This is a genomic window from Streptomyces sp. NPDC006134, from assembly GCF_040628835.1.
Classification (GTDB): Bacteria; Actinomycetota; Actinomycetes; order Streptomycetales; family Streptomycetaceae; genus Streptomyces.
Genome location: NZ_JBEXTV010000013.1, coordinates 2380 through 58293, shown reverse-complemented (window position 1 = coordinate 58293; position 55914 = coordinate 2380). Strand labels below are relative to the sequence as shown.

Below are 55914 nucleotides of genomic sequence, written 5' to 3'. Positions count from 1 at the left end.
CGGTCCCCTGGGCGACGCCGCCGGCACCGGACGGCGCGGCGCAGTGGCACGCGCCGGGCGTGCCGGAGGGCGGCTACCGGCCGGAGGGCGATTACCGGCAGCAGGGCCCGGACGCCGGATACGGGCAGGGCGCCGACGGTGTGTACCCGCAGGGCGGCGAGGGCGCGTACCCGCAGAGCGGCGGGGAGGCGTACCCGCAGGACCCGGACGCCGGGTACCGGCAGCACGGCACGGACGGCGGATACCCGCAGGGCTCCGGCGGGTACCCGCAGGGCCCGGACGCCGGATACGGGCAGCAGGGCCCGGACGCCGGGTACCGGCAGCACGATCCGTACGGCGTGGCCGGGCGGCACGGGGAGCACGGTGAGCGCGGTGAGCACGGGGACCCCTACACCGCGAACGACCGGTTCACGTACCACCCGGACACCACGGGGCAGTGGGACTTCGCGGAGGCCCCCGCTCCGGAGTACCACCCGTCCGGGCCCGCCGCCGCGTCCGCTCCCGGCCACGACGTGACCGGGCAGTGGTCCATCCCCGTGGCCGGGGGAGACCTCCCCGACGAGTCGGGCGAGTTCACCACGTCGTCCCTGGTCGAGCAGTGGGGCGGCACCCCGCCGGCCACGCTCCCCGGCGGCGCCCCCGCGCCCTGGGCGACCCCTGTGGCGGACCGTTCCACCGGCCACGGCGGGCAGCATCCCGCCGAGCACGCTGCTCCGGAGCACGACGCCGTTCCGGAGCACGGCACCGCTCCGTACGTGCAGCACGCCGCGGAGGCCGTGGAGCCGCAGGAGGCGGCGGGGGCGCCGGAGACCGCGGGGACGCCGGAGGCCGAACCGCCGTCACAGCCCTCGCCGGAGCCGGCCGAGGAGCCGTCACCGACCGCTGCCGAGGAGCCGTCACCGGCGGCCGCCGAGGCCGGTGCGGCGTCCGAGGACACCGAGGACACCGGGGAACCGGACAGCTCCGCGCAAGCCCCTGCCGTGACTCCGGACACCCCCGGCACCCCTGACACCCCTGCCGACCCCGGCACTCCGGAGGCCGTACCGGCCCCTGACGCCCCCGCCGAGGACCCCGCCGCCCCCACGCCGGCCAAGGACGCGGTGCCCGCGCCCGAGGTGGCCGAGGAGCCCGAGGCCACCGGGGCCGCCGAGGCGCCCACGCAGCCTCCGGCCGACGCGGCCGATGCGACGGAACCGGCCGACGCGACGGAACCGGCCGACACGGCGGACACGGCCGACGTGACCGACGCGGAGGCACCGGCGGAGGCGGCCGACCCGTCCCCGGAGGCGGCAGCGGCGCCCGAGGAACAGCCCCCGGCCGACACTCCCGCCACGCCCGGGGAGGAGCCGGCGGCGGCCCCCGCCGCCCACGACGAGCACCCCCTCGCCTCGTACGTCCTGCGCGTCAACGGCACCGACCGCCCCGTCACCGACGCGTGGATCGGCGAGTCGCTGCTGTACGTGCTGCGGGAGCGGCTCGGGCTCGCGGGCGCCAAGGACGGCTGCTCGCAGGGCGAGTGCGGCGCCTGCAACGTGCAGGTCGACGGACGCCTGGTCGCCTCCTGCCTGGTCCCGGCGGCGACCGCGGCCGGCAGCGAGGTCCGCACCGTCGAGGGCCTGGCCGCCGACGGGCAGCCGTCGGACGTGCAGCGGGCGCTGGCGCGGTGCGGGGCGGTGCAGTGCGGTTTCTGCGTGCCCGGCATGGCGATGACCGTGCACGACCTGCTGGAGGGCAACCCGGCGCCGACCGAGCTGGAGACCCGGCAGGCGCTGTGCGGCAACCTGTGCCGCTGCTCCGGCTACCGGGGCGTCCTGCGGGCCGTCGAGGAGGTCGTCGCCGAGCGGCAGGCGCACGCCGCCGCCGACGCGCCCGAGACGGACCCCGGGCAGCCGCACGTTCCCCACCAGGGGGGCCCGTCGGTGTTCGATCCCCCGGCCGCTCCCGGGACGCCCGGCTCCCCGGAGGCGCCGGGACCGCACGACCAGCCCTACGGCCAGGACGGAGGCCACGCGTGACCGACGAAGCAGCCACCGCGCAGGCCGCGCAGCCCGCGGAGGCCGCCCCCGCCCCGGAAGCGATCCCGCACGGCCTCGGCGCCTCCCTGCCGCCCGCCGACGCCCGGGCCAAGACGGAGGGCACCTTCCCGTACGCCTCCGACCTGTGGGCCGAGGGCCTGCTGTGGGCGGCCGTCCTGCGCTCCCCGCACGCACACGCGCGCATCGTGTCCATCGACACCTCCCACGCGCGCGAGATGCCCGGCGTACGGGCCGTCGTCACCCACGAGGACGTCCCCGGCAGCCCGCTGCACGGGCGTGGCAAGGCCGACCGCCCGGTGTTCGCCTCCGAGGTCGTACGCCACCACGGCGAGCCCATCGCCGCCGTCGCCGCCGACCACCCCGACACCGCGCGGATGGCCGCCGCGGCCGTCATCGTCGAGTACGAGGTGCTCGATCCGGTGACCGACCCGGAGCAGGCGTTCGAGGCGCAGCCGCTGCACCCCGACGGCAACCTGATCCGGCACATCCCGCTGCGGCACGGCGACCCCGAGGCGGTCGGCGAGGTCATCGTGGAGGGCCTGTACCGCATCGGCCGCCAGGACCCGGCGCCCATCGGCGCCGAGGCGGGCCTGGCGGTCCCGCGCCCCGACGGCGGCGTGGAGCTCTACCTGGCCTCCACCGACCCGCACACCGACCGCGACACCGCCGCCGACTGCTACGGCCTGCCCCCCGAACAGGTGAAGATCGTCGTCACCGGTGTGCCCGGCGCCACGGCCGACCGCGAGGACCAGGGCTTCCAGCTCCCGCTGGGCCTGCTGGCGCTGAAGACCGGCTGCCCGGTGAAGCTGACCGCCACGCGCGAGGAGTCCTTCCTCGGCCACGCCCACCGCCACCCGACCCTGCTGCGCTACCGCCACCACGCGGACGCCGAGGGCCGGCTGGTGAAGGTCGAGGCGCAGATCCTGCTCGACGCGGGCGCGTACGCCGACACGTCCTCCGACGCGCTGGCCGCCGCCGTGGCGTTCGCCTGCGGCCCGTACGTCGTGCCGAACGCGTTCATCGAGGGCTGGGCCGTGCGCACCAACAACCCGCCCTCCGGCCATGTGCGCGGCGAGGGCGCCATGCAGGTGTGCGCCGCCTACGAGGCGCAGATGGACAAGCTGGCCAGGCGGCTCGGCGTCGATCCGGCGGAGCTGCGCCTGCGCAACGTGATGGCCACCGGTGACGTGCTGCCGACCGGCCAGACGGTGACCTGCCCGGCCCCGGTCGCCGAACTCCTCCAGGCCGTCCGCGACGTCCCGCTCCCCCCGCTGCCCAAGGACACGCCGGAGGAGGAGTGGCTGCTGCCCGGCGGCCCCGAGGGCGCGGGCGAACCGGGCGCGGTGCGCCGGGGCGTGGGCTACGGCCTGGGCATGGTGCACATGCTCGGCGCGGAGGGCGCGGACGAGGTCTCCACGGCGACGGTGAAGGTGCAGGACGGCGTGGCCACCGTGCTGTGCGCCGCCGTCGAGACCGGGCAGGGCTTCACCACGCTGGCCCGGCAGATCGTGCAGGAGACGCTCGGCGTCGACGAGGTGCACGTGGCGCCCGTCGACACCGACCAGCCGCCGGCCGGCGCGGGCTGCCGGGGCCGCCACACCTGGGTGTCGGGCGGCGCGGTGGAACGCGCGGCCAAGATGGTCCGCACCCAGCTGCTCCAGCCCCTGGCCCACAAGTTCGGCATGTCCACGGAGCTCCTCCAGATCACGGACGGCAAGATCACCTCGTACGACGGCGTGCTGTCGACCACCGTCGCCGAGGCGCTGGAGGGCAAGGAGCTGTGGGCGACGGCCCAGTGCCGCCCGCACCCGACCGAGCCGCTCGACGCGTCCGGGCAGGGCGACGCCTTCGTGGGCCTGTCCTTCTGCGCCATCCGCGCGGTGGTGGACGTCGACATCGAGATCGGCTCGGTACGGGTGGTGGAGCTGGCGGTCGCCCAGGACGTGGGCCGGGTGCTGAACCCGGCGCAGCTGGCCGCCCGCATCGAGGCCGGTGTCACCCAGGGCGTGGGCATCGCGCTCACCGAGAACCTCCGCACGCCGCGCGGCCTGGTCCGCCACCCCGACCTGACCGGCTACACGCTCCCCACGGCCCTGGACGCGCCCGACATCCGGATCGTCAAGCTCGTCGAGGAACGGGACGTGGTCGCCCCCTTCGGGGCGAAGGCGGTCAGCGCGGTCCCGGTGGTGACCTCCCCGGCGGCCGTCGCCTCCGCCGTCCGCGCCGCCACGGGCCGCCCCGTGAACCGGCTGCCGATCCGGCCGCAGGCGGCGGTGGTGACCGGCCGGTGAGACCGGCCCGCGTTGTCAGTGCCGGCGCGTAGTGTTTTCGGTGGCGGGGCGACGGGCCCGCCGGGCGTGTGACGCGCCCGCGCCGCCCGGCACTCGGCACGGACACAGGCACGCACGTACGGGGGAGCACGATGCACGGGGGATCGACGCACCGGGGACCGGCACACGAGGGGCCGGCGAGGACGGCCGGGGACACGGTCCTGTGGGGGCCGTCGCCGCTCACGCTGATCAGGTTCGCGACGGCGGCCGGGGCGGCCCGGGGCCCGTCGGCGCCGCCGGCGGAGCGGCTGCGGGGCGACGGGCTGCCGCTGTTCTGGAGGACGGCCGCGCTGCTCGGCCTGCTGGTCCTCGCGGCGGGCCGGCGCACGGCGTCCGGGCTGGCGCTGGACCTTCCGGCCCGGCTGCTGGAGCGGGAGTTCGGCCGGGGCGAGGTGGTGCGGTTCGAGGAGGTCGACTTCCCCGCGACGCTCACCCACGAGCCGACCCGCCGTTTCCTGCGCGAGACGGGCCTGCCCGAGAACGGCTTCCCGTTCCGCCACGACACGGAGATGCCACTGCCGACCCTCGCCGAGTACTACGAGTACTACGAGTACTACGAGTACTACGAGTGCCACGAGCGCTACGGGCACCCCGGCGCGTTCCCGGCCGACCGGCTCCCGGACCGGGCCGAGCACCTGATCCGTGTGGGCCGCCTGGCCGACGGCAGCGGCGTGGTCGTGGACGCGGCCACGGGCGCGGTCCTGGCCTGGCGCGAGACCGAGGCCGCCCTGCACCCGCTGGCCTCGGACCTCTCCACCCTGGTCCTGACCCTCTGGCTGCTGCGCCGCGGGATACCACTGGAGGCCGTGGCGGGAATCGAACCCGCGTCACTCGCTTTGCAGGCGAGTCCCTCAACCACTCGGGCACACGGCCGGGGCGGGGGAGTGGAGTACCGCTTCCCCCTCGGCTCTTCGACCGTAGGCCCCGCCGGGAGCGGTGCTCAAGGGAAGGGGCGGCGCCGCAATGCGACCGCCACACGCCGTTCACGAACGGGCGGCGGTCCTACGACCAAGGTCGCGGGCGCGGACCGTCTCCGGACAGGAGTCACCACCGGCTGTGACCCTTACGCTGGCGACCATGACCGTCCCTGAGCCGCGCGACACCGACGTCGCCCACACCGCCGCCGACGCGAAAACCTCCCCCGACGCCCCCGCCCCGGCCGGTGAGACCGTGCTGAGCCGTGCCTACCGGGCGCTGAGCATCGGGATCGTCTCCGTCGTCGTCCTGATCGCCTTCGAGGCGACGGCGGTCGGCACGGCGATGCCGGTGGCGGCGCGGGAGCTGCACGGGGTGTCGCTGTACGCGTTCGCGTTCTCCGGGTACTTCACGACGAGCCTGTTCGGGATGGTGCTCTCCGGTCAGTGGTCGGACCGGCGCGGGCCGCTGGCGCCGCTGACCTGGGGCATCGCCTCCTTCGCGGCGGGGCTGCTGCTGTCGGGGACGGCCGGGGCGATGTGGCTGTTCATCCTCGGGCGGGCCGTGCAGGGGCTCGGCGGCGGACTGGTGATCGTCGCGCTGTACGTCGTCGTCGGCCGCGCCTACCCGGAGCGGCTGCGGCCGGCGATCATGGCGGCGTTCGCGGCGGGCTGGATCGTCCCGTCGATCGTCGGCCCGCTCGCCTCGGGCGCGGTGACCGAGCACCTCGGCTGGCGCTGGGTGTTCGTCGGGATCCCGGTCCTGGTGGTGCTCCCGCTGGCCCTGGCGCTGCCGCAGATACGCAGCCGGGCGGCGGGCCCCGTGCCGGGGGCGGACGGCGGGGACCGGCCCGCCTCCTTCGACCGCCGCCGCATCCGCCTCGCCCTCGGCATCTCGCTGGGTGCCGGGCTGCTCCAATACGGCGCCCAGGACCTGCGCTGGCTCTCGCTGCTGCCCGGCGCGGCGGGCGCGGCGCTGCTCGTCCCGGCCGTGCTCGGCCTGCTCCCGCGCGGCACCTGCCGGGCCGCCCGCGGCCTGCCCTCCGTGGTGCTGCTGCGCGGCCTCGCGGCGGGCTCCTTCATCGCCGCCGAGTCCTTCGTGCCGCTGATGCTGGTCACCCAGCGGGGGCTGAGCCCGACGCTGGCCGGGTTCTCGCTCGCGGCGGGCGGCGCGACGTGGGCGCTGGGCTCGTGGGTGCAGTCCCGGCCGCGCGTGGAGCCCCACCGGGAGCGGCTGATGACGCTCGGCATGGCGCTGGTCGCGGCGGCCATCGCCACCGCGCCGAGCGTGCTGATCGACGCGGTGCCCGCCTGGACGGTCGCCGTCGCCTGGGCATTCGGCTGCTTCGGCATGGGCCTGGTGATCTCCTCCACCAGCGTGCTGCTGCTGAAGCTCTCCGCCCCCGAGGAGGCGGGCACCAACTCCGCCGCCCTGCAGATCTCCGACGGCCTGTCCAACGTCCTGCTGCTCGCCGCGGGCGGCGCCGCCTTCGCCGCGCTGGGCGGCGGTACGGCCGGCCACGCGGCCACGGAGGCCACCGGCGCCGGCTCCCACCCGGCCGCGTTCGCGGCGGTCTTCCTGCCGATGGCGGCGGTGGCGCTGGTGGGGGCGTGGGTGACGACGCGGGTGCGGACGCCGTCGGCGTGAGTGGTACCACTCTGACCTCATCGATCGGTGCCGCTCTGACCCCATCGATCGGTACCGTTCGGATATGGCCATGAGCCCGCGTCTCCGCGACGAACGAAGGGAAGCCCTGAAGCCGCGCGCCGAGGAGGAGGGGGTCGGCACGCACGCCATGGTGCCGCGGGCCGTGGACGACTGTCCGGCCCGGACGGCTCACGAGGCGCTCGTCCGGAAGGCCGCCGAGGAGCAGACCGCCACATGGGCCGAGCTGCTGGAGCGACTCAAGCGACCTCTGTGTACCTGACCGCGCTGGAGTCGGTCGTGCACCGGCCGACGGCCGTCAGTTCGGGCAGGAGGCGTACGGCGGTCTGGAGGACGTGAAGGTCATCTCCGAGGCGCTGCGGGACCTGGCCGAGCGGCCGGTGTGACCTCGGTCCCACCGGCAGGTGACCCGGCCCGGTCCGGGCGTCGGCCGGGTGGCGGCGCCGGTAGGGTGGCCCGGTTGTCATACGTAGCCGAGCCGTTCTACCCCCTCCGGAGACCGTGACTACCACCGCCAGCTCCAGCTCGTCGCACCACCTGTCCCCGGCTTTCCCCGGCCGTGCCCCCTGGGGCACCGCCAGCAAGCTGCGCGCCTGGCAGCAGGGGGCGATGGAGAAGTACATCCAGGAGCAGCCGCGCGACTTCCTGGCGGTCGCCACGCCCGGCGCCGGCAAGACGACCTTCGCGCTGACGCTGGCCTCCTGGCTGCTGCACCACCACGTCGTGCAGCAGGTGACCGTGGTCGCGCCGACCGAGCACCTGAAGAAGCAGTGGGCCGAGGCCGCCGCGCGGGTGGGGATCAAGCTGGATCCCGAGTACAGCGCCGGCCCGCTCGGCAAGGAGTACGACGGCGTCGCCGTCACGTACGCGGGCGTGGGCGTGCGGCCCATGCTGCACCGCAACCGCGTCGAGCAGCGCAAGACCCTGGTGATCCTGGACGAGATCCACCACGCTGGTGACTCCAAGTCCTGGGGCGAGGCGTGCCTGGAGGCGTTCGAGCCGGCCACGCGGCGGCTCGCGCTGACCGGTACGCCGTTCCGGTCCGACACCAACCCCATCCCCTTCGTGACGTACGAGGAGGGGGCGGACGGCATCCGGCGGTCGGCCGCCGACTACACCTACGGGTACGGGTCCGCCCTCGCCGACGGCGTCGTGCGGCCGGTCATCTTCCTCTCCTACAGCGGCAACATGCGCTGGCGCACCAAGGCCGGCGACGAGATCGAGGCCCGCCTCGGCGAGCCGATGACCAAGGACGCGGTCAGCCAGGCCTGGCGCACCGCCCTCGACCCGCGCGGCGAGTGGATGCCCGCCGTGCTGCGCGCCGCCGACCAGCGGCTGACCGAGGTCAGAAAGGCCATCCCGGACGCGGGCGCCCTCGTCATCGCCTCCGACCAGGACGCGGCGCGCGCGTACGCCAAGCTCATCCGGGAGATCACCGGGCACAAGGCGACCCTCGTGCTGTCCGACGACGCCGGCGCGTCGAAGCGGATCGACGAGTTCAGCGCGAGCGACGACCGGTGGATGGTCGCCGTCCGCATGGTGTCCGAGGGCGTCGACGTGCCGCGCCTGGCGGTCGGGGTGTACGCCACGACCATCTCGACGCCGCTGTTCTTCGCGCAGGCCGTCGGCCGTTTCGTACGGTCCCGGCGGCGCGGCGAGACCGCCTCCGTCTTCCTGCCGACCGTGCCCGACCTGCTCTCCTTCGCCAACGAGATGGAGCGCGAGCGCGACCACGTCCTCGACCGGCCGAAGAAGGACGGCGAGGAGGACCCGTACGCCGAAGAGGACAAGCTCCTCAAGGAGGCGGAGCAGCAGAAGGACGAGGACACCGGCGAGCAGGACATGCTGCCCTTCGAGGCGCTGGAGTCCGACGCCGTCTTCGACCGGGTGATGTACAACGGCGCCGAGTTCGGCATGCAGGCCCACCCGGGCAGCGAGGAGGAGCAGGACTACCTCGGCATCCCGGGCCTGCTGGAGCCCGAGCAGGTGCAGCTGCTGCTGCAGAAGCGGCAGGCCCGGCAGATCGCGCACAGCCGCAAGAAGCCCGACACCGAGGCGGACCTGCTGGAACTGCCCGCCGAGCGGCGGCCGGTGGTCACCCACAAGGAACTCATGGAGCTGCGCCGCCAGCTCAACACCATGGTCGGCGCCTACGTCCACCAGAGCGGCAAGCCGCACGGCGTCATCCACACCGAGCTGCGCCGGGTGTGCGGCGGCCCGCCCAGCGCCGAGGCCACGGCGGGGCAGCTGCGCCAGCGCATCGCCAAGGTCCAGGAGTGGGCCACGCGCATGAAGTGACGCGCACGCCCCGGGAGCGCGGTCCCGCCTTGTGCGCCGTACGCACTTGTGCGCGGTACGTACCGGGGCAAACACAGACGGTTTCCACCGGCCCCTGCCCGGATTCTGGACGGAGCCTTCCGCTGAGCGGACCGGCTCGTTACTGTCCCGCTACGCACACGCCCCGTGGCAGAGCCGCCGCGGAGCGCAGCCGTGAAGCGACTGGGCCCGGGAGGACGCCGGGCCGTCAGCCGATCGGCGGCCTCTGACCCGCGTCACCGACGGGACTCGGTGACGCGCCCGCCGCGAGGAGGCCGCCGACCTCACCACTAAGGAGTGGGCGTCGTGACCGCGGAGACCTCCCAGACGCTCGACAGAGGACTGCGCGTCCTCAAGCTGCTGGCCGATACGGACCACGGGCTGACCGTCACCGAGCTGTCCCACAAGCTGGGCGTGAACCGGACGGTGGTGTACCGGTTGCTCGCCACGCTGGAGCAGCACGCCCTTGTCCGCCGTGACCTGGGCGGACGCGCCCGCGTCGGACTGGGGGTGCTGGGCCTGGGCCGCCGGGTGCACCCGCTGGTGCGCGAGGCGGCGCTGCCGGCGCTGCGGGCGCTGGCCGAGGACATCGGGGCCACCGCCCATCTGACGCTGGTGGACGGGGCCGAGGCGCTGGCCGTGGCCGTGGTCGAGCCGACCTGGACCGACTACCACGTGGCCTACCGGGCCGGTTTCCGCCACCCCCTGGACCGGGGCGCCGCCGGCCGGGCGATCCTCGCGGCGCGGCAGCAGCCGGCCGGGGACCCCGGGTACACCCTCACCCACGGGGAGCTGGAGGCCGGGGCCAGCGGGGCCGCGGCGCCGCTGCTCGGCGTGACGGGCGTCGAGGGCAGCGTGGGCGTGGTGATGCTGTCGGACGTGGTGCCGGAGCGGGTGGGACCGCGAGTGGTCGACGCGGCCCGGGAGGTGGCCGAGGCGCTGCGGTGACGCCGGGGCGGCTCGGTGGTGCCGGGGCGGGGCCGGGACCGGGGCGGCTCGGTGGCGTCGGTTCGTGGTCGGGGCCGCCTTGGTGATGCCGGGGCGGGGCCGGGGCGCTGCGGTGACGCCGGGGCGGGGCCGGGGCCAGGTCGGCTCGGTGGCGTCGGTTCGTGGTCGGGGCCGCCTTGGTGATGCCGGGGCGGGGCCGGGGCGCTGCGGTGACGCCGGGGCGGGGCCGGGACCAGGTCGGCTCGGTGGTGCCGGGCCGGGGCACCACGGTCACGCCGGGCCGGGAGCGGCGGGGCGCCGAGGGCCGGTCGTCCCGGCGGTACCGGGACCCGGCCGGGACACGCCCCCACGTTAGATTGACTCCGTGCTCTCTCGCCTCAAGCGCCCCCAGGCCGTCGCCCTCTGTGCCCTGCCCGTCGTCGCTCTGCTCGCCACCGCGGCGTTCGCACCGCTGCCCTTCTCGGTGGCGCAGCCCGGCTCGACGGCGAACGTGCTCGGCGCGTACAAGGGCTCCGAGGTGATCGAGATCTCCGGCGCGCCCGTCCGGGAGACGAGCGGACAGCTGCGGATGACGACGATCGTGGCGACCGGCCCCGACACGGACGTCCGGCTCGGCGACGTGCTCGGCAACTGGTTCGCCACCGACCGGGCGGTCATGCCGCGTGACGCGGTCTACCCGAGCGGCGGGGACGTGCGGGAGATCGAGCAGTACAACCTGGACCAGATGGAGGAGTCCCAGGACGCGGCGACCCAAGCCGCCCTGGACTACCTGGGCCTCGACGCGGGGGACGTCGACGTCCGTCTGCGGCTCGCCGACGTCGGCGGTCCCAGCGCCGGGCTGCTGCTCTCCCTCGGGATCATCGACAAGCTCGAGGGCGACGGCAGCGGCGGCGACCTGACCGGCGGGCGGGTCATCGCCGGTACGGGCACGATCGCCGCCGACGGCGAGGTCGGGGCCGTCGGCGGCGTACCGCTGAAGACGCAGGCCGCGCGGCGGGACGGGGCGAGCGTCTTCCTGGTGCCGAAGGCCGAGTGCGCCGAGGCCGAGGCGGAGCTGCCCGAGGGGCTGCGGCTGGTGCCGGTGACCACCCTGAAGGGCGCGGTCGGCGCGCTCAAGGCCCTGGCGTCGGGCAAGGGCACGGTCCCCAGCTGCTGACCGCGGCCGGACTCCGAGGGGGCACGGTCAGCCGCCCTTCACGAACCCCTGCTCCTTCATCCAGTCCAGCGCCACGTGGTGGGGGTCCTCCCCGTCGACGTCCACCCGCGCGTTCAGCTCCCGCGCCACGGAGTTCGTCAGCTTCGCGGTGACCGGCGCGAGGACATCGGCGATCGCCGGCCACTTCCGCAGCACCTTGGTGTTGACCACCGGCGTCGCGTTGTAGTTCGGGAAGAACTTCTTGTCGTCCTCCATCACCACCAGGTCCATCGACTTGATCCGCCCGTCGGTGGTGAAGACCTCCCCGTACGTGCAGGCCCCCTTCGCGACCTGCGTGTAGATGATCCCGGTGTCCATCTGCGTGACGTTCCGCGCCGGGACGTCCATCCCGTACGTCCGCTCCATGCCCGGCAGCCCGTCCCCCCGGTTGGCGAACTCGCCCTCCACGCACAGCGTCACCGCGCCCGGGTCCGACTTCGCCAGCCGGGCCACGTCCGAGAGGGTCCGCGTGCCGTACTTCTCGAAGTTCGCCCGGTTCATCGCCAGCGCGTAGGTGTTGTTCAGCGACGCCGGCGGCAGCCAGGTCACCCCGTTCTTCCGGTCGGCGTCGCGCACCGCCCGCCACTGCTCGTGCGGGTCGGCGATGGGCTTGTTGTGGCCCAGGAACGTGATCCAGCCGGTGCCCGTGTACTCGTACAGCGCGTCGGCGTCACCGTTCAGGACCGCCTCGCGCGAGCCGATGGCGCCCTGGATGCCGGTGCGGTCCAGGACCTCGGCGCCGGCCGCCTCGAAGGCGATGCCCATGATCGCGCCGAGGATCAGCTGCTCGGTGAAGGCCTTGGAGGTGACGGTGAGGTCGGCGCCCTCCAGGGGGCGGCCCCGGCCGACGGTGCCGGGCCCGACGTCGTCGGACATGGGGGAGCCGCTGGTCAGACCGCAGCCGGCCGCCGCCGACAGCAGCACCCCGGCCAGCAGCAGGCACGCACGGCGTCTCATGCGCCCACCTCCAGTCCCCGGGGACGCAGCAGCAGTTCGGCCAGGGAGGCCAGCCAGTCCACCAGGAGGGCGAGGGCGACGGTGAGGACCGAGCCGAGCATCAGCACCGGCATCCGCTGGTTGGTGATGCCGGTGGTGATCAGCACGCCGAGGCCGCCGCCCCCGCCGAACGTGGCCAGGGTCGCCGTACCGACGTTGAGGACCAGGGCCGTGCGGACGCCCGCCAGGATCAGGGGAACGGCCAGCGGCAGTTCCACGCGGGTCAGGACGCCCAGCGGGGACATGCCGATGCCGCGGGCCGCTTCCAGCAGGGTGGGGTCGTTGGCCTTCAGGCCCGCGATGGTGTTCGACAGCACCGGCAGGACGGCGTAGACGATGATGCCGATGAGGGCGGCCCTGCGGCCGATGCCCAGCCAGATCACCAGCAGGGCGAGCAGGCCGATGGCCGGGGTCGCCTGGCCGATGTTGGCCAGCGCCATCGCCAGGGGGGTGGCCCTGCGGAACGCCTTGCGGGTGAGCAGGACGCCGAGGGGGATGGCGATGATCAGCACGAAGAAGGTGGAGATCACGGTCAGTTCGACGTGCTGCCACAGGGCCTTGCCGACCCGGCCGTCCGACAGGGCGTTCTCGCTGACGGAGTCCAGCTCCGCCTGCCGGAACCACAGCCAGGTCGCCAGCAGGACGGCGATCAGCAGCGCGGGCAGGAAGGTCAGCTTCTGCCAGGTGACCCGCCGCCGTGTCGCGGCGGGGGACGGCGGGCGGGGCTCGGATTCCGGCTCCGGTTCCTGTCCCTGTCCCTGTTCCTGTCCCCGTCCCCGTCCCCGTCCCTGTCCCTGTCCCTGTCCCTGTCCCTGTTCCTGTCCCTGTCCCGCCTCGCCGTCGTCGCGGAACACGGCCCCTGCGGCCCCGTGCTCGTCCTCGGGCCACCGGCCGGGAGAGGCCCTCACGCCTGCCCTCCCCGCTCGGTGAGGCCGTCGCCCTCCTGCTCGGCGCGGGTCTGCTCGGCCCGGGTCTCCTCCAGGTCGTGCTGGTGCTCCAGCGCGTCGAGCCGGTCGGCCTCCAGCATCTCGTGCACGGAGTTCATCAGCGTCTCCATGTCGACGACACCCTCGTACGCCCCGCGCCGCCCGGTGACCGCGACCCGCCCCGCGTTGTCGGTCAGGACCGCCTCCAGCGCGTCCCGCAGGGTCGCGTCCCGGGTCACCGTGTCGTGCACCAGGGTGCCCGCCCGCGCCAGGGAGCCCTTGGCGCGCATCAGGTCGCCGCGCCGCAGCCACTTGTAGGGCCGCCCGCGCCGGTCGAGCAGCAGGACCTCGTTGGTGCCCCCGGCCCGCAGCCGGTCGAAGATCTCCTGGAGCGGGTCGTCGACGGTCGCCGTCGGGTAGTCGGTGATCTCGACGTCCCCCACGCGGGTCAGGTTCAGCCGCTTCAGCGCCGCGCCCGCGCCGACGAAGCCGGAGACGAAGTCGTCCGCCGGGTTGGTGAGGATGGCCTCGGGGGTGTCGAACTGGGCGATGTGCGACTGCTCGCGCAGTACGGCGATCCGGTCGCCCAGCTTGATCGCCTCGTCGAAGTCGTGGGTGACGAAGACGATCGTCTTGTGCAGCTCGCGCTGGAGGCGGATCAGCTCGTCCTGGAGGTGGTCGCGGGTGATCGGGTCGACCGCGCCGAACGGCTCGTCCATCAGCAGCACCGGCGGATCGGCGGCCAGCGCCCGCGCCACACCCACCCGCTGCTGCTGGCCGCCGGAGAGCTGGCGCGGATAGCGGCCGTGGAACTCGCCGGGGTCGAGCCCGACCAGGTCGAGCATCTCCTCCACCCGCGCCCGGATCCGCGCCTTCGGCCAGCCGAGCATCTTCGGCACGATCCCGATGTTCTGGGCGACCGTCATGTGCGGGAACAGGCCGGAGGACTGGATGGCGTAACCGACCTTGCGGCGCAGCTTCACCGGGTCGATGTCGGTGACGTCCTCGCCGTTGATCCGGATGCGTCCGCCGGTCGGCTCGATCAGCCGGTTGATCATCTTCAGCGTCGTGGACTTCCCGCACCCCGAGGGGCCGACGAAGATGACCGTCTCGCCGGCCGCGATCTGCATGTTCACGTTGTCGACGGCCGGCTGCGGGTTCCCGTGGTACCGCTTGGTCAGGTTCTCCAGCTCGATCGTCGCGCCCGTCGCGCCCGCCGGGGCGGAAGGCGTCGGCGCGGAGGTGGTCTCAGACACGGATCCCCCTGGGGATGGTCAGCCGCCCGATCAGGACGTACACGGCGTCGAACAGCAGCGCCAGGACGATGATCCCGAGCGTGCCCGCGAGGACCTGGTTGAGCGCGTTCTTGCTGCCCAGCGAGGCGATCCCGCGGAAGATCTCGTTGCCGAGCCCGGGGCCGGAGGCGTAGGCGGCGATGGCGGCGATGCCCATCAGCATCTGCGTGGCGACCCGGATGCCGGTCAGGATCGGCGGCCAGGCCAGCGGCAGCTCCACCCGCAGCAGCCGGGCCGGGCCCGACATCCCGATGCCCCGGGCGGCGTCCACCAGCGCCGGGTCGACCCCGCGCAGCCCGACGATCGCGTTGCGCACGACCGGCAGCAGCCCGTACAGGGTCAGCGCCGTCACCGTCGGCGCCACGCCCAGCCCCACGACCGGGATGAGCAGGCCGATCATGGCCAGCGCCGGGATGGTCAGGACGGTCGAGGTGGCCGTGGTCGCCAGGTTCCCCGCCCAGTCGCTGCGGTAGGTGGCGACGCCGACGAGGACACCGAGCACGGTCGCCACGACCATGCACTGGAAGACGGCGCTGGCGTGCTGGAAGGCGTCCGTGAGCAGCTGCTCGTGGCGGCTGCCCAGGTACTCCCAGAAGTTCACGTCCGCTCACCCCCAGGGCCGGTCGGCTCACTCAGGTCTGCTCGTACACCCGTCCGCACGTCGGTCCGTGCGTCCGTCCGCACGTCGGTCCGTGCGTCCATCCGCACATCCGTCCGTGCGTCCGTCCGCACGTCGGTCCGTGCGTCCATCCGCACATCCGTCCGTGCGCCCGTCCGTGCGCCCGTCCGCGCGCCCGTCCCGCTCCCGTGCCGCCTGCTCGACGAGCGGGATGATCCGCAGCGGTACGGGGTTCTCCATGACGATCGCCGTCGAGGCCCGGACGATGCCATCAAAACCGACAACCCGGTCGATCACACGCTGGAGATCGGCGTTCGAGCGAGCCACCAGCCGGCACAGCATGTCCCCGGTGCCGGTCGTGGTGTGCAGCTCCAGCACCTCCGGCACGGTCGCCAAGTGCGCCCTCACGTCGGCCCCTTGCCCCTGCCGGATCTGCAGCGTGGCGAACGCCGTCACCGGGTAGCCGAGCGCCGCCGGGTCCACCTCGGGGCCGAAACCGCGGATGACTCCGTTCGACTGAAGCCGCTCCAGCCGCGCCTGCACCGTCCCGCGCGCCACCCCCAGCCGCCGGGACATCTCCAGCACCCCGATCCGCGGCTCCCGCGCCAGCAGCACGATGATCCGCCCGTCCAGATGATCGATCGCCACCGCACCCTCCCCCTGGTCACCCTGTACAGAACGTCCGCCCGGGTCGGCTTTCCACTGAGCAGATTGCCCAGCGAATACGCGAACTATTGCGCACCTTGCAGACGAGCGGGACCCTGCGGCTATGACGCAGACCACACACCACACTCCCGACACCGCACGGCAGGCAGACCCCTTCCCGGTCAAGGGAATGGACGCGGTCGTCTTCGCCGTGGGCAACGCCAAGCAGGCGGCCCACTACTACTCCACCGCCTTCGGCATGCGGCTGGTCGCCTACTCCGGACCGGAGAACGGCAGCCGGGAGACCGCGAGCTACGTGCTGGAGAACGGCTCCGCCCGCTTCGTGTTCACCTCGGTCGTCAAGCCGTCCACCGACTGGGGCCGCTTCCTCGCCCGGCATGTGGCCGAGCACGGCGACGGCGTCGTCGACCTCGCCATCGAGGTCCCCGACGCCCGCGCCGCCCACGCCTACGCCGTCGAGCAGGGCGCCCGCTCGATCGCCGAGCCGTACGAGGTCAAGGACGAGCACGGCACCGTCGTCCTCGCCGCGATCGCCACCTACGGCGAGACCCGCCACACCCTGGTCGAGCGCACCGGCTACGACGGCCCCTACCTGCCCGGCTACACCGCCGCCGCCCCCCTCGTCGAACCGCCCGCCCACCGCACCTTCCAGGCGATCGACCACTGCGTCGGCAACGTCGAGCTCGGCCGCATGAACGAGTGGGTCGCGTTCTACAACAAGGTCATGGGCTTCACGAACATGAAGGAGTTCGTGGGCGACGACATCGCCACCGAGTACAGCGCGCTGATGTCGAAGGTGGTCGCCGACGGCACCCTGAAGGTGAAGTTCCCGATCAACGAGCCCGCCGTCGCCAAGAAGAAGTCCCAGATCGACGAGTACCTGGAGTTCTACGGCGGCGCGGGCGTGCAGCACATCGCGCTCAACACCAACGACATCGTGCAGACCGTCCGCACCATGAAGGCCAACGGCGTCCAGTTCCTGGACACGCCCGACTCGTACTACGACACCCTCGGCGAGTGGGTCGGCGACACCCGCGTCCCCGTGGAGACCCTGCGCGAGCTGAAGATCCTCGCCGACCGCGACGAGGACGGCTACCTGCTGCAGATCTTCACCAAGCCGGTCCAGGACCGCCCGACCGTCTTCTTCGAACTGATCGAGCGGCACGGCTCGATGGGCTTCGGCAAGGGCAACTTCAAGGCCCTGTTCGAAGCGATCGAACGCGAGCAGGCCAAGCGCGGCAACCTCTAGCGCGGCACCCTCCCAGGCGCTGAGGCGCTGAGGCGCTGAGGCGCTGAGGCGCTGAGGCGCTACAGCGCTACAGAGTTACGGCGTTACGGCTCCGGCGGGCCCTCCACGGAGGGCTCGCCCAGCGCCGCCAGCGCCCGCCGGGCCTGCGGCACGTGCAGCGGGGAGAAGTACGGATTGATCCGCAGCGCCTCCCGGAGATGCCGCCGGGCGGCCCCGTACCGCTCCAGCGCCCGCTCGATCTCGCCCCGGTGGTAGGCGTACGGCGCGCTGCGCACCCCGCCCCCGCGCTCGCCCTCCGTCGCCGTCCGCGCGAACTCCAGCGCCTCCTCGTCCCGCCCGGCCCGGTGCAGCGCCCAGCCCAGGGCGTCCGCCACCGCCGTCCCCGGCTGCCGCCGCCACTCGGCGCGCAGCCGCCGCACCGCCGCCTCCGCGTCCCCGTGGTCGGCCTCGAACAGCCCGAGCACCAGCTCCTCGTCCGCCCCGCCCGCGGCGGCCTCGCGCACCCGCGCCCGCAGCAGGTCGTACTGCACCCGCGCTGCCTGCTCCAGCCCCAGCGACTCGTACAGCTCGCCCAGCTCCAGCGCGTGGGCGGGGCACGGCTGCCGGGCCAGCGCCGCCTGGTACGCCGTCAGCGCCTCGGTCGTCCGGCCCAGTGCCGCCAGCGCCCGCCCCTGCCCGGCCTGCGCGGCCCGCTGGTCGGGATCGGTGCGCAGCGCCTCCTCGAAGTACCGCAGCGCCGCCTCACGGTCCCCGCGTTCGAACGCCAGCTGCCCGGCCCGCTCCAGATACGCCGCCCGCTCGGCCGGGGCCTCGGCCAGCGCCGCCGCGTCGGAGATCCGGGCCGCCGCGTCCTCCCGCCAGCCCCGGTCCCGGTAGACGGCCGCCGCCCTGGCCATCACGGCCGGCCCCGACCGCAGCTCCGTCAGCCGGTCCAGGGACCTTTCCGCCGCCTCGTGGTCCCCGAGCCCGGTGTAGGCGTCGATCAGCAGCGCGTGCGCCGCCCACCGCCTCGGCTCCAGCTTCCGCGCCGCCTCCCCCCACCACTTCGCCGCCGAGAAGTCCCGCCGCGCCACCGCCAGCGCCGCCATCCCCTCCAGCGCGTCGGCGTTGCGCCGCGGCGCCACCTCCAGCGACGTCCGCAGCGCCCGCTCCGCCCGCGGGAAGAGCGCCGGGTCCGCCGTCCGCCGCCCCTGCTCCGCGTACGCCGCCCCCAGCACCGCCCACGACCGGGCGTCCTCCGGGTCCGCCCGCACCCGGGCCTCCCGCTCGCCGATCAGCACCGCCAGATCGGGCAGCGCGGCCGGCACCGCGGCCCGCACCGCGCCCAGCGCCTGCGCCGCCGGCCCCGGCGCGGGCGGCGGCGGCGCGGCGGCCCGCTCCCGGGGCGCCAGCACCAGCACCCCGCCCAGCAGGGCGGCACCGGCCACCGAGGCGATCAGCGCCCGCCGCGTCCGGCGGACGCGCCGACGCCGGGCCCCCGTGTCCAGGAGGAGGATGTCCATGGCGCTCACTGTGCGCCAGTACGACGATCACACCCGGGTAGCCGAAGGGTGCCGTCGACGGGGTTCACACCGATGGCCCCCGGTGCGACCCTGTGATCATGAGCCGTATCGAAACGCGCCCCGACGGAGACGGCACGGTGACGGGCGGCACCCTCGTCGGCCGGCTGCTGGGCGGCCTGCCCGCCGACGCGGTCCTCACCGACCCCGACGTCACGGCCTCCTACGCCCACGACATGGCCAGCTTCTGCCCCGCCGGGGTGCCCGCCGTGGTCGTCCTGCCGCGCACCGTCGAACAGGTCCAGCACGTGCTGCGCACCGCCACCGAGCTGCGCGTCCCGGTCGTCCCGCAGGGCGCCCGCAGCGGCCTGTCCGGCGCCGCCAACGCCTCCGACGGCTGCATCGTGCTCTCCCTGACCCGCATGGACCGCATCCTGGAGATCAACCCCGTCGACCGCGTCGCCGTCGTCGAGCCCGGCGTCGTCAACGCCGTCCTCTCCCGCGCGGTCGGCGAACACGGCCTGTACTACCCTCCCGACCCCTCCAGCTGGGAGATGTGCACCATCGGCGGCAACATCGGCACCGCCTCCGGCGGCCTGTGCTGCGTCAAGTACGGGGTCACCGCCGAGTACGTCCTCGGCCTCGACGTCGTCCTCGCCGACGGCCGTCTGATGACCACCGGCCGCCGCACCGCCAAGGGCGTCGCCGGATACGACCTCACCCGCCTGTTCGTCGGCTCCGAGGGCTCCCTCGGCGTCGTCGTCCGCGCCGTGCTGGCCCTGCGGCCCAAGCCGCCCGAGCAGCTCGTGCTGGCCGCCGAGTTCGCCTCCGCGTCCGCCGCCTGCGACGCCGTGTGCCGCATCATGGCGGGCGGCCACGTCCCCTCCCTCCTCGAACTGATGGACCGTACGACCGTCAAGGCGGTCAACGACCTCGCCCACATGGGCCTGCCGGAGACCACCGAGGCCCTCCTGCTCTGCGCCTTCGACACCCCCGACCCGGCCGCCGACCTCGCCGCCGTCGGCGCGCTGTGCGAGGCCGCCGGCGCCACCCAGGTGGTCCCCGCCGACGACGCCGCCGAGTCCGAACTCCTCCTCCAGGCACGCCGGCTGTCCCTCACCGCGCTGGAGGCCGTCAAGGGCACCACGATGATCGACGACGTGTGCGTGCCCCGCTCCCGGCTCGGCGACATGCTGGAGGGCGTCGAACGCATCGCGGCCAAGTACGACCTGACCATCGGCGTCTGCGCCCACGCCGGTGACGGCAACACCCACCCGACCGTCTGCTTCGACGCGGCCGACCCCGACGAGTCCCGCCGCGCCCGCGAGTCCTTCGACGAGATCATGGCCCTCGGCCTGGAACTGGGCGGCACCATCACCGGCGAACACGGCGTGGGCGTCCTGAAGAAGGAGTGGCTGGCGCGCGAGATCGGCCCGGTCGGACTGGAGATGCAGCGCGCGATCAAGCAGGCGTTCGACCCGCTCGGCATCCTCAACCCGGGCAAGCTGTTCTGACCCCCTCCCACGGGCTCACCGGGCGGACCGTCCCGCCCCTCCCACGGGCTCACCGGGCGGACCGTCCCGCCCCTCCCACGGGCTCACCGGGCGAGCAGCTCGGCCAGACCGTCGTCGAGGCCGAGCCGCCCGCCCTCGCTGCCCGGCGGCACCATCCGCAGCGTCCGCTCCAGCCAGGCCGACACCTGCGCGGCCGGCGCCTGGAGCAGGGCGTCCCCGTCCGGGCTGCTCAGCGCCATCAGCACCACGCCACGGCCCTCGTCCGTCGCCGGCCACACCCGCACGTCCCCGTGCCCGCACGGCCGGAACACGCCCTCGACCAGCAACTCGCGGGCGAACGACCAGTGCACGGGCCGGCCGGAGTCGATGTGGAAGGCGATGTGGACGGCGTAGGGATCGGCGGTGCGGTACCCGAGCCGGGCCGCCACCGGAACGCTGCGCCCGGACGACAGGACGAGCCTCATCTCCAGCTCCCGCTCGACGACGGTGTGGTGCATGGCGCGCGTGTCCTCTCTCGTGTCGCGTGTCGCGTACGGGCCGCGGCGCGCATCGCGCACGGGCCTCGTACGGGTCCTGCCGGGCCGCCGGTACGGGCCCGCACGAGAGAGAGCGGTACGGGGCCGAAGCGTTACGCGGATTCACCGGAATTTTTTCTCCGGCCCTTCCGCGGGTGTGAAGTCCGTGCACGAGGTTGCCCGGAAAGGGGCGGGTCGTGCGGGAGGGGCGGTGCGGGTTGCGCCCGTCTGATAGATGTGGAGGCCCCCCTATCCACCCCCGAGCAGATACGGGACGACGGACATGAGCGCCCCAACCCCGGCCGCTGGCGACGACAGGCCCCGCGAAGGGTATTACCCGGACCCCTCCATTCCTGGATACGTCCGGTACTGGAACGGTGCCGCGTGGGTGCCGGGCACCAGCCGGCCGGCGCCCGAGGACGGTGAGCCGCTCGCCCCGCCGCCCGGCGTGCGCCCGGCCACGCCCTCCGTGGAGGAGACCGGCCCGCACTTCTTCGACGAGGACCCGGTCGCCGAACCGGCCTCCGCCGGCGCCTCGTCCCCGCAGGGCGGCGAGGCCTCGCCCGCCCGGGACGGCCGCGTCGACTGGCCGGCGGCACAGGGCACCGACCCGGGGGAGCCGCAGACCTCCGGTTCCGCCGGCGCCGCCCGGCCGGACGGCCCGCGTGCCACCGGGACCGCCTCCGCCGACACCCCGTCCGGCGACGGCTCCTCCGCCCGGCCGGTCCCCTCGGCCGGCAGCGGCCCGGAACCGGCCCGGCCCGCCGAGTCCCGGCCGAACACCGGCGACACCTTCGTCTTCCGCCGCCCGACGACCACGGGCCCGGGCACCCCGCCCGGCCCGGCACCGGCGACCGGCTTCGCCGCTCCCGCGAACGGCGTTTCCGCGAACGCCGCTCCCGCGAACGCCGCTCCCGCGCAGGGTGCCCCCGCGAACAGTGGGGCCGCGAGTGGTGCCGCCGCGCACGGTGGTGCCGTGAACGGTGGCCCCGCGCACGGTGGCCCCGCGCATGGCGCCTCCCCGAACAGCGCGTCCGCCCCCGGCGGTACGCCCCCGTCGGCGGCCGGTGCCCCCGCGCCCGCCGCCGCGGGAACCCCCGCCGCCGTGGGAACCCCCGCCGCCGTGGGAACCCCCGCCGCCGTGGGAACCCCCGCCGCCGTGGGAACCCCGGGCGCCGTGGGAACCCCGGGCGCCGGTGGGCCCGTCCCCCAGGCGGCCACCGCGCCGGCGGCCCTGTCGGGCCCGCAGCAGGCGGGACCGGCCGTCCCCCGGCAGGCCGCCGCCCCCCAGCCCACCCCCGCCGCGGCCCCCGCCGCGCCCACCCCGGCCCCCGCTCCGGCGGCCACCACCCCTGCTCCCGCCACCACCCCTGCTCCCGCCACCACCCCTGCTCCCGCCCCTGCCCCCGCACCTTCCGCCCCGCTCACTCCCGGTCCCGGTCCCGGCCCCGGCGGTGGGCAGTCCTCCTGGGCACAGCAGGTGCACCAGCTCGCGGGAGCGGGAGCGGGAGCGGGAGCGGGAGCGGGAGCGGGAGTGGGAGCCACCGGTGACGAACAGCCCGTCGCGCCGTGGAAACCGCCGGTCGAGGACCCGTTCCAGGCCGCGGCGCGGCGGCAGGCGGCGGCCCGGCCCGCGGGGCTCGGCAAGCGGCTGGCCGCCCGGCTGGTGGACACCGTGGTCCTCGCGGCCGTCACCTCCGCCGCTGCCGTACCGCTCGGCATGAAGGCGCTCGACCACGTCAACGAGAAGATCGACGCGGCCAAGCTGTCCGGCGAGACGGTCACGGTCTGGCTGCTCGACGGCACGACCTCCGTCTACCTGGGCATCGTGCTGGCCGTGCTCCTGCTCTTCGGCGTCGTCTACGAGGCGCTGCCCACCGCCAAGTGGGGCCGCACCCTCGGCAAGAAGCTGTTCGGCCTGGAGGTGCGGGACATCGAGGCACACGAGGCGCCGACCTTCGGCGCGGCCCTGCGCCGCTGGCTGGTCTACAGCGTCCCCGGCCTGCTGGCCATCGGCGTGGTGGGCGTCCTGTGGTGCCTGTTCGACCGCCCCTGGCACCAGTGCTGGCACGACAAGGCGGCGCGTACGTTCGTCGCGGGCTGATCTCCTCCGGGCCGACGGGATGGACCGTACGAGGGGATGGACCGCCCGACGGGATGGACCGCCCGACGGGATGGACCGCCCGAGGGGATGGACCGACGGAAAGGGCCGTCCGGGAGGACGGGGACGGGACGTCCCGCTCCCGTACTCCGGACGGCCGCTCGCCGGATGCGCGCCGGGGGCGTTCGCGGTCGACTCGGGCCATGAGCAGCGAACCGCCCCCCGGCTCCGGTCAGCAGCCGCCGGACGACGACCCGTTCAGGAAGCAGCCCCCACCCCCCGGAGCGGGCGGCCCGGGCCAGGGATCGCCGTACGACACCCCGTACGGCGGCGGTGAGCCCCCGCCGTACCCCGGCGGTTCCCAGGGCGGCGGCCCGTACGGGGGTGGCGGTCCGTACGGCGGTGGCGGCGACCCGTACGGGGGCGGCCCTCCCGGCGACCCGCTCGCCGGCATGCCCCCGCTCGCCGACAGCGGCAAGCGCGTGCTCGCGCGGATCGTCGACATGATCCTGGTGGGCGTCGTGGTGTGGCTGCTCACCTGGGGGTTCGGCGTCGACGAGTACCGGGTGAACGACGAGGAGATCGGGGTCGGCAACTCGGCCTGGCAGTCGCTGATCGCCGCCGTGCTCTACATGGCGTACGACACCTTCCTGACCGCCCGGACGGGGCAGACCCTCGGCAAGAAGTGGCTGGGCCTGCGGGTGGCCAACCTGGACAACGGCGCCACGCCCTCCCTGCAGAGCTCGCTGGTGCGCGCGGCGGTGCTGTGGATCCCGTTCGCCTTCTGCTGCGCCTGCGTCTGGACGGTCATCACCGGCGGCTGGAGCTTCTTCGACAAGCCCTACAAGCAGGGCCTGCACGACAAGGCGGCCAAGACGGTGGTGGTCAGCGTCCGTTGACGGTCAGGAGGACGCCCGCTCCCGCACCGGTCCGCCCGCTGACCGGGAGACCGCGGACGCCGTCACCGGCTCCGGGGGGACGGGCCGCTCCACCGCGGCCCTGCGGGCCGTGGGCGGCGGGGCCGTCAGCGCGACCAGCACGCCCAGGCCGAGGGCCACGACGGCGATGACGGCGACGGCCCAGGCCGGGGCGCCGTCCTCGTCCCAGGCCGCCTGTGACAGCAGCAGCATGGCGAGCGTCGAGAAGATCACGGTGCACGAGCCGTAGGCGAGCTGTGCGACGGTCGGACGGGGCATGGCCATCGTGTCCTCGGAAGGGGGGATGGGGGGAAGGACGGGCTGTCGGCCTGGCTTTCCGGCGTCTTCCGGGCGTTCCTCCCCTCGACTCTAATCGCCTGCATGCCCGAGGGGAACGGACGGTAAGCGTGACCTGACCAACAGTGCCGGTGCACGGGGGGCGCACCGAGTCATGTGTCCGCAAAGCGGACAGTGGCTCCGCATAGTGCAATTGATCTGTGCAAGTCAAGGTCTGTCTTTTCCTGTGAACCTCTAGTCAAATGACGTCACTTGACTACACGCGTTGATCGCGCGTGCGCGGACCTGTCACGTTCCCGTCCTCTTCCTCCGCGCACGCGGGACGCGGGGGAGGATCCCAAGTGACCAGCAGACCCCGGACGTTCAGGGCGACGGCGACCGCCGTCGCCCTCGCCGCGGCCACCGCCACGCTCGCCGCCGCTCCGGTGGCGCAGGCCGCCCCGTCGGCCCCGCCGGCCGCCGTGGACGGCCGCGACCACGACCCGCACCCCGCCGAGGGCATGGAATCCCACGACCTCGACGGCCCGCTCAGCAAGACGCAGAAAGCCCAGCGCCAGGAAGCCCTCGACCAGGTCATATCCGGCCAGGCGACGGTCAAGGACCGCGAGGGCTCGAAGGTCGTCCACCTCAAGGGCGGCAAGGGCGGCAAGGGCGGGAAGTACGTCGAGCTCGGCCGGGAGAAGACCGACCGGATCTTCACCATCCTGGTCGAGTTCGGCGAGAAGACGGACAGCCGCTACGGCGGCACCCCGGGCCCGCTGCACAACCAGATCGCCGCCCCGGACCGGACCGAGGACAACTCCACGGCGTGGCAGGCGGACTACGACCGGGGGCACTACGAGGACCTGTACTTCGGCACCGGCGACGGCGTCGAGTCCGTCAAGAAGTACTACGAGAAGCAGTCCTCGGGCCGCTACTCGGTCGAGGGCGAGGTCTCCGACTGGGTCAAGGTCCCCTACAACGAGGCCCGTTACGGCAACAACGCCTGCGGCTCCACCAACTGCCCCAGCGTGTGGAACGTCGTCAGCGACGGCCTGAACGCCTGGGTCGCCCAGCAGAAGGCGGCCGGCCGCACCGACGCCGACATCAAGGCGGACGTGACGAAGTTCGACGCGTGGGACCGCTACGACTTCGACGGCGACGGCGACTTCAACGAGCCCGACGGCTACATCGACCACTTCCAGATCGTGCACGCCGGCGAGGACGAGTCCGCGGGCGGCGGCGCGCAGGGCACCGACGCCATCTGGGCCCACCGCTGGTACGCCTTCGGCACCGACGCCGGCGCCACGGGTCCTGCCGGCAACAAGCTGGGCGGCGCGCAGATCGGCGACACCGGCGTCTGGGTCGGCGACTACACCGTCCAGCCGGAGAACGGCGGCCTCGGCGTCTTCGCCCACGAGTACGGCCACGACCTCGGCCTGCCCGACCACTACGACACCGCCGGCGGCGAGAACTCCACCGGCTTCTGGACGCTGATGTCCTCCGGTTCCTGGCTCGGCACCGGCCGCGGCGAGATCGGCGACCTGCCCGGCGACATGACCGCCTGGGACAAGCTCCAGCTCGGCTGGCTGAACTACGACACGGCCAAGGCGGCCACGGCGTCCAGGCACAAGCTGGGCGTCGCCGAGTACAACACCAAGGACAAGCAGGCCCTGGTCGTCGAACTCCCCGACAAGACGGTCACCACCGAGATCGTCGCCCCCGCCCAGGGGCAGACCCAGTGGTGGAGCGGCAGCGGCGACGACCTCAGGAACACGCTGGCCCGCTCCGTCGACCTCACCGGCCGGACGTCGGCCGCCCTCACCCTCGACGGCTGGTACGACATCGAGGCCAACTACGACTACCTCTACGCCGAGGTCTCCACCGACGGCGGCGCCAACTGGACCGCCCTGGACGGCACGGTGGACGGCCGGCCCCTCCCGCGCGACGGCAGCGACAAGCCGGCCCTGACCGGCAGCTCCGAGGCCCACGCGCGCCTCGCGTACCCCCTGGACGCCTACGCCGGCAAGAAGATCGACCTCCGCTTCCGCTACCAGACCGACGGCGGCGTGGCCCTCAAGGGCTTCACGGCGGACCGGATCACGGTGACGGCGGACGGCGCGACGCTCTTCGCCGACGACGCCGAGAGCGCGGACCCGGCCTGGACGGCGAGCGGCTTCACCCGCGTCGGCGCCTCCTTCACCAAGGACTACGCGCAGTACTACATCGCCGAGAACCGGCAGTACGTGTCGTACGACAGGACGCTGAAGACCGGCCCGTACAACTTCGGCTTCGCCTCCCGCCCGGACTGGGTGGAGCACTACCCGTACCAGAACGGCCTGCTGATCTGGAAGTGGGACACCTCCCAGGCGGACAACAACACCAGCGTCCACCCGGGCACCGGCCTGGTCCTGCCGGTCGACTCCCACCCGACCGCGCTGCGGTGGTCCGACGGCACGCTGATGCGCAACCGCATCCAGGCCTACGACTCGCCGTTCAGCCTGTACGGCACGGACGGCATCACCCTCCACAAGGCGGACGTGGCGACCCGCGTCCCGTCCTCGAAGGGCGTGCCGGTCTTCAACGACCACACGCACGACTACTACGACGAGTCGAACCCCGCCGGCGGTGTCGACATCACTGACACCAACACCACAATCAAGATCGTCAAGGAGGCCCGGAACGGCTCCACGATCTCGGTCGAGGTCGGCCCGGCCGTGAAGTAGTCCACGTTTCCCCAGGTCAGAGCGTGATCGGCGGTGACCCCCTGGCGGGTCGCCGCCGATCCGTGTTTAGGTGCGTCTGTACGTCTCTTATTGACACCGGCTGACACGGGGGTATGACCGCATGGCCGCAGGAGGTTTCTGCAAGCTGCCGAGCGGCTCGGTGGTGGTGGCGCTCAACCTGCCCAGCCCCGCCGCCGTCGGCCCCGAGGGACATCCCCCCTCCGGGAGCGTGCGCGTCCTGGTGCACGCCGCGAACCGGGCGCGCGCCCTGACCAGGCTGCGCAACCTCGGACTGCGGGCGGTCTACCTGCGGGGCAACGCCGCCCCGCCGACCCCGGACGAGATCACGGCGGTCCTGCACCACCCGGACGGCCTCATATGGCGCACGGCCCCCGGCCACGGGACGGCCACCGGCCCGGACCTGGTCCAGGAGCTGTGGCACCCGATCCGGGCGCTGTTCAGACGCCCGACGGTCCAGACCTGAGCCGCGGGGAGAGCGGGGCCGCCCGCCGCCCGCTACGGGGCGACCGGCTTCCCGGACAGCTCCACGCCCGCCTCGCGCATCTCCTCCAGCGCCCGCTCGGTGCTCTCCCCGCCCACCCCGGCGGTGAGGTCCAGCAGCACCTGCGTGCGGAAGCCCTCGCGCACGGCGTCCAGGGCGGTGGCCCGCACGCAGTGGTCGGTGGCGATGCCGACGACGTCGACCTCGTCGATCTCCCGGGCCCGCAGCCAGTCGGCGAGCGACACCCCGTTCTCGTCGGTGCCCTCGAAGCCGCTGTAGGCCGCCGAGTAGGCCCCCTTGTCGAAGACGGCGTCGATCGCGCCGGAGGCGACGGCGGGGGCGAAGTTCGGGTGGAAGCCGACGCCCTCCGTCCCGGCGACGCAGTGCGCGGGCCAGGAGTGGACGAAGTCGGGATTGTCCGCGAAGTGGCCGCCGGGGGCGATGTGGTGGTCCCGGGTGGCCACGACGTGCCGGTAGCCGGCGGGCGCCTGCCCGATCAGCTCGGTGATGGCGGCGGCCACGTCGGCACCACCGGCCACCGGGAGGCTGCCCCCCTCGCAGAAGTCGTTCTGCACGTCTACGACGATCAAGGCGCGGCGCATGGTCGGTGTCCTTCGACTATGGGGTCGGGGATGGGTCGGCGGCTGGGTCGGCGGCGGAGCCGGGAGCGGAGCGGGGGCGCGAGGGGCGCGCGCCCGGCCGGTGAACCTCCGACCCTATGACCCTCCCGTACGGCACGGGAGGGTGTACGGCGGGGCGGACGGGCGGCGTGGTCGGGCGTAGGGCGGCGCACCCGCTTTAGCTACCCGAGCCGCCCCGGACGTACTCCGTCGGAATGACGGGTTCCCCACGCGAGAGCTGGGTAGCGGACAGCGGCAGGTTCGCGCGCGCGGCGGCGTGCCGCTCGCGGGCCGCGTCCAGCGGCTCCCGTGCGACCACCTCACCGCCCTTGACCAGCTCCACCAGCAGCTCCCGGCCGGCCAGCTCCGCGGGCACCGGCCCGGTGCCGACCACCTCGGCCTCGGCGTAGCCGGAGGAGTCCAGCCGCCGCGCCGCCCACTTGCGGCCCCCCAGGGAGGTCTTGCCGCCGCTGGACTTCTTGGCCACCGGCACCAGCGGGGCCGCGGGGTCGTCGGACTCGGCACGGGCGACGAGCTTGTAGACCATGGAGGCCGTGGGGTGCCCGGAGCCGGTCACCAGCTGGGTGCCGACGCCGTAGGCGTCCACGGGCGCCGCCGCCAGCGAGGCGATGGCGTACTCGTCCAGATCCGAGGTCACGATGATCCTCGTGCCGCGCGCGCCCAGCTCGTCGAGCTGCTGCCGCACCCGGTGCGCCACCAGCAGCAGGTCGCCGGAGTCGATGCGCACGGCGCCCAGCTCCGTCCCGGCGACCTCCACGGCGGTACGGACCGCCTCGGTGACGTCGTAGGTGTCCACCAGCAGGGTGGTGCCCCGGCCCAGGGTGTCCACCTGCGCCCGGAAGGCGTCCCGCTCGCTGTCGTGCAGCAGCGTGAAGGCGTGGGCGGAGGTGCCGACGGTGGGGATGTTGTAGCGGAAACCGGCCGCCAGGTCGGAGGTGGAGGCGAAGCCGCCCACGTAGGCGGCGCGGGCGGCGGCCACCGCGGACAGCTCGTGGGTGCGGCGGGCGCCCATCTCGATCAGCGGACGGTCCCCGGCCGCGGAGGACATGCGGGAGGCGGCGGCGGCGATCGCGGAGTCGTGGTTGAGGATCGACAGGATCACCGTCTCCAGCAGCACGCACTCGGCGAAGGAGCCCTCCACCCGCATGACCGGCGAGCCCGGGAAGTACACCTCGCCCTCGGGGTAGCCCCAGATGTCGCCGCCGAAGCGGTAGTCGGCGAGCCACGCCAGGGTGTCCTCGTCGACGATGCCGCGCCGCCGCAGGAAGTCGAGGACATCCGCGTCGAAGCGGAAGTTCTCCACCGCGTCCAGCACCCGGCCCGTGCCCGCGACGACGCCGTAGCGGCGCCCGTCGGGCAGCCGCCTGGTGAAGACCTCGAACACGCTCCGCCGCCCGGCCGTGCCCGCCTTCAGGGCGGCCCGCAGCATGGTCAGCTCGTACTGGTCCGTGAAGAGCGCCGTCGAGGGGACGGCCACCGGCAGCCCAAGGTCCGCTGTGTTCATGGCGAAGAATCGTACTCTCTTCCGTCCGTCATTTCGTCACTCTGACGATTTGCGGGTCCGTTTGTGCGAGTACCCCCCTGTGGTGGCAGCATGGGCCTTGTGACGGCAGCCGCACCCATGGAGATCGAGAAGACCGAGTCGGCGGAGGAGGTCTTCGCCGTACCCGAGCCCGACGTGCCGTGGGTGACGATCGTCCACAACGACCCCGTCAATCTCATGAGCTATGTGACGTACGTCTTCCAGACGTACTTCGGCTACTCCAAGGACAAGGCCACCAAGCTCATGCTCGACGTCCACCACAAGGGCCGGGCGGTCGTCTCCAGCGGGACGCGCGAGGAGATGGAACGCGATGTGCAGGCCATGCACGGCTACGGTCTGTGGGCCACCCTCCAGCAGGACCGGAAGTAGCGAACCCCCTCCATGCCAGGACACTTCGAACCGCTCCCCGGCGGCGGCGCGGCCGTCGCCCTCGACGACGTCGAGATCTCCATCATCCGGTCGCTGGCCGTGCAGCTCCTGGAGCTGATCGGCCCGGGCCCCGCCGAGGACGCGCCGGGCGACCCGCTCGCCGAGCTCTTCGCCGACGGCCCCAGCGAGCCGCCCTCCGACCCGGTCCTGCGGCGCCTGTTCCCCGACGCCTACACCGACCCCGGGCAGGCGCCCGCCTCGGCGCGGGAGGCGGAGGAGCGGCGCGCGCACTCCGCCGAGTTCCGCCGCTACACCGAGAACGACCTGCGCGCCGGCAAGCGCGACAACGCCCTGGCGGTGATCCGCACCCTGGACGCGCTGGCCGCGGACGCGGCGGGCGAGGGCGGGGCCGTGCTGAAGCTGTCCCCCGAGGAGTCCCGGCGGTGGCTGGGCGCCCTCAACGACCTGCGCCTGGCGATCGGCGCCCGCCTGGAGATCACCGACGAGGACGACACCGACGTGCTCTACCGGCTCCCCGACGAGGACCCGCGCAAGCCGATGGTGATGGCGTACCTGTGGCTGGGCGGCCTCCAGGAGACGCTCGTCTCCACACTGATGCCCTGAGGGCGCCGGTGTCCCGAGGGCGCCGGTGCCGGGAGGGCGCCGGTGCCGGGAGGGTGCCGGTGCCGTGAGGAGCTCCGCTCCCGCCGTGCGCGTGTTTTCGGTTCGTTTCATGTTCGCTCACAGGACGCTCAGAACCGAATAACGATCCGATCACCACGGAAAACCTGTACGCGCACCCTTGCACCCTTTGTCCATATCTAACTGTGGCGTGCGCCACGCCACGCCCGTCGATCAATGCGACGGCCGTGATAAATCTTCACGACCACCCGCGTGCGCCACCCCTGTGCGCGGGGGGCGCCACCACGCCGGCGGATCGCCGGTCCGGCACAGCTCCATCCACATCCGGGGGGATCGTGACCCGATCCGAGGCCGCTGCGACGGCTCGGATCACCATGGAGAAAGGCGCACATCCATGACCTCAGCGCAGGTCGACGACAAGCACCACGACGGCAAGGGGGCCGTGCCGGCCGCGACGGCGGACGGTGGCGAGGGGTACCAGCGGGGGCTCGGCGCCCGTCAGATCCAGATGATCGCCATCGGCGGTGCCATCGGCACCGGCCTCTTCCTCGGCGCGGGCAAGGGCATCTCCAAAGCGGGACCCAGCCTGATCCTGGCGTACGCCATCGCGGGCCTGGTGATCTTCTTCATCATGCGGGCCCTCGGCGAACTGCTGATGTACCGCCCCGTGTCCGGCTCCTTCTCGGAGTACGCGCGCGAGTTCATCGGCCCCTTCGCGGGCTTCGTGACGGGATGGACGTACTGGCTCTTCTGGGTCGTCACCGGCATTACCGAGGTCACCGCCGCCGCGGCCTACATGACGTACTGGTTCGACATCCCCCAATGGGTGTCGGCCCTGGTCTTCACGATCGTCCTGTACGGCGCCAACCTCATCTCCGTGAAGCTCTTCGGCGAGCTGGAGTTCTGGTTCTCGATGGTCAAGGTCACCGCGATCATCGGCATGATCCTGATCTGCGCCGGCATCCTGACGATCGGCTTCTCGGACGCCGGCGACACCGCCTCCGTGACCCACCTGTGGAGCGACGGCGGCTTCTTCCCGCACGGCGTCGGCGACTCCCTGATGACCCTCCAGATGGTCATGTTCGCCTTCCTCGCCGTCGAGCTGGTCGGCGTGACCGCGGGCGAGTCCAAGGACCCCAAGACCGTCCTGCCCAAGGCCATCAACACCGTGCCGTGGCGCATCGCCGTCTTCTACGTCGGCGCGCTCATCATGATCCTGTCGGTCGTGCCGTGGACCCACTTCCAGCCGGGCGTCAGCCCCTTCGTGGCCGCCTTCGAGAAGATGGGCCTGGCCGCCGGCGCGGGCATCGTCAACTTCGTCGTCCTCACCGCCGCCCTGTCCTCCTGCAACTCCGGCATGTACTCCACCGGCCGCATGCTGCGCGACCTCGCGCTCAACCACCAGGGCCCGAAGTTCTTCACCAAGCTGACCTCCAACGGCCTCCCGCTGGTCGGCACCACCTTCTCCGCCGCGCTGATGATGGTCGGCGTGTGGATCAACTACCAGTGGCCCGGCAAGGCGTTCGACTACGTCGTCTCCTTCGCCACCATCTCCGGCATGTGGGCCTGGATCATGATCCTGGCCAGCCAGATCCGCTACCGGGCCAAGTCCGACCGCGGCGAGCTGCCCCGCTCGGACTTCCGCGCGCCGGGCGCCCCGTACACGAGCTGGTTCGCGCTCGCCTTCATCGCCATGGTGGTCGTGCTGATGGGCATCGACAAGGACGCCCGCATCTCGCTGTACTGCGCGCCGCTGTGGGCCCTGATCCTCGGCGTCAGCTACCTCGTGCTGAAGAGCCGCAACCCGGAGGCGGCGGCCTTCAAGAAGCGCGGCTGACCCTCCCCGAGGACGCCCGGCCGCGGGGGAGCGCCCGTGGCGCCCCCGGCGGCAGCCGCTCAGGGTGTCCGGCATATGGGCCGTTCCGTACCAACCCTCGGTACGGAACGGCCCTTCTGCTTATCCTGACGGACATGCTGACCATCACCCAGGCCCTGTACGACCAGATCGTCGCCCACGCGCGCGAGGACCACCCCGACGAGGCGTGCGGCGTGGTCGCGGGACCCGTGGGAGCGGGCCGCCCCGAGCGCTTCATCCCGATGCTGAACGCCGCCCGCTCGCCCACCTTCTACGAGTTCGACTCCCAGGACCTGCTCAAGCTCTACCGCGAGATGGACGACCGCGACGAGGAACCGGTCGTCATCTACCACTCCCACACCGCCACCGAGGCATACCCCTCCCGCACCGACATCTCCTACGCCAACGAACCCGGCGCCCACTACGTCCTCGTCTCCACCGCGGACACCGACGGCCTCGGCGAATTCCAGTTCCGCTCGTTCCGGATCGTCGAAGGAGAGGTCACGGAAGAGGAGGTCAAGGTGGTGGAGTCGTACTGACCGCCCCCCGGATCTCGCACTGCGGATGAAGGATGTCCGAAGAATGAGATTGCCTTCCGGGAAGTGGACCGGGAATCGATACGATGTGCCCATGGTTCTTCACGACGTGAGCGAAAAGGCGCCGGGCACGCTGCTCGTGGCGCGGCTGCACGTCGACCTGTGCAGGCTGAACAGCGCCATCTGTTGACACACCCCTGCCGCCGTACGGCCGTGGGCCGCCGCGGCGTGCCACCGTGCGCCGCCGCGCGCCCTCCTCGAACCTCCGACACCTCCCGACAGGAGCCCTGAGCCATGGCCATCGAGGTCCGCATCCCCACCATCCTCCGCCAGTACACCGACGGCCAGAAGGCGGTGGAGGGCACCGGGAACACCCTCGCCGAACTCTTCGCCGACCTCGACACCCGCCACGCGGGCATCCAGGCCCGCATCGTGGACGGCGGCCAGCTGCGCCGCTTCGTCAACGTCTACCTCAACGACGAGGACGTCCGCTTCCTCGACGGCATCGACACCAAGCTCACCGACGGCGACAACGTCACGATCCTGCCGGCCGTGGCCGGCGGTATGGCCTGATCCCCATGCGTTACGACTCTCCGCTCGCCGCGGTAGGCAACACCCCCCTGGTGCGCCTGCCGCGGCTGTCGCCCTCCGACGACGTCCGCATCTGGGCCAAGCTGGAGGACCGCAACCCCACCGGCTCCGTCAAGGACCGCCCGGCCCTCCACATGATCGAGCAGGCGGAGAAGGACGGCCGCCTCACCCCCGGCTGCACCATCCTGGAACCCACCAGCGGCAACACCGGCATCTCCCTGGCCATGGCCGCCAAACTCAAGGGCTACCGCATCGTGTGCGTGATGCCCGAGAACACCTCCCAGGAACGCCGCGACCTGCTCTCCATGTGGGGAGCGGAGATCATCTCCTCCCCGGCCGCGGGCGGCTCCAACACCGCCGTACGGGTCGCCAAGGAACTCGCCGCCCAGCACCCCGACTGGGTCATGCTCTACCAGTACGGCAACCCGGACAACGCCGGCGCCCACTACGCCACCACCGGCCCCGAGATCCTCGCCGACCTGCCCTCCGTCACCCACTTCGTCGCCGGCCTCGGCACCACCGGCACCCTCATGGGCGTCGGCCGCTACCTGCGCGAACACAAGCCGGACGTCAAGATCGTCGCCGCCGAACCCCGCTACGACGACCTCGTCTACGGCCTGCGCAACCTCGACGAGGGCTTCGTCCCCGAGCTGTACGACGCCTCCGTCCTCACCACCCGCTTCTCCGTCGGCTCCGCCGACGCCGTCACCCGCACCCGCGAACTCCTCCAGCAGGAAGGGATCTTCGCGGGCATCTCCACCGGCGCCGCCCTGCACGCCGCCCTCGGCGTCGGCAAGAAGGCCCTCAAGGCCGGCGAAAGCGCGGACATCGTGTTCGTCGTCGCCGACGGCGGCTGGAAGTACCTGTCCACCGGCGTCTACACCGCCGCCACCACCGAGGAAGCCATCGAAACCCTCCAGGGCCAGCTCTGGGCCTGAGAGCCCCGAACAGAAGGGGCGTCCGGCTCGCGACGCCCGGCACGCACGCTCGCCGCGTTGCCGAAACGCCCACGTGGCTCCGCCACGAGGGCGCTCCGGCGCCTTGCGATCGCACGCACCAGACGCCGCGAGCCGATCGGACGCCCCTTCTGTCCGGGGCTCTGAAGACCGTCCCGCCTCACGTCGCCAGGTGACGGACCTGGTCCCACAGGACCGGGTCCACCACCCCCACCCGCCGCCGGAAATCCCGCACCGGAACCTCCCGCAGCTCATCGGTCTCCAGGAAACTCGTCCGCCCCCGCGCGTCCCCGACCGAACCCGGCGGCAGCGGAATCACCCCGGACCGCTCGTCCCGGTAACGGCTGGTGATCTTCGCGACCAGCGCCCGCCGCCCGTGCACCGCGATCACCAGACACGGCCGGTCCTTCACCCCCGCCCGGTCCTCGAACGGCACGGCCGCCCACCAGATCTCCGCCGGCCGCGGCCGCACCCCCCGCGCCCCCCGCCCCACCGGACGCCCCGGCGGGTGCCCCGGCGGCCCGGAGCGCCCCGCCGGCCGCCGCCCCCGCCGCCCCCAGCCGTCCACGAGCGCGACGACGAGCGCGAGCACCACCACCGCCGCGAGCGCCGGCCACCAGGACGTGTCCATACGACGACGGTACCGGCGCACACCCCCACCGCGCGCCCCCGCACCGGCCCCAAGCGCCCCGCATCCAGCCGAACCGGTGACACCACAGGTGAGTTCGCCCACAACAGCCCCTGGCAGAGGAGCGACCAAACGTTTCGCGCCTTACGCTCGACGGACCGCACGACCCCCGTCTCTCCACACCCGCCAGCGGAGGTTTCTGCTTCATGAAGCTCACCGTCGTCGGCTGCTCGGGGTCGTTCCCGTCCGCGGAATCGGCCTGCTCGAGCTACCTCGTCGAGGCCGACGGCTTCCGGCTGCTCCTCGACATGGGCAACGGCGCCCTGGGCGAGCTGCAGCGCCACTGCGGTCTCTACGACCTCGACGCGATCTTCCTCAGCCACCTGCACGCCGACCACTGCATCGACATGTGCGCCTACTTCGTGGCCCGCTACTACCGGCACGACGGCGGCCGCTGCGCCCCCCTGCCCGTCTACGGACCCGAAGGCACCGAACACCGGCTGACCACCGCCTACGCCGACACCCCCACCGCCTCCTCCATGAGCGAGGTCTTCGACTTCCACACGGTCAAGCCGGGCACCTTCGAGATCGGCCCGTTCACCGTGCACACCGAACGCGTCGCCCACCCCGTGGAGGCCTACGGCATCCGCATCGAACACGGCGGCACGTCGCTCACCTACTCCGGTGACACGGGGGTGAGCCCCGCCCTGGACGAACTCGCCCGCGACGCCGACCTGTTCCTGTGCGAGGCCGCCTTCACGCACGGCAAGGAGAACATCCCCGACCTCCACCTCAACGGCCGCGAGGCCGGCGAGACCGCCACCCGCGCCCACGCCCGCCGCCTGGTCCTCACCCACATCCCCCCGTGGACCGACCCCCAGGTCAACCTGGCCGACGCCCGCGCGGCCTTCCACGGCCCGGTGGAACTGGCGGTACCGGGGACGTCGTACGAGATCTGACACGGAAAAGGCCGCCGGAGCTGCGAACAGCTCCGGCGGCCTTCCTCATGTCCGGGAACGGCGGGGACTCACGCCTTCGTGAGGTCCTCGACCTCCTCCTCGGGCTCGCGGCCCGGGGTGGGCAGGTTGAACTTGATGATCGCGAACCGGAAGGTCACGTAGTAGATCACCGCGAAGACCAGGCCGATCGGAATGATCAACCAAGGCTTGGTCGCCAGGTGCCAGTTGAGCGCGTAGTCGATGAAGCCCGCCGAGAAGTTGAAGCCGGCGTGCACGCCCAGGCCCCAGGTGACCGCCATCGAGAGGGCGGTGAGCACGGCGTGCAGCACGTACAGCACCGGCGCGATGAACATGAAGGAGAACTCGATCGGCTCGGTCACACCCGTGACGAACGAGGTCAGCGCCAGCGACACCATCATGCCGAGGACGACCTTGCGGCGCTCGGGACGGGCGCAGTGCGCGATGGCGAGCGCGGCGGCCGGCAGACCGAACATCATGATCGGGAAGAAGCCGGACTGGAACAGGCCGGCGGAGGCGTCACCGGCCAGGAACCGGGTGATGTCACCGTGCACGATCTCGCCGGAGGCGTCCTTGAAGTCACCGAGCTGGAACCAGGCCACCGTGTTGACGAACTGGTGCATGCCGATCGGGATGAGCCCGCGGTTCACCGCGCCGAACAGGGCCGCGCCGCCCGCGCCCAGGCCGGTCATCCACTCGCCGAAGTTCGAGATGCCCTCACCGATGGGTTCCCAGACCAGACCGAAGAAGACACCGACGACGATGCCGACGAACGCCATGATGATCGGCACCAGCCGACGCCCGTTGAAGAAGCCCAGCCAGTCCACCAGCTTGGTCCGGTGGAACCGCTGCCACAGCACGGCCGCGAGCAGACCCATGACGATGCCGCCGAGCACCCCGGGATTGTTGTACGTCGCGGCGACGTCCTTGCCGTCCTTCACCACCGCCTCGGTGACGGGGAAGGCCTCCAGGACCTTGCTGTAGACCAGGAAACCGACCACGGCCGCCAGGGCCGTGGAGCCGTCCGCCTTCTTGGCGAAACCGATGGCCACGCCTATGCAGAACAGCAGCGGCAGCGAGCCGGTCAGCGCACCGCCCGCGTTGTTGAACACGGCGGCGACCTTGTCCCAGCCCAGGCCGTCCTTGCCGAAGATGTCGTCCTGGCCGAGCCGGACCATGATGCCCGCCGCCGGCAGTACGGCGATCGGGAGCTGCAAGCTGCGGCCGACCTTCTGAAGGCCCTGGAACAGGCCCGAGCCCCGCTTCTTTGCGGGGGCCGCCGTTGCGGTGGCGGTGCTCATACTTCCTCCATCGTGGTGGTCTACACCACCCAGTGGTGTAGACCTGTTGTAACACGATGAAGGGCACATAAGGAACCCGCGATTCCAGCGACCAAAGCATCACGCGCAGTACCCGCAGGACAGCATGCCGAAGGCCCCCGGACCGGCGTCCGAGGGCCCTGCGAGACCACGGCGAAAGGGTACGCACCCTACCCCTTCGCCGCGTCCTCCACCTCCTCCTCCGGCTCCCGCCCCGGCGTCTTCAGATCGAACTTCGTGATCGCGAACCGGAACACCGCGTAATACACGACCGCGAAGACCAGACCGATCGGAATGATCAACCAAGGCTTGGTCGCCAGATTCCAGTTGATCACGTAGTCGATCAGCCCCGCCGAGAAACTGAAACCGTCCTTCACCCCCAGCCCCCACGTCACCGCCATCGACACCCCCGTCAACACCGCGTGCATCGCATACAACGCCGGCGCGATGAACAGGAACGAATACTCCAGCGGCTCCGTGATCCCCGTGACGAACGACGTCAGCCCCACCGACAGCATCAGACCGCCCACCTCCTTACGGCGATGCGGCTTCGCACAGTGCGCGATCGCCAGCGCCGCCGCCGGCAACGCGAACATCATGATCGGGAAGAAACCCGAGGTGAACTGACCCGCATCCGGATCACCCGCCAGGAACATGTTGATGTCCCCATGCACCGTCGGCCCACCCGGCTTGGTGTAACTGCCGAACTGGAACCAGATCGGCACATTCAGGAACTGATGCAGACCGATCACCAGCAACGCCCGGTTCGCCACACCGAACACACCCGCACCCCACGCACCCAGACCCCGCAGCCAGTCACTGAAACTCTCCAGCGCGTCCCCGATCGGCGGCCACACCCACAGACACAACGCCGCGAACAAGATCGCCACAAACGCCATGATGATCGGCACCAGCCGGCGCCCGTTGAAGAACCCCAGCCAGTCCACCAGCCGCGTCCGGTGATAACGCTGCCAGAAGAACGCCGCCAGCAACCCGATGACGATCCCGCCGAACACCCCCGGATTCTGATACGTGAAAGCCGTCACCGACCCGTCCGCCAACTGACAGCCCGCATTCGGCACCGCCTTGGACCCCTCGGGACAGTCCTCCGGGAACTGACGCAGCACATTGAAATAGACGAGGAACCCCGCCACCGCCGCCAGCGCCGTCGACCCGTCGGCCTTCTTCGCCATGCCGATCGCCACACCCACACAGAACAGCAGCGGCAGCCCCAGCGACCCGTCCAGCAGCGCCCCGCCCGCCCCCATCAGCACCTTGGAGACGTTCGTCCACCCCAGCCCGTCCTCCCCGAACACATCCGGCTGCCCCAGCCGGTTCAGGATGCCCGCGGCCGGCAGCACGGCGATCGGCAACTGAAGACTGCGGCCCATCTTCTGCAAACCCTGGAACAAACTGTTCCAGCGGGCACGAGCGGGACTGGCCACGCTGTCGGCACTCATCCGGTCTCCATCCGGTCTGATCCGGCCTGATCCGGTCTGATCCGGCCTACTGAAACAGGGGAGGCGGTTTGGCGGCCGTCCGACCGGTGGTGTAGACCAGTTGACGACGGTTCCGCTGTCGTGACGCCATCATTCGGTACACACCGCATGACCGCTCGCGAAGATGGGCCAACTGTGGGTTACTGCGACAAAGCGGTTCGGATCAGGGAGAAAGAACATGGCCAGCAAGGCTGAGAAGATCGTCGCCGGGCTCGGCGGCATCGACAACATCGAAGAGGTCGAGGGCTGCATCACCCGCCTCCGCACCGAGGTCGTCGACCCCTCGCTCGTCGACGAAGCCGCACTCAAGGCCGCCGGCGCCCACGGCGTCGTCAAGATGGGCACCGCCATCCAGGTCGTCATCGGCACCGACGCCGACCCGATCGCCGCGGACATCGAAGACATGATGTGAGCCCCACCGGGCCCCACAGCCCGCCCGCTCACCCCCAAGGGGCCCCTCCCCACCACAGGAAGGGCCCCTTCCGCACACCCCGCTAGGCTCACCCGCATGTCACGCATCGACGGCCGCACCCCCGACCAACTCCGCCCCGTCACCATCGAACGCGGCTGGAGCAAACACGCCGAAGGCTCCGTCCTCGTCTCCTTCGGCGACACCAAAGTCCTCTGCACCGCCTCCGTCACCGAAGGCGTCCCCCGCTGGCGCAAAGGCACCGGCGAAGGCTGGGTCACCGCCGAATACTCCATGCTCCCCCGCGCCACCAACACCCGCGGCGACCGCGAATCCGTCAAAGGCAAAATCGGCGGCCGCACCCACGAAATCAGCCGCCTCATCGGCCGCTCCCTGCGCGCCGTCATCGACTACAAAGCCCTCGGCGAAAACACCATCGTCCTCGACTGCGACGTCCTCCAAGCCGACGGCGGCACCCGCACCGCCGCCATCACCGGCGCCTACGTCGCCCTCGCCGACGCCATCACCTGGGCCCAGACCAAAAAAATCATCCGCCCCGGCCGCCAGCCCCTCACCGGCACCGTCAGCGCCGTCTCCGTCGGCATCATCGCCGGCACCCCCATGCTCGACCTCTGCTACGAAGAAGACGTACGCGCCGAAACCGACATGAACATCGTCTGCACCGGCGACGGACGCTTCGTCGAGGTCCAGGGCACCGCCGAAGCCCAGCCCTTCGCCCGCGACGAACTCGACGCCCTCCTCGACCTCGCCGTCGCCGGCTGCACCGACCTCGCCACCCTCCAGCGCACGGCACTCGACACCACCCTCACCAAGTAAAGAACACACCAAGCACACACCAGGGAAAGGCGGCCGGGCACGCAACTCGGCCGCCCCCCACCGCGTCCCTACGCATACAGACACCCACCACCCACCACCCACCACCCACCACCCACCACCCACCACCCTCCACCCGAACGGAAGGACCGCACCCATGGCCGCGACCCACCGCCGCAGCCGCCGCACCGCCCTCGCCGCCGCGGCCCTGACCGTCACCACCCTCACCACCGCCCTCACCACCGGCTGCGACGCCGTCGACAAAGCACTCGACTGCGTCCAGACCGCCGACGCCATCGCCGACAGCGTCACCGCACTCCAGCAAGCCGCCGAGGACGCCACCAACGACCCCACCCAGCTCCAGGAATCCCTCAACACCATCGAAAAAAACCTCGACAAAATCGGCGACAAAACCGACAACGCCGACGTCAACAAAGCCGTCGACGACCTCGGCAAAGCCATCGGCAACGTCCGCACCGCCATCGACAACGGCGACCCCACCCCCGACATCAGCCCCGTCACCGACGCCGCCGGCGAACTCACCAAGGTCTGCACACCCTGAGCGAGGCACCAAGGGGCCCGGAATACTGAACCCCATGAACCGCCTGATCCTCGCCACCCGCAACGCCGGAAAGATCACCGAACTCAAGGCCATCCTCACCGAGGCCGGCCTGCCCCACGAACTCGTCGGCGCCGACGCCTACCCCGACGTCCCCGACGTCAAGGAGACCGGCACCACCTTCGCCGAGAACGCCCTCCTCAAAGCCCACGCCCTCGCCCAGGCCACCGGCCTGCCCGCCGTCGCCGACGACTCCGGCCTCTGCGTCGACGTCATGAACGGCGCCCCCGGCATCTTCTCCGCCCGCTGGGCCGGCCGCCACGGCGACGACAAAGCCAACCTCGACCTCCTCCTCGCCCAGCTCTCCGACATCGCCGACGAACACCGCGGCGCCCACTTCGCCTGCGCCGCCGCCCTCGCCCTGCCCGACGGCACGGAACGGGTCGTCGAGGGACAACTGCGCGGCACCCTGCGCCGCGAACCCGCCGGCTCCGGCGGCTTCGGCTACGACCCGATCCTCCAGCCGGAGGGCGAGACCCGCACCTGTGCGGAACTGACGGCGGACGAGAAGAACGCGATCAGCCACCGGGGGAAGGCGTTCCGGGCCCTGGTACCGGCGGTACGGGAGCTGCTGGGCTGAGCGACGAGGAAGGGGGCCGCCCGGCGGGCGGCCCCCTGAGTACGGTGGGCCCGGTGGGACTCGAACCCACGACACACCGGACCTAAACCGGCGCCCTCTAGCCAGCTGGGGTACGGGCCCGCAGCCGTGCCTACTCTACTGGGCCCTGTGGGGACGCGCGGCGGCCTCCTCTGCACCAGGTGCTGGTGGTCGCGTGGCAATTGGGGCACAGCAACCGCAAGTTCTCCCGCCGGTCGTCACTCCAGTCCCCGTTGATGTGATCGACCTCCAGAGTCATCGGCTTGCCGTGCCATACGGGGCCCACTCCGCAGCGGGCGCACTCTTCGGTGACTCCGACAGCGAGGAGTGCGCGGCGCAAGCGATTGGTCGCTGTTCGATGAATGCTGTCGTCTCTCTTCACCAGCACCTTCTCGGGGTGTTCGGCAGTGGCGCTCGGTTTCCCACGCTGGTGGGCCTGCCCGAGGAAGTGCGACGTCGAAATCCTGTGCTCGGCGATCCACTCGCGCAGACGCCTGCGTTGCGTACCGTTGTCGGGCCGATCCAGTCGGCGTAGGACCTCTGCCAGGGAGATCGACTCGGCGACCGCTGCTCGAAGCGCCTCCTCCGCGGGACGGGGGCGCCTGCCCCAAGGGCGAAAGTGCGAGATGTCGATGCCGAAGTGGGCGAACCGTCCCGCGAGGTAGCGGCGCAGGTCTCCGTGCGGCCGGGCTCCGAAGAAGGCGATGACCTCATCGATGTCGGCGCACTTCTCGGCTGCTTCGACCATTCGTTCGCGGACGTACCGCGTCCCCTTGGTCATGAGACGCGTCCCTTGCCCCGGCCCCGGTAGGTGTCGGTGGTCGAATGACAGTTGGGGCAGAGCAGCCGCAGGTTCTCGATGCGGTTGTTCCGCCAGTTGCCGTCGATGTGGTCGACCTCAAGGGGCAGCGGGTCCCCGAGCCACACCGGCTCGATTCCGCAGAGTGCGCAGCGTTCCTCCATGCCGAGTTCGCGCATCGCCCTCTTGAGTCGGCTGCTCGGCACGCGCCTGGCGTGTGCCGACGTGTCTTCGACGAGGATCTCCTCGGCGGTCCGGCGGCGCTGGTTGTACCTCTGTCGCTCCGTGCGGACCACCGGCGTGAAGTGCGAGGTGTCGATGCCGTAGGCCTTGATGCGCCGGGAGATATTCGTGTGGTGCCCGCCGACCGGGTCGAGTCCGAGCCGACGCAGGACCTCGTAGACGCTTGTCGACTCGGCGACCACAGGCTCAAGGATCTCCCTTGTCCACTTCGCTCCCTCGCGGTCGAAGTGCGAGACATCCACGCCCAGCTCCTTCATCCGGTTGTAGACGTACCGTCGCTTCCAGCTCTTCGGATCCACCCCCAACCGCACCAACGCCTCCGTCAAGGTCCGCGCCCCCCGGGCCGCCTCCTCCAGGCGGTCCTTGGTGTACGTGCTGGTCCTGGTGCCCATCGGGTCCCCTCCGTTTCCGGCCATGCGTTCGTGGCCTCGCACGGAGTAACGAAACGCTCATCGGACGGTTACACCCGAAATGCGGAACGGCCCGTACCGGATCGTTCCGGTACGGGCCGTTTCGGGAGGGCTCAGATGCCCAGGTCCTTGATGATCTTGGCTACGTGGCCGGTCGCCTTGACGTTGTACAGGGCCCGCTCGACCTTGCCCTCCTCGTCCACGATCACCGTGGAGCGGATGACGCCGGTGACGGTCTTGCCGTAGAGCTTCTTCTCGCCGTAGGCGCCGTACGCCTCCAGGACGGTCTTGTCCGGGTCGGCGAGGAGGGTGACCTTCAGGGATTCGGTGTCGCGGAACTTGGCCAGCTTCTCGGGCTTGTCGGGGGAGATGCCGATGACGTCGTAGCCGGCGCCGGCCAGGAGGTCGAGGTTGTCCGTGAAGTCGCAGGCCTGCTTCGTGCAGCCCGGGGTGAGGGCGGCGGGGTAGAAGTAGACGATGACCTTGCGGCCCTTGTGGTCGGAGAGGGACACCTGGTTGCCGTCGGCGTCCGGGAGGGTGAAGGCGGGGGCCACGTCCCCGGGCTGCAGTCGCTCGCTCATCGATCCAGCGTAACCGGGGGTCCTGACCGTGCGGCGCGGCGGGAAGCTGACAGACTGTCCAGAACAGCATCAGCTTCACTTCGGAGGCCGTACGGTGGCGGACACGTCGGACACCAGAACCCCGGCGCAGATCGAGGCGGACATCAAGCGCCGTCGCGAGGTGCTGGCCGAGACGCTCGACGAGATCGGGGTGCGGGTGCACCCCAAGACGATCATGGGGGACGCGAAGGCCAAGGTCGTCGCCAATGTCGACCATACGCTGGGCCGGGCGTACGTCGGCGTCAATCGTGCGGTCAGTGACGTGAAGGCGCGGTTCGTGGACGAGGAGGGGTCGCTCCGGATGGAGCGGGTGGTGCCCGTGGCCCTGGTCGTGGTCGGGGTGGTGGGGCTGTTCGCCCTCGGTTCCCGGCGCCGTAAGGGCTGAGGGGGCCGGGTTTCGGGGCACCCACCCGTCCGGGCATTCGTCGAAGGCAGGTAGGTTCAGGGCGTGAGCGCCAACAGAAACGAGCACAGCACCCATCACGACAAGCTGCCCATCCGGATGCTGCACGACCGTGTACTCGTGCGGCAGGACACGAGTGAGGGCGAGCGGCGTTCCGGGGGTGGCATCCTGATTCCCGCCACGGCGGCGGTCGGCCGTCGGCTGGCCTGGGCCGAGGTGGTGGCGGTGGGGCAGAACGTACGGACCGTGGAGCCGGGTGACCGGGTTCTGTTCGATCCGGAGGACCGGGCCGAGGTGGAGGTGCGGGGGATCGCGTATGTGCTGATGCGCGAGCGTGATCTGCATGCCGTGGCCGCGGACCGGTTCGAGGGGTCGGAGGATTCGACGGGTCTGTACCTGTAGATCGTCCGCTTTGCGGTTCGGCGGTTTTGATTCGCCGGTTTTGAGGGGCGGAGGGGCTGGTGGCCAGGGTCACCGGCCCTTCTGTCCTTTCTTTGCTACCTTGGAATCACCCGACGAGACGCGCCGTACCGGGTGAAGGCAAAGACGACGCACCCCCGTTCAGTTCGCGCTGTGGTTCTTTTTCGGAGGTGTCGTCGTGGCCTGGGTTCTGCTGGTCGTCGCGGGTCTGCTTGAGGTCGGCTGGTCGGTCGGGATGAAGTACACGGACGGTTTCACGCGTCTCGTGCCGAGTCTGTTCACCGGTGCCGGCATTGTCGCCAGCATGGTTCTGCTGTCGTATGCCGCTCGTACGCTGCCCATTGGTACCGCCTATGGCGTGTGGGTCGGTATCGGGGCGGCCGGTGCGGCGGTGCTCGGCATGGTGGTGCTGGGTGAGCCGGCGACCGCCGCCCGGATCTTCTTCATCTGTCTGCTGCTGGTCGCCGTGGTGGGGCTGAAGGCGACCTCCGGTCACTGATCGGCCGGTCTGTGGGGCCGCCCGGCCGGTGTCCGCCCGGCCGGTGTCCGCCCGGCCGGTGTCCGGCCGGGCGGTGTCCGGTCATGGGCGGCGGGGCAGGATCTGCGGAGTCGCGCCCGTTGTCGGGCCGGTGCCGCCTTCTCCGGTTCCGCCGTCCGTGGTGCCGCTGCCGGGGGCGCCGGTGGTGCCGCTGCCTCCGGTCGTGGTGTCGGGGGTTCCGGTGTCGCCGCCGGTCGTGTCGTCGGTGGTGCCGTCGCCGGTGGTGGCGCCGTCGGTGCCGTCGCTTCCGGTGGTGGTGCCGCCGTCGGTGCCGCCTCGGGTGCCGCTCTGGTCGGGGGAGGGGCTGGCGGTGTCGGGTTCGCCGGAGGGGGTGCCGGTGTCGGAGGGTTCGGCGGAGCCGGTGCCGGCCGAGGGGTCGGCGGGCAGGGGCTGGGCGGCTTCGGCGCCGGCCTGGAGCCGGAGGTCGAAGTCGCGGACCGGCTCGTCCTTGAGCGCGTCCCGGGTGTATTGGGCCCAGATCTCGGTGGGGGCTCCGCCGCCGTTGATGCGGGGCAGGCCCATCACGTTGTACAGCGACTTGTGTGCGGCGGTGACGGGGTCCTGGCCCATGACGGCGACGACGGTGGCCAGGTCGGGGGTGTAGCCCGCGAACCAGGCGGCGGTGTCCTCCTCGGCGGTGCCGGTCTTGCCCGCGGCGGGGCGGCCGGCGGCCTGGGCGGCGGTGGCGGTGCCGTTCTGGACGACGCTGCGCAGGACGGAGGTGGTGGTGTCGGCGGCCTGGCGGCTGATGGCCTGGCGTTCCTTCCGGTCGGGCAGGGGGATCTCCTGCCTGCCGTCCTTGGTGATCTTCTCGATGAGGGTGTAGGTGCCGTGTTCGCCGTGGTTGGCGAGGGTGGCGTACGCCTCGGCCATGTCGAGGACGCTGGCGGTGGCCGTGCCCAGGGCGATGGAGGGGCTCGGGTACATGTTGGGGGTGTCGGCGGGCAGGCCGAGGTCGATCGCGGTCTGCTTGACCTTGTCGGAGCCGACGTCGACGGCCATCTGGGCGTAGACGGCGTTCACGGATTTGTCGGTGGCCTCGCGGACGGTGATGTTGCCGTAGGAGTGCTGGTCTTCGTTCTCGGGGTTGTAGAGGCCGCCGTCCCAGCCCTGGACGGGGCGCTTGTTGGTGCCGTCGTAGACGGTGTTCGGGGTGATGGGGCGGCCGTCCTGGGTGCGGGAGCCGTTCTCGACGGCGGCGGTGAACACGAACGGCTTGAAGGTGGAGCCGACCTGGAAGTCGCGGCGGGTGGCGTTGGGGGTGTACTGCTTGACGTAGTCGATGCCGTTGTACATGGCGACGACCTTGCCGGTCTTGGGGTCGACGGAGGCGCCGCCGGCGCGGACGTAGGTGTCGACCTTGCGGTTCTTGTCGAGTTTGGACATCAGGTTGTCGTCGACGGCTTTGACGAAGGCGTCCTGCTTGTCCTTCTGGAGGGTGGTGGTGATGCGGTAGCCGCCCGCGTCGAGGGACTCCTCGTCGACGATCTTGTTCTTGATCAGGTAGTCCGTGATGATCTGGACGATGTAGCCGCGTTGTCCGGACAGGCCGGTGGAGACGGTGGTCTCCTTGGGCATGGGGAATTTCATGCCCTTGCGTTCGGCGGGGCTGAGCCAGCCTTTTTCGACCATGCCGTTGAGGACGTAGTTCCAGCGGTTCTTGGCGGCGTCGGTGTTCTCGGGGTGGGCGACGACGTCGTATTCGCTGGGGGCGTTCACCAGGGCGGCGAGGTAGGCGCCGCGGGCGGGGTCGAGGTCGGCGGCGTCCATGCCGTAGTAGGCCTGGGCGGCGGCCTGGATGCCGTAGGCGTTGCGGCCGAAGTAGCTGGTGTTGAGGTAGCCCTCCAGGATCTCGTCCTTGGTCTTCTCCCGGTCGAGTTTGATCGAGATGAAGAATTCCTTCACCTTGCGGGTGACGGTCTGTTCCTGGCCCAGGTAGTAGTTCTTCACGTACTGCTGGGTGATGGTGGAGCCGGACTGCTTGCCCTTGCCGGTGGCGGTGTTCCAGGCGGCGCGGATCATTGCCTTGGGGTCGACGGCGGACTCGGTGTAGAAGTCGCGGTCCTCGGCGGCCAGGACGGCGTGCTGGGCGTCCTTGGAGATCTGGGCGAGGCCGACGCTTTCGCGGTTGATCTCGCCGTCGCGGGCGAGCTGGCTGCCGTCGGCGTACAGGAAGACGTTGCTCTGCTTGGTGGCGAGCGCGTTGGCGGGCGGGATCTTCACCATCGAGTAGCCGAGGAAGAGGCCGCCGGCCAGCAGCAGGAGGCCGACGATGCAGATGGTCAGCGTCATCCGCCAGGTGGGGATCAGCCGGCGCCAGCCGGTGCGCCTGCGCTTGGGCGCCTTGGCGCCCCCGGGTTCGTCGGCCGCCTGGGGCGTTCCCGGTGCCCAGCCCTTCTTCGGCTGCTGCGGCTGCGGCTCGTCGCTCATGTCGTGCACGGACTCCTGTTTTCGCGTCGTACGTTCCCGTACGGCCTCGTACGCCAAATGCGTCCCCCGGTGAAGACTCCTGTACCGCGCGTTCCGTTCCCGGTGACCGGCATGCTCCCGGAAATCCCGTGGTTCGCCGGTGGCCGGCGCACTAGGCTCCTGCGCTTCGGTGCCCGGCGGGTGAGGAGGGATGCGGGGTGGGTGCGGGACGGTTGTACGCGGCCGTCGCAGCGGGGTGCTTCCGACGGTACGCGACGTATCGGGCGGCCACTGCGGCCGGGGTCTTCACCAACACTGTTTTCGGGCTGATTCTGGTGTATGCCTATCTGGCGTTGTGGGCGGAGAAGCCGCAGCTCGGAGGGTATGACCAGGCGCAGGCCGTGACGTATGTGTGGCTGGGGCAGGCGTTTTTGGCGACGCTGGCGCTGGGGGGCGGCGGGGTCGAGGACGAGCTGATGGAACGCATCCGTACGGGTGATGTCGCGGTCGATCTGTACCGGCCCGCGGATCTGCAGCTGTGGTGGCTGGCCGCGGATCTGGGGCGGGCGCTGTTCCAGCTGCTGGGGCGGGGGGTGGTGCCGTTCGCGGTGGGGGCGTTGTTCTTTCCGGTGGAGTTGCCCGGGGAGGTGGTGGCCTGGGGGGCGTTTTTGGTGGCCGTGGTGCTGGCGATGGTGGTGAGTTTCGCGATCCGGTTCCTGGTGGCGCTGTCGGCGTTCTGGCTGATGGACGGGACGGGGGTGCAGCAGTTGGCGTGGATGGCTTCGTTCTTCTGCTCGGGGATGCTGCTGCCGCTGAACGTGTTCCCGGGGGCGCTCGGGGAGGTGGTGCGGGTGCTGCCGTGGTCGTCGTTGTTGCAGGGGCCGGCGGATGTGCTGCTGGGGGAGGCCGATCCGCTGGGGACGTATGTCTTCCAGGCGGGGTGGGCGGTGGTGCTGCTGGCGGTGGGGCGGCTGGTGCAGTCGGCGGCGACGCGGCGGGTGGTGGTGCAGGGTGGGTGAGGTGGGTGTGCGGTCCCGCGAGGGCGGGGGCGGTGGGGTGTGGCCTGGGGAGGGTGACGGGGGTGGGGTGCGGTCTGGGGGGACCGGTGGCGGTGGGGTGTGCGGGGGCCGGGTGGGGGAGGGGCTGCGGGCCTATCTGCTGATCGCGGGGATGTGGGTTCGTTCCACGATGACGTACCGGGTGTCGTTCGTGATGACGACGGTGGCGAGTTTCGTGGTGACCGGGCTCGATTTTGTGGCGATCTTGCTGATGTTCTCCCGGGTGGACGCGCTCGGCGGCTGGTCGCTGCCGGAGATCGCCTTCCTGTACGGCCTGTCCGCTGTGGCCTTCGGTCTGGCGGATCTGGCGGTCGGTTCGGCGGAGCGGCTGGGGCGCCGGGTGCGGGACGGCACGCTGGACACGCTGCTGGTGCGTCCGGCGCCGGTGTTGGCGCAGCTGGCGGCGGACCGGTTCGCGCTGCGCCGGGTGGGCCGGGTCACGCAGGGGGCGCTGGTGCTGGGCTGGGCGCTGACGGCTGTGGAGGTGGACTGGACGCCGGGCCGGGTGGTGCTGATGCCGGTGATGCTGGTGAGCGGGGCGGTGATCTTCTGTGCGGTGTTCGTGGCGGGGGCGGCGTTTCAGTTCGTGGCGCAGGACGCGGCGGAGGTGTCGAACGCGTTCACCTATGGCGGGACGACGTTGTTGCAGTATCCGCCGACGTTGTTCGCGCAGGAGCTGGTGCGGGGGGTGACGTTCGTGCTGCCGCTGGCGTTCGTGAACTGGCTGCCGGCGTCGTATGTGCTGGGGCGGCCGTATCCGCTGCGGCTGCCGTCGTGGGTGGCGTTCGCGTCGCCGGTGGCCGCCGGGGTGTGCTGTGTGCTGGCGGGGCTGGCGTGGCGGGCGGGGCTGCGGTCGTATCGGAGTACGGGGAGCTAGTCGGTGTCGGATGTGACGGGTGCGTCGAGTGGGTCGAGTGTGACGGGCGGGACGAGTGGGTCGGATGTGACGGGCGGGACGGGTGGGTTGGATGTGACGGGCAGGACGGGTGGGTCGGATGTGACGGGCGGGACGGGTGGGTTGGATGTGACGGGTGTGGGGGGCCAGTCCGTGGCGGGGGGCGGGGAGTCAGGGGGTGGGCGGGGCGTGGATGACGGGTTCATCGTGCTCGACGGGGTGGAGAAGGTTTTCGACGTGCGTCGCAGGGCCGGGTTCCTGAAGCGGGAGCGGCGGCGGGTGCGGGCCGTGGACGGGCTGTCGTTCACCGTGGCCCGGGGGGAGATGGTCGGCTACATCGGCCCGAACGGTGCCGGGAAGTCCACCACGGTCAAGATGCTCACCGGCATCCTCACTCCGAGCGGGGGCCGGCTGCGGGTGGCCGGGATCGACCCCTCCCGTGAGCGGGTCCGGCTCGCGCACCGTATCGGGGTGGTGTTCGGGCAGCGTACGACGTTGTGGTGGGACCTGCCGTTGATCGACTCCTACCGGCTGGCGCACCGCATGTACCGCATCCCGGACGCCCGTTACCGGGAGAACCTCGACCGGTGTGTGGAGCTGCTGGAGCTGGGGGGTCTGCTGGACGTGCCGGTGCGGCAGTTGTCGCTGGGTCAGCGGATGCGCGGTGACATCGCGGCGGCCCTGCTGCACGATCCGGAGGTGCTCTACCTCGACGAGCCGACGATCGGCCTGGACGTGGTGTCCAAGGCGAAGGTGCGGGGCTTTCTGCGGGAGCTGAACGCGGAGCGCGGGACGACGGTGCTGCTGACCACGCACGACCTGCAGGACATCGAGCAGCTCTGCTCCCGGGTCATGGTCATCGACCACGGGCGGCTGGTGTACGACGGTCCGGTGGCCGGGCTGCACGAGGCGGGGGAGGGTGAACGGACGCTGGTGGTGGACCTGGAGCGGGAGCTGCCGCCGGTCGACGTCCCGGCGCCGGCGCGGGTGGTGCGGGTGGAGGGGCCCCGGCAGTGGCTGGCGTTCCCGGCGTCGGCGCCGGCGGCCGGGCTGGTGGCGCGGATCGCGGCGGAGTATCCGCTGGTCGACCTGTCGGTGCGGGAGCCGGACATCGAAGCGGTGATCGCCAGGATGTACGCGGACAAGTCAAGTGCGTAGTGCGGTGCGCGCCGGGCTCGTAGGCTGCTGTCCATGACCGACGACGCCCCTGAACTGCGCGCATCCGATGCCGACCGTGAACGAGTCGCCGAGGTCCTGCGGGACGCCCTCGCCGAGGGGCGGCTGGACATGGCGGAGTTCGAGGAGCGGCTGGACGCCACGTACAAGGCCCGGACGTACGGGGAGCTGGCGCCGATCACCCGGGATCTGCCGGTTGGTGCCGCGCCCCGGGTGTCGATGGTGAAGGAGCCCGCCGGGGACGGGGGCTGGGCGGAGCGGATCGTCGGCGGCGAGGGGACGTCGACGTGGGCCGTCGCCGTCCTGTCCGGTTTCCAGCGCAAGGGGCGCTGGACCGTGCCGAAGCGGTTCAACTGCTTCGCCTTCTGGGGCGGCGGCGAGATAGACCTGCGGGAGGCGCGGTTCGCGGACCGCGAGGTCGAGATCAACTGCATCGCGGTCATGGGCGGGGTGGAGGTGATCGTGCCGCCCGGTGTCGAGGTGGTGGTGCGGGGGATGGGCGTCATGGGCGGGTTCGATCACGACGAGGACGGCGTGCCCGGCGACCCCGGTGCCCCGCGCGTGGTCCTGACCGGGTTCGCCTTCTGGGGCGGTGTGGGGGTGGAGCGCAAGCTGACCCGGGCGGAGCGGCAGCGGCTGAAGGAGGAGCGCCGCCAGGAGAGGCTGGAGCGCAAGGCCGCGCGGAAGGAGCTGCGGGACTCGATCCGGCAGGACGCGATGGACGCCCACCGCAGGATGCTGGAGGGCCACCGCGACATGGTGCGCGATCTGCGCGACCGGCGCGGGGAGGAGCGGGAGCGGCACCGGGAGGAGCGGGAGCGCCGCAGGCGCGGGGAGGACTGAGGGGGCGCGGAGGGCCGAGGGCCGACGGGCGTTTTCCCAGGGTTCCGGGGCCGGGGGGCAGGGTTTCGGAGGTCCCGCCCTCGTGGCTTCCGCGTCCGTTCACAGCGTCGCCGGAGCCGCCCCCTTCAGGTCGTCGAGGTCGAACACCTCGCCCATCCGCGCGTACCCCTTGTCGCTGGGGTGCAGGTGGTCGCCGCAGTCGTAGTCGGAGCGCAGCCGGCGCGGGTCGTACGGGTCGCGCAGCGCCTTGTCGAAGTCGGCGACCGCGTCGAACACCCGGCCGGCGCGGATCTCGGCGTTGATCTCCTGCCGTACGGCCTCGCGGGCGGCGGTGTGGCCGCGGTGGCCCCCGAACGGCATCACGGTCGCTCCGACGACCTTCAGGCCGCGGGCGTGGGCCTGGCCGACCAGGGTGCGCAGCCCGTCCAGGATGCGGTCCGGGTCGGCGGCGCCCGGGTGGCGCAGGATGTCGTTGACGCCGAGGACGACGACGACGGCCCGGACGCCGGTGCGGCCCAGCACGTCGCGGGGGAACCGGCTGAGGGCGCTGGGGTTGTCGGCGGGGCGGCCCCGCCCGCCGGTCAGGACCCGGTTGCCGCTGATGCCCTCGTTGACGACGCCGTAGTGCGGCACGTTCCGTCCGGCCTCCCGCGCCGCGCGCAGCCGGGCGGCGAGGACGTCGGTCCAGCGGCGGTCGGCGTCCATGGTGGAGGAGACGCCGTCGGTGATCGAGTCGCCGAGGACGACGACGGTGCCGTCCGCCTCGGGGCTCAGCACGTCCAGCGCGGTCAGGTAGCGCCAGTACGGGGTCCGCTCGGTGTACGCGGCGGGGGTGACGTCCTCGGTGCGGTCGCCGTCGGCGAGGTAGCTGGTCTGCCGGGCGTGCGGGTGGTAGGTGACCGGCCCGGACGGGGTGGGGGAGTAGGTGGTGACCAGGACGTCGGTGTCGTGCGGGACGGCCAGGGGGGCGGGGTCGCTGGTCACCTGCCCGCCGGAGGGGATGACGGTCCGGGGGCTGCCGGCGAAGGTGAGCCGCCGCATGGTGCCGGGGAGCGCGGCGGCGGAGCCGTCGCCGGCGGCCAGGGCGAGGGAGGCGTGGGTGATGGTCAGCGGGGTGCGGCCGTAGAGGTTGGACAGGGTGATGCGGGCACTCGTACCGCCGACGGTCGTGTGCACGACGTTGCGGACCGAGCGGCCGGCCAGGCCGGTCGCCTCGGTGCCCGGTTCGGCTCCGGCCGGTGCGGTGGCCCAGGTGCCGACCCAGTTGCCGGTGGAGGCGGGGGCGGCGGAGTTGTGCGGGTGGGGGCTGCCGGGAGGGCCGGCGCGGTGCGCCGTACCGTCGTCGGCCGCCACTCCGGCGTAGAGGGCGACGGACAGGGCCGCGATCGTCGCGACGATGGCGGCGAGCAGGGCGTGGCCACGACCCCGGGTCATGCGGTGCTGTTCTCCTGGGGAGACGGGAGCCCGAGGCTCCGAGCCGATGGGCCCATGATGCGTCATGGGCCGGGGAGGGCCGGCGGGACCCTCTGCCGTTCCCCCGACCGGACAGACGCCGGGAACTTGTGTTCCGTTCCGGGAGTCGGACGGGAAGGGACAATGTGTGCGGGATCACCGAACGGGTGGAGCGGATGGAACGGACGAGTACGGGACTTCCCGGCGGGGCCGGGGACGGCGCGGGGGACGGTGCCGCGGGCGGCGCCGGTGGGCAGTCTGCCCGCTCCGGTGCCGCGATGAACCGCGCGATGGCCGCGTTCAGCCCGGCGGACGAGGAGAAGCGGCGCGGGGTGCGCCGTATGAAGCTCACCGCCACCGGGCTGCTGCTGTTCGTCGCCCTGGTGTACGCGCTGGCCGAGTGGGCCTCCCACGCGGGTGCGGGCGCCTGGGCGGGGTACGTCTCCGCCGCCGCGGAGGCCGGCATGGTCGGCGCGCTCGCCGACTGGTTCGCCGTCACCGCCCTCTTCCGCCGCCCCCTGGGCCTGCCCATCCCGCACACCGCGATCATTCCCACCAAGAAGGACCAGCTCGGTGTCTCGCTCGGCGAGTTCGTCGGGGAGAACTTCCTGTCCGAGGACGTGGTGCGGCAGCGGCTGCGGGCCGTCGGCATCGGCAGCCGGCTGGGTGCGTGGCTGGCGGTGCCCGAGCACGCCGACCGGGTCACGGCGGAGCTGTCGGCGGCCCTGCGCGGTGCCCTGACGGTCCTGCGGGACTCGGATGTGCAGGCGGTGGTGGGGGAGGCGATCACGCGCCGTGCGAACGCGCAGGAGGTCGCCCCCGGCATCGGCAAGATGCTGGAGAAGGTCGTCGCCGACGGCGGCCACCGGCGGGCGGTGGACCTGATCGTCTCCCGTGCCCACGACTGGCTGGTGGCGCACGGCGACTCCGTGATGGACGCCGTGCAGGGCGGGGCGCCCGGCTGGACGCCCCGGTTCGTGGACCGCAAGGTCGGCGAGCGCGTCTACAAGGAACTGCTGCGGTTCGTCACCGAGATGCGCGACATGCCCGCCCATCCGGCGCGCGGCGCCCTGGACCGGTTCCTCACCGACTTCGCTTCCGACCTCCAGTCCGACACCGACACGCGTGCGCGGGTGGAGCGGCTGAAGTCCGAGGTGCTGGGCCGCGGCGAGGTCCAGGATCTGATCGCGTCCGCCTGGACGGCCGTACGATCCATGATCGTTTCGGCGGCGGAGGACGAGCGCAGCGAACTGCGGCTGCGGGTGCGGGCCTCGCTGCTCTCCCTCGGCGCCCGCATGGCCTCCGACCACAAGCTCCAGGGCAAGGTCGACTCCTGGGTGGAGGGCGCCGCGGTGTACGTGGTCACCACCTACCGGCGGGAGATCACCTCCCTGATCACCGACACGGTGGCGGGCTGGGACGCCGAGCACACCACGAAGAAGATCGAGGCGCACATCGGCCGCGACCTGCAGTTCATCCGGATCAACGGCACGGTGGTCGGCTCTCTCGCCGGGCTGCTGATCTACACCGTCTCCCGCATGCTGGGAGCGTAGTCCCGGGTTCGTCGGGCGTGATCGTCCCGGTCCCGGGGCAGACGGGAGGGGGTCGCTCGACGGAGAGGGAGCCACATGACAGCAGCAGCATCAGCACCGGAACCGGCCTCCGTGCCCGCCTCCACCGGGACCGTCACCACGTCCGTGCCCGCCCGTCTCGACCGGCTGCCCTGGTCGCGGTGGCACTGGATGATCGTCATCGGGCTCGGCACGGTCTGGATCCTGGACGGTCTCGAAGTCACCATCGTCGGCAACGTCGCCGGCCGTCTCGCCGAGGAAGGCAGCGGCCTGGACATCACCTCCGCGCAGGTCACCGGTCTGGCCGCCGCCCTGTACGTGGCGGGCGCCTGTTCCGGGGCGCTCTTCTTCGGCTGGCTGACCGACCGCTACGGCCGCAAGAAGCTGTTCATGGCGACCCTGGCCGTCTATCTGGCCGCGACCGCGCTGACCGCGCTGTCGTTCGAGTCGTGGTGGTTCTTCCTGTTCCGGTTCCTGACGGGCTTCGGCATCGGCGGCGAGTACGCGGCCATCAACTCCGCGATCGACGAGCTGATCCCCTCCCTCTACCGGGGCCGGGTCGACCTGATCATCAACGGCAGCTACTGGCTGGGCGCGGTCGGCGGCGCGCTGCTGTCCATCGTCATGCTGGACACCTCGATCTTCCCCAAGGACCTCGGCTGGCGGCTCAGCTTCGCCCTCGGCGTCGTCCTCGGCCTGGTCATCCTGCTGGTGCGGCGGCACGTCCCGGAGTCCCCGCGCTGGCAGTTCATCCACGGCCGCGGCGAGGACGCCGAGCAACTGGTGGCGGGCGTCGAGCGGGAGGTGGAGCGGGAGAAGGGCGAGCCGCTGCCGCCGCCCGCCGGTGAGATCACCATCCACCAGCGCAAGAGCATCGGCTTCGGCCTGATCGCCAAGACCGTCTTCCACAGCTACCCGCGCCGCGCCGTCCTCGGCCTGTCCCTCTTCATCGGCCAGGCGTTCCTCTACAACGCCATCACCTTCGGCTTCGGCGCCATTCTCACCACCTTCTACGACGTGCCGCCGGGCCACACCGGCTACTACTTCGCCGTCATCGCCGCGGGCAACTTCGTCGGCCCGCTCGTGCTCGGCAAGCTGTTCGACACGGTCGGCCGCCGCGTCATGATCTCGTCGACGTACCTGCTGTCCGGCCTGCTGCTGTTCGGCACGGCGTGGCTGTTCGACCGCGGTTCGCTGTCGGCGACCACCCTGACGGCCTGCTGGTGCGTGGTGCTGTTCTTCGCCTCCGCGGGCGCCTCCAGCGCCTACCTCACGGTCTCCGAGATCTTCCCCATGGAGACCCGCGCCATGGCCATCGCCTTCTTCTACGCCCTCGGCACCGCCGCCGGAGGCATCAGCGGCCCGCTGATCTTCGCCGACCTCACCGAGTCCGGCGTCGTCGCGGACACGGTCCTCGCCTTCCAGATCGGCGCCGGCCTGATGTGCGCGGCCGGTCTCGTCGCCGTGTTCCTCGCGGTCAAGGCCGAACGCCGCTCGCTGGAGGACATCGCCCGGCCGCTGTCGGCGGCGGCGACGGCCGCGACGGGCAAGGTGCCGGCGACGGGCGGGAAGGGGACGCCGGGATCGAGCGCGGCGTCGGCGTAGTACCGCCGGGGCCGTACGGAAGGTCCGCCGAGGGGGCCGGGGTCACTCCCCGGCCCCCTCGGCATGTCACGCTCGCGCTCCCTGGGGGGCGGGCGCCGGTCTCCGGGCCGCCCGGTTTCGGGGTTCGCGGGGCCGCTCGGTTTCGGGGTTTGCGGGGCCGCTCGGTTTCGGGGTTTGCGGGGCCGCTCGGTTTCGGGGTTTGCGGGGCCGCTCGGTTTCGGGGTTTGCGGGGCCGCTCGGTTTCGGGGTA

Annotated in this window: 51 protein-coding genes, 2 tRNA genes, 2 pseudogenes and 1 riboswitch (1 of these 56 only partly in view); of the genes and pseudogenes, 35 read left to right on the top strand and 20 right to left on the bottom strand. The window is 72.0% G+C overall.

Going from position 1 to position 55914, the window contains the following annotated elements; all coding sequences use genetic code 11:
- From ABZ340_RS11175 to ABZ340_RS11165, 3 genes and pseudogenes are all read left to right on the top strand, one after another.
- Positions 1-2015, top strand: partial view of a 2Fe-2S iron-sulfur cluster-binding protein gene (locus ABZ340_RS11175; RefSeq protein ID WP_358781485.1) — the 3' portion only. 232 nt of this gene lie to the left of the window's left edge; 2015 of the gene's 2247 nt are visible here — the last part of the coding sequence; its start codon lies off the left edge, out of view; it ends in the stop codon at positions 2013-2015.
- Complete coding sequence (locus ABZ340_RS11170; RefSeq protein WP_358781484.1) at positions 2012-4327, top strand: molybdopterin cofactor-binding domain-containing protein; 2316 nt, start codon at positions 2012-2014, stop codon at positions 4325-4327. The genes ABZ340_RS11175 and ABZ340_RS11170 overlap by 4 nt, the downstream gene beginning before the upstream one ends.
- Before the next feature lie 131 nt (positions 4328-4458).
- Positions 4459-5106 (top strand): annotated as a pseudogene (locus ABZ340_RS11165) (SUKH-4 family immunity protein); the annotation flags it as partial.
- Positions 5107-5164: 58 nt separating this feature from the next.
- Here ABZ340_RS11165 and ABZ340_RS11160 read toward each other — a convergent pair.
- Positions 5165-5239: transfer RNA gene (locus ABZ340_RS11160), tRNA-Cys, on the bottom strand.
- A 204-nt stretch (positions 5240-5443) separates the two neighbouring features.
- Between ABZ340_RS11160 and ABZ340_RS11155 the strand changes: the two genes are divergently transcribed.
- The 5 genes from ABZ340_RS11155 to ABZ340_RS11135 all read left to right on the top strand — a co-directional run bounded on the left by ABZ340_RS11155 (position 5444) and on the right by ABZ340_RS11135 (position 11366).
- The gene (locus tag ABZ340_RS11155) at positions 5444-6928 is read left to right on the top strand and encodes an MFS transporter (protein WP_358781483.1); all 1485 of its coding nucleotides are present in this window, start codon (positions 5444-5446) and stop codon (positions 6926-6928) included.
- Positions 6929-6992: 64 nt separating this feature from the next.
- Complete coding sequence (locus tag ABZ340_RS11150; protein ID WP_358781482.1) at positions 6993-7208, top strand: CopG family transcriptional regulator; 216 nt, start codon at positions 6993-6995, stop codon at positions 7206-7208.
- Between the two features lie 239 nt (positions 7209-7447).
- The gene (locus ABZ340_RS11145) at positions 7448-9244 is read left to right on the top strand and encodes a DEAD/DEAH box helicase (protein ID WP_358781481.1); all 1797 of its coding nucleotides are present in this window, start codon (positions 7448-7450) and stop codon (positions 9242-9244) included.
- A 324-nt stretch (positions 9245-9568) separates the two neighbouring features.
- Entirely contained in the window at positions 9569-10210 is a 642-nt protein-coding gene (locus tag ABZ340_RS11140) for a helix-turn-helix domain-containing protein (protein ID WP_358781480.1), read from the top strand.
- 364 nt (positions 10211-10574) lie between these two features.
- Positions 10575-11366 carry a S16 family serine protease gene (locus tag ABZ340_RS11135; RefSeq protein WP_358781479.1) on the top strand — a complete coding sequence of 264 codons (792 nt, stop codon included), beginning with the start codon at positions 10575-10577 and terminating at the stop codon, positions 11364-11366.
- A gap of 27 nt (positions 11367-11393) precedes the next feature.
- Here ABZ340_RS11135 and ABZ340_RS11130 read toward each other — a convergent pair whose 3' ends face one another.
- From ABZ340_RS11130 to ABZ340_RS11110, 5 genes and pseudogenes are all read right to left on the bottom strand, one after another.
- Positions 11394-12362, bottom strand: coding sequence for a glycine betaine ABC transporter substrate-binding protein (locus tag ABZ340_RS11130; protein ID WP_358781478.1), 969 nt, complete (start codon positions 12360-12362; stop codon positions 11394-11396).
- Positions 12359-13309: an ABC transporter permease gene (locus ABZ340_RS11125; RefSeq protein WP_358781477.1), complete on the bottom strand. Its 951-nt coding sequence runs from the start codon at positions 13307-13309 to the stop codon at positions 12359-12361. The genes ABZ340_RS11130 and ABZ340_RS11125 overlap by 4 nt, the downstream gene beginning before the upstream one ends.
- Positions 13306-14583 (bottom strand): betaine/proline/choline family ABC transporter ATP-binding protein, encoded by a 1278-nt coding sequence (locus tag ABZ340_RS11120; RefSeq protein ID WP_358781476.1) that lies wholly within the window; start codon positions 14581-14583, stop codon positions 13306-13308. Before ABZ340_RS11120 ends, ABZ340_RS11125 begins: the two co-directional genes overlap by 4 nt.
- A complete protein-coding gene (locus tag ABZ340_RS11115) occupies positions 14576-15223 on the bottom strand; it encodes an ABC transporter permease (protein WP_358781475.1) in 648 nt (215 codons plus the stop codon). Before ABZ340_RS11115 ends, ABZ340_RS11120 begins: the two co-directional genes overlap by 8 nt.
- Before the next feature lie 207 nt (positions 15224-15430).
- Positions 15431-15889, bottom strand: a pseudogene (locus ABZ340_RS11110) (Lrp/AsnC family transcriptional regulator); the annotation flags it as partial.
- Between the two features lie 121 nt (positions 15890-16010).
- Between ABZ340_RS11110 and hppD the strand changes: the two are divergent.
- A complete protein-coding gene (hppD, locus tag ABZ340_RS11105) occupies positions 16011-17156 on the top strand; it encodes a 4-hydroxyphenylpyruvate dioxygenase (RefSeq protein WP_358781474.1) in 1146 nt (381 codons plus the stop codon).
- Positions 17157-17239: 83 nt separating this feature from the next.
- Here hppD and ABZ340_RS11100 read toward each other — a convergent pair whose 3' ends face one another.
- Complete coding sequence (locus ABZ340_RS11100) at positions 17240-18658, bottom strand: tetratricopeptide repeat protein (RefSeq protein ID WP_358781473.1); 1419 nt, start codon at positions 18656-18658, stop codon at positions 17240-17242.
- 92 nt (positions 18659-18750) lie between these two features.
- Between ABZ340_RS11100 and ABZ340_RS11095 the strand changes: the two genes are divergently transcribed.
- Positions 18751-20169 carry an FAD-linked oxidase C-terminal domain-containing protein gene (locus ABZ340_RS11095; RefSeq protein ID WP_358781472.1) on the top strand — a complete coding sequence of 473 codons (1419 nt, stop codon included), beginning with the start codon at positions 18751-18753 and terminating at the stop codon, positions 20167-20169.
- Positions 20170-20252: 83 nt separating this feature from the next.
- Here ABZ340_RS11095 and ABZ340_RS11090 read toward each other — a convergent pair whose 3' ends face one another.
- Positions 20253-20666 carry an SsgA family sporulation/cell division regulator gene (locus tag ABZ340_RS11090; protein WP_358781471.1) on the bottom strand — a complete coding sequence of 138 codons (414 nt, stop codon included), beginning with the start codon at positions 20664-20666 and terminating at the stop codon, positions 20253-20255.
- A gap of 301 nt (positions 20667-20967) precedes the next feature.
- Here ABZ340_RS11090 and ABZ340_RS11085 point away from each other — a divergent pair, with 301 nt between their 5' ends.
- A complete protein-coding gene (locus tag ABZ340_RS11085) occupies positions 20968-22788 on the top strand; it encodes an RDD family protein (protein WP_358781470.1) in 1821 nt (606 codons plus the stop codon).
- 200 nt (positions 22789-22988) lie between these two features.
- On the top strand, positions 22989-23684 hold the full coding sequence (locus ABZ340_RS11080) for an RDD family protein (protein WP_358781469.1): 696 nt from the start codon (positions 22989-22991) through the stop codon (positions 23682-23684).
- A 3-nt stretch (positions 23685-23687) separates the two neighbouring features.
- On the opposite strand, the gene ABZ340_RS11075 is transcribed toward ABZ340_RS11080, so the two are convergent.
- A complete protein-coding gene (locus ABZ340_RS11075) occupies positions 23688-23987 on the bottom strand; it encodes a hypothetical protein (protein ID WP_358781468.1) in 300 nt (99 codons plus the stop codon).
- Between the two features lie 353 nt (positions 23988-24340).
- Here ABZ340_RS11075 and ABZ340_RS11070 point away from each other — a divergent pair, with 353 nt between their 5' ends.
- Positions 24341-26704, top strand: a complete 2364-nt coding sequence (locus ABZ340_RS11070) for an immune inhibitor A domain-containing protein (protein WP_358781467.1) — start codon at positions 24341-24343, stop codon at positions 26702-26704.
- 121 nt (positions 26705-26825) lie between these two features.
- Positions 26826-27188: a hypothetical protein gene (locus ABZ340_RS11065; protein ID WP_358781466.1), complete on the top strand. Its 363-nt coding sequence runs from the start codon at positions 26826-26828 to the stop codon at positions 27186-27188.
- Between the two features lie 32 nt (positions 27189-27220).
- Here the strand turns inward: ABZ340_RS11065 and ABZ340_RS11060 are convergent, their stop codons facing one another.
- Positions 27221-27808, bottom strand: coding sequence for a nicotinamidase (locus ABZ340_RS11060; RefSeq protein ID WP_358781465.1), 588 nt, complete (start codon positions 27806-27808; stop codon positions 27221-27223).
- 196 nt (positions 27809-28004) lie between these two features.
- Positions 28005-29351 (bottom strand): nicotinate phosphoribosyltransferase, encoded by a 1347-nt coding sequence (locus ABZ340_RS11055; RefSeq protein WP_358781464.1) that lies wholly within the window; start codon positions 29349-29351, stop codon positions 28005-28007.
- A 90-nt stretch (positions 29352-29441) separates the two neighbouring features.
- On the opposite strand from ABZ340_RS11055, the gene clpS reads away from it, so the two are divergent.
- The 7 genes from clpS to ABZ340_RS11020 all read left to right on the top strand — a co-directional run bounded on the left by clpS (position 29442) and on the right by ABZ340_RS11020 (position 34321).
- Positions 29442-29759, top strand: a complete 318-nt coding sequence (gene clpS / locus ABZ340_RS11050) for an ATP-dependent Clp protease adapter ClpS (RefSeq protein ID WP_358781463.1) — start codon at positions 29442-29444, stop codon at positions 29757-29759.
- Between the two features lie 12 nt (positions 29760-29771).
- Entirely contained in the window at positions 29772-30383 is a 612-nt protein-coding gene (locus ABZ340_RS11045; protein WP_358781462.1) for a DUF2017 domain-containing protein, read from the top strand.
- Between the two features lie 412 nt (positions 30384-30795).
- On the top strand, positions 30796-32238 hold the full coding sequence (locus ABZ340_RS11040) for an amino acid permease (RefSeq protein ID WP_358781461.1): 1443 nt from the start codon (positions 30796-30798) through the stop codon (positions 32236-32238).
- A 134-nt stretch (positions 32239-32372) separates the two neighbouring features.
- Positions 32373-32795: a M67 family metallopeptidase gene (locus tag ABZ340_RS11035; protein WP_358781460.1), complete on the top strand. Its 423-nt coding sequence runs from the start codon at positions 32373-32375 to the stop codon at positions 32793-32795.
- A gap of 91 nt (positions 32796-32886) precedes the next feature.
- Positions 32887-32982: a putative leader peptide gene (locus ABZ340_RS11030; protein WP_324617155.1), complete on the top strand. Its 96-nt coding sequence runs from the start codon at positions 32887-32889 to the stop codon at positions 32980-32982.
- 104 nt (positions 32983-33086) lie between these two features.
- On the top strand, positions 33087-33365 hold the full coding sequence (locus ABZ340_RS11025; protein ID WP_358781459.1) for a MoaD/ThiS family protein: 279 nt from the start codon (positions 33087-33089) through the stop codon (positions 33363-33365).
- A 5-nt stretch (positions 33366-33370) separates the two neighbouring features.
- Positions 33371-34321, top strand: coding sequence for a cysteine synthase (locus tag ABZ340_RS11020; protein ID WP_358781458.1), 951 nt, complete (start codon positions 33371-33373; stop codon positions 34319-34321).
- A 178-nt stretch (positions 34322-34499) separates the two neighbouring features.
- Here ABZ340_RS11020 and ABZ340_RS11015 read toward each other — a convergent pair whose 3' ends face one another.
- Positions 34500-34970: a type II toxin-antitoxin system PemK/MazF family toxin gene (locus tag ABZ340_RS11015; RefSeq protein ID WP_358781457.1), complete on the bottom strand. Its 471-nt coding sequence runs from the start codon at positions 34968-34970 to the stop codon at positions 34500-34502.
- A 203-nt stretch (positions 34971-35173) separates the two neighbouring features.
- Here ABZ340_RS11015 and ABZ340_RS11010 point away from each other — a divergent pair, with 203 nt between their 5' ends.
- A complete protein-coding gene (locus ABZ340_RS11010) occupies positions 35174-35926 on the top strand; it encodes an MBL fold metallo-hydrolase (RefSeq protein ID WP_358781456.1) in 753 nt (250 codons plus the stop codon).
- Between the two features lie 68 nt (positions 35927-35994).
- Here ABZ340_RS11010 and ABZ340_RS11005 read toward each other — a convergent pair whose 3' ends face one another.
- Complete coding sequence (locus ABZ340_RS11005) at positions 35995-37245, bottom strand: PTS transporter subunit EIIC (protein ID WP_358781455.1); 1251 nt, start codon at positions 37243-37245, stop codon at positions 35995-35997.
- A 188-nt stretch (positions 37246-37433) separates the two neighbouring features.
- The gene (locus ABZ340_RS11000; RefSeq protein WP_358781454.1) at positions 37434-38723 is read right to left on the bottom strand and encodes a PTS transporter subunit EIIC; all 1290 of its coding nucleotides are present in this window, start codon (positions 38721-38723) and stop codon (positions 37434-37436) included.
- Positions 38724-38940: 217 nt separating this feature from the next.
- On the opposite strand from ABZ340_RS11000, the gene ABZ340_RS10995 reads away from it, so the two are divergent.
- From ABZ340_RS10995 to rdgB, 4 genes are all read left to right on the top strand, one after another.
- Positions 38941-39174: a PTS glucose/sucrose transporter subunit IIB gene (locus ABZ340_RS10995; protein WP_351898403.1), complete on the top strand. Its 234-nt coding sequence runs from the start codon at positions 38941-38943 to the stop codon at positions 39172-39174.
- A gap of 96 nt (positions 39175-39270) precedes the next feature.
- Complete coding sequence (gene rph / locus ABZ340_RS10990) at positions 39271-40008, top strand: ribonuclease PH (protein WP_358781453.1); 738 nt, start codon at positions 39271-39273, stop codon at positions 40006-40008.
- Between the two features lie 154 nt (positions 40009-40162).
- On the top strand, positions 40163-40567 hold the full coding sequence (locus ABZ340_RS10985; RefSeq protein WP_358781452.1) for a hypothetical protein: 405 nt from the start codon (positions 40163-40165) through the stop codon (positions 40565-40567).
- 34 nt (positions 40568-40601) lie between these two features.
- Entirely contained in the window at positions 40602-41204 is a 603-nt protein-coding gene (gene rdgB / locus ABZ340_RS10980; RefSeq protein ID WP_358781451.1) for an RdgB/HAM1 family non-canonical purine NTP pyrophosphatase, read from the top strand.
- Between the two features lie 45 nt (positions 41205-41249).
- On the opposite strand, the gene ABZ340_RS10975 is transcribed toward rdgB, so the two are convergent.
- The 4 genes from ABZ340_RS10975 to bcp form a co-directional block, all read right to left on the bottom strand.
- A tRNA-Leu gene (locus ABZ340_RS10975) sits at positions 41250-41324 on the bottom strand.
- A gap of 10 nt (positions 41325-41334) precedes the next feature.
- On the bottom strand, positions 41335-42003 hold the full coding sequence (locus tag ABZ340_RS10970; protein WP_358781450.1) for an HNH endonuclease signature motif containing protein: 669 nt from the start codon (positions 42001-42003) through the stop codon (positions 41335-41337).
- Entirely contained in the window at positions 42000-42656 is a 657-nt protein-coding gene (locus tag ABZ340_RS10965) for an HNH endonuclease (protein WP_358781449.1), read from the bottom strand. Before ABZ340_RS10965 ends, ABZ340_RS10970 begins: the two co-directional genes overlap by 4 nt.
- A gap of 131 nt (positions 42657-42787) precedes the next feature.
- A complete protein-coding gene (gene bcp / locus ABZ340_RS10960) occupies positions 42788-43255 on the bottom strand; it encodes a thioredoxin-dependent thiol peroxidase (RefSeq protein WP_358781448.1) in 468 nt (155 codons plus the stop codon).
- Between the two features lie 94 nt (positions 43256-43349).
- On the opposite strand from bcp, the gene ABZ340_RS10955 reads away from it, so the two are divergent.
- The 3 genes from ABZ340_RS10955 to ABZ340_RS10945 all read left to right on the top strand — a co-directional run bounded on the left by ABZ340_RS10955 (position 43350) and on the right by ABZ340_RS10945 (position 44616).
- The gene (locus tag ABZ340_RS10955) at positions 43350-43679 is read left to right on the top strand and encodes a DUF3618 domain-containing protein (RefSeq protein ID WP_358781447.1); all 330 of its coding nucleotides are present in this window, start codon (positions 43350-43352) and stop codon (positions 43677-43679) included.
- A gap of 63 nt (positions 43680-43742) precedes the next feature.
- A complete protein-coding gene (locus ABZ340_RS10950; RefSeq protein WP_168374468.1) occupies positions 43743-44099 on the top strand; it encodes a co-chaperone GroES in 357 nt (118 codons plus the stop codon).
- An 89-nt stretch (positions 44100-44188) separates the two neighbouring features.
- Positions 44189-44253: riboswitch (guanidine-III (ykkC-III) riboswitch) on the top strand.
- A gap of 42 nt (positions 44254-44295) precedes the next feature.
- Positions 44296-44616 carry an SMR family transporter gene (locus ABZ340_RS10945; protein WP_189230978.1) on the top strand — a complete coding sequence of 107 codons (321 nt, stop codon included), beginning with the start codon at positions 44296-44298 and terminating at the stop codon, positions 44614-44616.
- Between the two features lie 81 nt (positions 44617-44697).
- Here ABZ340_RS10945 and ABZ340_RS10940 read toward each other — a convergent pair whose 3' ends face one another.
- On the bottom strand, positions 44698-47085 hold the full coding sequence (locus ABZ340_RS10940) for a transglycosylase domain-containing protein (protein WP_358781446.1): 2388 nt from the start codon (positions 47083-47085) through the stop codon (positions 44698-44700).
- A 197-nt stretch (positions 47086-47282) separates the two neighbouring features.
- Here ABZ340_RS10940 and ABZ340_RS10935 point away from each other — a divergent pair, with 197 nt between their 5' ends.
- The 4 genes from ABZ340_RS10935 to ABZ340_RS10920 all read left to right on the top strand — a co-directional run bounded on the left by ABZ340_RS10935 (position 47283) and on the right by ABZ340_RS10920 (position 51036).
- Entirely contained in the window at positions 47283-48083 is an 801-nt protein-coding gene (locus tag ABZ340_RS10935) for an ABC-2 family transporter protein (protein ID WP_358781445.1), read from the top strand.
- Positions 48084-48234: 151 nt separating this feature from the next.
- Positions 48235-48999: an ABC transporter permease gene (locus tag ABZ340_RS10930; RefSeq protein ID WP_358781539.1), complete on the top strand. Its 765-nt coding sequence runs from the start codon at positions 48235-48237 to the stop codon at positions 48997-48999.
- A 207-nt stretch (positions 49000-49206) separates the two neighbouring features.
- Complete coding sequence (locus ABZ340_RS10925) at positions 49207-50175, top strand: ATP-binding cassette domain-containing protein (protein ID WP_358781444.1); 969 nt, start codon at positions 49207-49209, stop codon at positions 50173-50175.
- 33 nt (positions 50176-50208) lie between these two features.
- On the top strand, positions 50209-51036 hold the full coding sequence (locus ABZ340_RS10920) for a DUF1707 domain-containing protein (protein WP_358781443.1): 828 nt from the start codon (positions 50209-50211) through the stop codon (positions 51034-51036).
- A gap of 99 nt (positions 51037-51135) precedes the next feature.
- Here ABZ340_RS10920 and ABZ340_RS10915 read toward each other — a convergent pair whose 3' ends face one another.
- Complete coding sequence (locus ABZ340_RS10915) at positions 51136-52470, bottom strand: SGNH/GDSL hydrolase family protein (RefSeq protein ID WP_358781442.1); 1335 nt, start codon at positions 52468-52470, stop codon at positions 51136-51138.
- A 194-nt stretch (positions 52471-52664) separates the two neighbouring features.
- On the opposite strand from ABZ340_RS10915, the gene ABZ340_RS10910 reads away from it, so the two are divergent.
- On the top strand, positions 52665-54041 hold the full coding sequence (locus ABZ340_RS10910) for a DUF445 domain-containing protein (protein ID WP_358781441.1): 1377 nt from the start codon (positions 52665-52667) through the stop codon (positions 54039-54041).
- 75 nt (positions 54042-54116) lie between these two features.
- Positions 54117-55664 (top strand): MFS transporter, encoded by a 1548-nt coding sequence (locus tag ABZ340_RS10905; RefSeq protein WP_358781440.1) that lies wholly within the window; start codon positions 54117-54119, stop codon positions 55662-55664.
- Positions 55665-55914 lie beyond the last annotated feature (250 nt).

Coding starts and splice junctions, on each gene's coding strand:
- ABZ340_RS11155 (WP_358781483.1), top strand. CDS start 5,444: ATGACCGTCCCTGAGCCGCGCGACACCGACGTCGCCCACACCGCCGCC.
- ABZ340_RS11150 (WP_358781482.1), top strand. CDS start 6,993: ATGGCCATGAGCCCGCGTCTCCGCGACGAACGAAGGGAAGCCCTGAAG.
- ABZ340_RS11130 (WP_358781478.1), bottom strand. CDS start 12,362: ATGAGACGCCGTGCGTGCCTGCTGCTGGCCGGGGTGCTGCTGTCGGCG.
- hppD (WP_358781474.1), top strand. CDS start 16,011: ATGACGCAGACCACACACCACACTCCCGACACCGCACGGCAGGCAGAC.
- ABZ340_RS11100 (WP_358781473.1), bottom strand. CDS start 18,658: ATGGACATCCTCCTCCTGGACACGGGGGCCCGGCGTCGGCGCGTCCGC.
- ABZ340_RS11090 (WP_358781471.1), bottom strand. CDS start 20,666: ATGCACCACACCGTCGTCGAGCGGGAGCTGGAGATGAGGCTCGTCCTG.
- ABZ340_RS11085 (WP_358781470.1), top strand. CDS start 20,968: ATGAGCGCCCCAACCCCGGCCGCTGGCGACGACAGGCCCCGCGAAGGG.
- ABZ340_RS11080 (WP_358781469.1), top strand. CDS start 22,989: ATGAGCAGCGAACCGCCCCCCGGCTCCGGTCAGCAGCCGCCGGACGAC.
- ABZ340_RS11075 (WP_358781468.1), bottom strand. CDS start 23,987: ATGGCCATGCCCCGTCCGACCGTCGCACAGCTCGCCTACGGCTCGTGC.
- ABZ340_RS11065 (WP_358781466.1), top strand. CDS start 26,826: ATGGCCGCAGGAGGTTTCTGCAAGCTGCCGAGCGGCTCGGTGGTGGTG.
- ABZ340_RS11060 (WP_358781465.1), bottom strand. CDS start 27,808: ATGCGCCGCGCCTTGATCGTCGTAGACGTGCAGAACGACTTCTGCGAG.
- ABZ340_RS11055 (WP_358781464.1), bottom strand. CDS start 29,351: ATGAACACAGCGGACCTTGGGCTGCCGGTGGCCGTCCCCTCGACGGCG.
- clpS (WP_358781463.1), top strand. CDS start 29,442: ATGGGCCTTGTGACGGCAGCCGCACCCATGGAGATCGAGAAGACCGAG.
- ABZ340_RS11045 (WP_358781462.1), top strand. CDS start 29,772: ATGCCAGGACACTTCGAACCGCTCCCCGGCGGCGGCGCGGCCGTCGCC.
- ABZ340_RS11040 (WP_358781461.1), top strand. CDS start 30,796: ATGACCTCAGCGCAGGTCGACGACAAGCACCACGACGGCAAGGGGGCC.
- ABZ340_RS11035 (WP_358781460.1), top strand. CDS start 32,373: ATGCTGACCATCACCCAGGCCCTGTACGACCAGATCGTCGCCCACGCG.
- ABZ340_RS11030 (WP_324617155.1), top strand. CDS start 32,887: ATGGTTCTTCACGACGTGAGCGAAAAGGCGCCGGGCACGCTGCTCGTG.
- ABZ340_RS11025 (WP_358781459.1), top strand. CDS start 33,087: ATGGCCATCGAGGTCCGCATCCCCACCATCCTCCGCCAGTACACCGAC.
- ABZ340_RS11020 (WP_358781458.1), top strand. CDS start 33,371: ATGCGTTACGACTCTCCGCTCGCCGCGGTAGGCAACACCCCCCTGGTG.
- ABZ340_RS11015 (WP_358781457.1), bottom strand. CDS start 34,970: ATGGACACGTCCTGGTGGCCGGCGCTCGCGGCGGTGGTGGTGCTCGCG.
- ABZ340_RS11010 (WP_358781456.1), top strand. CDS start 35,174: ATGAAGCTCACCGTCGTCGGCTGCTCGGGGTCGTTCCCGTCCGCGGAA.
- ABZ340_RS11005 (WP_358781455.1), bottom strand. CDS start 37,245: ATGAGCACCGCCACCGCAACGGCGGCCCCCGCAAAGAAGCGGGGCTCG.
- ABZ340_RS11000 (WP_358781454.1), bottom strand. CDS start 38,723: ATGAGTGCCGACAGCGTGGCCAGTCCCGCTCGTGCCCGCTGGAACAGT.
- ABZ340_RS10995 (WP_351898403.1), top strand. CDS start 38,941: ATGGCCAGCAAGGCTGAGAAGATCGTCGCCGGGCTCGGCGGCATCGAC.
- rph (WP_358781453.1), top strand. CDS start 39,271: ATGTCACGCATCGACGGCCGCACCCCCGACCAACTCCGCCCCGTCACC.
- ABZ340_RS10985 (WP_358781452.1), top strand. CDS start 40,163: ATGGCCGCGACCCACCGCCGCAGCCGCCGCACCGCCCTCGCCGCCGCG.
- rdgB (WP_358781451.1), top strand. CDS start 40,602: ATGAACCGCCTGATCCTCGCCACCCGCAACGCCGGAAAGATCACCGAA.
- ABZ340_RS10970 (WP_358781450.1), bottom strand. CDS start 42,003: ATGACCAAGGGGACGCGGTACGTCCGCGAACGAATGGTCGAAGCAGCC.
- ABZ340_RS10965 (WP_358781449.1), bottom strand. CDS start 42,656: ATGGGCACCAGGACCAGCACGTACACCAAGGACCGCCTGGAGGAGGCG.
- bcp (WP_358781448.1), bottom strand. CDS start 43,255: ATGAGCGAGCGACTGCAGCCCGGGGACGTGGCCCCCGCCTTCACCCTC.
- ABZ340_RS10940 (WP_358781446.1), bottom strand. CDS start 47,085: ATGAGCGACGAGCCGCAGCCGCAGCAGCCGAAGAAGGGCTGGGCACCG.
- ABZ340_RS10930 (WP_358781539.1), top strand. CDS start 48,235: ATGTGGGTTCGTTCCACGATGACGTACCGGGTGTCGTTCGTGATGACG.
- ABZ340_RS10920 (WP_358781443.1), top strand. CDS start 50,209: ATGACCGACGACGCCCCTGAACTGCGCGCATCCGATGCCGACCGTGAA.
- ABZ340_RS10915 (WP_358781442.1), bottom strand. CDS start 52,470: ATGACCCGGGGTCGTGGCCACGCCCTGCTCGCCGCCATCGTCGCGACG.
- ABZ340_RS10910 (WP_358781441.1), top strand. CDS start 52,665: ATGGAACGGACGAGTACGGGACTTCCCGGCGGGGCCGGGGACGGCGCG.
- ABZ340_RS10905 (WP_358781440.1), top strand. CDS start 54,117: ATGACAGCAGCAGCATCAGCACCGGAACCGGCCTCCGTGCCCGCCTCC.